The organism is Pseudochrobactrum lubricantis (assembly GCF_041929865.1).
Taxonomy (GTDB): domain Bacteria; phylum Pseudomonadota; class Alphaproteobacteria; order Rhizobiales; family Rhizobiaceae; genus Pseudochrobactrum; species Pseudochrobactrum saccharolyticum.
Map to the genome: position 1 here is coordinate 1 of NZ_JBHEEE010000012.1, position 43,092 is coordinate 43,092.

The 43,092-nt window shown below is 53.7% G+C and carries 45 protein-coding genes, 4 pseudogenes and 1 other annotated feature; of the genes and pseudogenes, 17 read left to right on the forward strand and 32 right to left on the reverse strand.

Annotated features, from left to right (window positions below):
* The coding region (locus JNC80_RS17840) for a phosphonate C-P lyase system protein PhnG (protein ID WP_376711127.1) at window positions 1-314 on the reverse strand (314 nt) is incomplete at its 3' end.
* A 132-nt stretch (window positions 315-446) separates the two neighbouring features.
* Here JNC80_RS17840 and phnF point away from each other — a divergent pair.
* Window positions 447-1,208 (forward strand): phosphonate metabolism transcriptional regulator PhnF, encoded by a 762-nt coding sequence (gene phnF, locus JNC80_RS17845; protein WP_376711157.1) that lies wholly within the window; start codon window positions 447-449, stop codon window positions 1,206-1,208.
* A gap of 206 nt (window positions 1,209-1,414) precedes the next feature.
* Here the strand turns inward: phnF and JNC80_RS17850 are convergent.
* Window positions 1,415-2,079 (reverse strand): annotated as a pseudogene (locus JNC80_RS17850) (integrase core domain-containing protein); the annotation flags it as partial.
* Between the two features lie 50 nt (window positions 2,080-2,129).
* Here JNC80_RS17850 and JNC80_RS17855 point away from each other — a divergent pair.
* Window positions 2,130-3,187, forward strand: a pseudogene (locus JNC80_RS17855) (IS3 family transposase); the annotation flags it as partial.
* Window positions 2,411-2,527, forward strand: a sequence feature (AL1L pseudoknot). It overlaps the preceding pseudogene by 117 nt.
* Window positions 3,188-3,203: 16 nt before the next feature.
* Here the strand turns inward: JNC80_RS17855 and JNC80_RS17860 are convergent.
* The 7 genes from JNC80_RS17860 to JNC80_RS17890 form a co-directional block, all read right to left on the reverse strand.
* Entirely contained in the window at window positions 3,204-3,497 is a 294-nt protein-coding gene (locus JNC80_RS17860; RefSeq protein WP_376711128.1) for a helix-turn-helix domain-containing protein, read from the reverse strand.
* A complete protein-coding gene (locus JNC80_RS17865) occupies window positions 3,494-3,835 on the reverse strand; it encodes a type II toxin-antitoxin system RelE/ParE family toxin (RefSeq protein WP_376711129.1) in 342 nt (113 codons plus the stop codon). Before JNC80_RS17865 ends, JNC80_RS17860 begins: the two co-directional genes overlap by 4 nt.
* A 37-nt stretch (window positions 3,836-3,872) precedes the next feature.
* Entirely contained in the window at window positions 3,873-4,196 is a 324-nt protein-coding gene (locus JNC80_RS17870; protein WP_376711130.1) for a stability/partitioning determinant, read from the reverse strand.
* Complete coding sequence (locus JNC80_RS17875; protein WP_376711131.1) at window positions 4,189-4,872, reverse strand: AAA family ATPase; 684 nt, start codon at window positions 4,870-4,872, stop codon at window positions 4,189-4,191. The genes JNC80_RS17870 and JNC80_RS17875 overlap by 8 nt, the downstream gene beginning before the upstream one ends.
* A gap of 125 nt (window positions 4,873-4,997) precedes the next feature.
* Window positions 4,998-6,050, reverse strand: a complete 1,053-nt coding sequence (locus JNC80_RS17880; RefSeq protein WP_376711132.1) for a replication initiator protein A — start codon at window positions 6,048-6,050, stop codon at window positions 4,998-5,000.
* 216 nt (window positions 6,051-6,266) lie between these two features.
* Window positions 6,267-8,111 (reverse strand): type IV secretory system conjugative DNA transfer family protein, encoded by a 1,845-nt coding sequence (locus JNC80_RS17885; RefSeq protein WP_376711133.1) that lies wholly within the window; start codon window positions 8,109-8,111, stop codon window positions 6,267-6,269.
* Window positions 8,112-8,120: 9 nt separating this feature from the next.
* Complete coding sequence (locus JNC80_RS17890; protein ID WP_376711134.1) at window positions 8,121-8,393, reverse strand: hypothetical protein; 273 nt, start codon at window positions 8,391-8,393, stop codon at window positions 8,121-8,123.
* A gap of 228 nt (window positions 8,394-8,621) precedes the next feature.
* Here JNC80_RS17890 and mobQ point away from each other — a divergent pair, with 228 nt between their 5' ends.
* From mobQ to JNC80_RS17905, 3 genes are read left to right on the forward strand one after another with little or no spacing between them, the layout of a single operon-like run.
* Entirely contained in the window at window positions 8,622-9,911 is a 1,290-nt protein-coding gene (gene mobQ / locus JNC80_RS17895) for a MobQ family relaxase (protein ID WP_376711135.1), read from the forward strand.
* A gap of 19 nt (window positions 9,912-9,930) precedes the next feature.
* A complete protein-coding gene (locus JNC80_RS17900) occupies window positions 9,931-10,182 on the forward strand; it encodes a hypothetical protein (RefSeq protein ID WP_376711136.1) in 252 nt (83 codons plus the stop codon).
* A gap of 11 nt (window positions 10,183-10,193) precedes the next feature.
* Complete coding sequence (locus tag JNC80_RS17905; protein WP_376711137.1) at window positions 10,194-10,661, forward strand: hypothetical protein; 468 nt, start codon at window positions 10,194-10,196, stop codon at window positions 10,659-10,661.
* 22 nt (window positions 10,662-10,683) lie between these two features.
* Here JNC80_RS17905 and JNC80_RS17910 read toward each other — a convergent pair whose 3' ends face one another.
* The 9 genes from JNC80_RS17910 to JNC80_RS17950 form a co-directional block, all read right to left on the reverse strand.
* Window positions 10,684-11,865, reverse strand: a complete 1,182-nt coding sequence (locus tag JNC80_RS17910; RefSeq protein ID WP_376711138.1) for a GIY-YIG nuclease family protein — start codon at window positions 11,863-11,865, stop codon at window positions 10,684-10,686.
* Complete coding sequence (locus tag JNC80_RS17915) at window positions 11,858-13,900, reverse strand: DEAD/DEAH box helicase (RefSeq protein WP_376711139.1); 2,043 nt, start codon at window positions 13,898-13,900, stop codon at window positions 11,858-11,860. Before JNC80_RS17915 ends, JNC80_RS17910 begins: the two co-directional genes overlap by 8 nt.
* Window positions 13,897-14,781 (reverse strand): hypothetical protein, encoded by an 885-nt coding sequence (locus JNC80_RS17920; RefSeq protein ID WP_376711140.1) that lies wholly within the window; start codon window positions 14,779-14,781, stop codon window positions 13,897-13,899. Before JNC80_RS17920 ends, JNC80_RS17915 begins: the two co-directional genes overlap by 4 nt.
* Complete coding sequence (locus JNC80_RS17925; protein ID WP_376711141.1) at window positions 14,778-17,540, reverse strand: class I SAM-dependent DNA methyltransferase; 2,763 nt, start codon at window positions 17,538-17,540, stop codon at window positions 14,778-14,780. Before JNC80_RS17925 ends, JNC80_RS17920 begins: the two co-directional genes overlap by 4 nt.
* Window positions 17,541-17,545: 5 nt before the next feature.
* Window positions 17,546-17,815 (reverse strand): HigA family addiction module antitoxin, encoded by a 270-nt coding sequence (locus JNC80_RS17930; RefSeq protein ID WP_376711142.1) that lies wholly within the window; start codon window positions 17,813-17,815, stop codon window positions 17,546-17,548.
* A 46-nt stretch (window positions 17,816-17,861) separates the two neighbouring features.
* Entirely contained in the window at window positions 17,862-18,113 is a 252-nt protein-coding gene (locus tag JNC80_RS17935) for a WGR domain-containing protein (RefSeq protein WP_376711143.1), read from the reverse strand.
* A 3-nt stretch (window positions 18,114-18,116) separates the two neighbouring features.
* Window positions 18,117-18,509 carry a tyrosine-type recombinase/integrase gene (locus tag JNC80_RS17940; RefSeq protein WP_376711144.1) on the reverse strand — a complete coding sequence of 131 codons (393 nt, stop codon included), beginning with the start codon at window positions 18,507-18,509 and terminating at the stop codon, window positions 18,117-18,119.
* Window positions 18,510-18,643: 134 nt separating this feature from the next.
* Window positions 18,644-19,516, reverse strand: a complete 873-nt coding sequence (locus JNC80_RS17945; protein ID WP_376711145.1) for an MBL fold metallo-hydrolase — start codon at window positions 19,514-19,516, stop codon at window positions 18,644-18,646.
* Window positions 19,517-19,540: 24 nt separating this feature from the next.
* Complete coding sequence (locus JNC80_RS17950; protein ID WP_376711146.1) at window positions 19,541-20,083, reverse strand: cysteine hydrolase family protein; 543 nt, start codon at window positions 20,081-20,083, stop codon at window positions 19,541-19,543.
* Window positions 20,084-20,187: 104 nt separating this feature from the next.
* Between JNC80_RS17950 and JNC80_RS17955 the strand changes: the two genes are divergently transcribed.
* Both JNC80_RS17955 and JNC80_RS17960 read left to right on the forward strand, forming a co-directional pair.
* The gene (locus JNC80_RS17955; RefSeq protein ID WP_376711147.1) at window positions 20,188-21,156 is read left to right on the forward strand and encodes a GlxA family transcriptional regulator; all 969 of its coding nucleotides are present in this window, start codon (window positions 20,188-20,190) and stop codon (window positions 21,154-21,156) included.
* A 219-nt stretch (window positions 21,157-21,375) separates the two neighbouring features.
* Entirely contained in the window at window positions 21,376-21,912 is a 537-nt protein-coding gene (locus JNC80_RS17960; protein WP_376711148.1) for a recombinase family protein, read from the forward strand.
* 31 nt (window positions 21,913-21,943) lie between these two features.
* On the opposite strand, the gene JNC80_RS17965 is transcribed toward JNC80_RS17960, so the two are convergent.
* Both JNC80_RS17965 and JNC80_RS17970 read right to left on the reverse strand, forming a co-directional pair.
* On the reverse strand, window positions 21,944-22,291 hold the full coding sequence (locus JNC80_RS17965) for a TSUP family transporter (protein ID WP_198513208.1): 348 nt from the start codon (window positions 22,289-22,291) through the stop codon (window positions 21,944-21,946).
* The gene (locus tag JNC80_RS17970; protein ID WP_198513209.1) at window positions 22,257-22,700 is read right to left on the reverse strand and encodes a TSUP family transporter; all 444 of its coding nucleotides are present in this window, start codon (window positions 22,698-22,700) and stop codon (window positions 22,257-22,259) included. The genes JNC80_RS17965 and JNC80_RS17970 overlap by 35 nt, the downstream gene beginning before the upstream one ends.
* Window positions 22,701-22,810: 110 nt before the next feature.
* Between JNC80_RS17970 and JNC80_RS17975 the strand changes: the two genes are divergently transcribed.
* Window positions 22,811-23,167, forward strand: a complete 357-nt coding sequence (locus JNC80_RS17975) for a PadR family transcriptional regulator (RefSeq protein WP_246050384.1) — start codon at window positions 22,811-22,813, stop codon at window positions 23,165-23,167.
* Window positions 23,164-24,384: a chromate efflux transporter gene (chrA, locus tag JNC80_RS17980; RefSeq protein WP_075657590.1), complete on the forward strand. Its 1,221-nt coding sequence runs from the start codon at window positions 23,164-23,166 to the stop codon at window positions 24,382-24,384. The genes JNC80_RS17975 and chrA overlap by 4 nt, the downstream gene beginning before the upstream one ends.
* Before the next feature lie 118 nt (window positions 24,385-24,502).
* Here chrA and JNC80_RS17985 read toward each other — a convergent pair whose 3' ends face one another.
* Entirely contained in the window at window positions 24,503-25,120 is a 618-nt protein-coding gene (locus JNC80_RS17985) for a recombinase family protein (protein ID WP_075657591.1), read from the reverse strand.
* Between the two features lie 95 nt (window positions 25,121-25,215).
* Here JNC80_RS17985 and JNC80_RS17990 point away from each other — a divergent pair, with 95 nt between their 5' ends.
* Window positions 25,216-28,113: a Tn3 family transposase gene (locus JNC80_RS17990; RefSeq protein WP_075657592.1), complete on the forward strand. Its 2,898-nt coding sequence runs from the start codon at window positions 25,216-25,218 to the stop codon at window positions 28,111-28,113.
* Between the two features lie 166 nt (window positions 28,114-28,279).
* Window positions 28,280-28,924: pseudogene (locus JNC80_RS17995) on the forward strand (transposase); the annotation flags it as partial.
* Between the two features lie 213 nt (window positions 28,925-29,137).
* Here JNC80_RS17995 and JNC80_RS18000 read toward each other — a convergent pair.
* A complete protein-coding gene (locus tag JNC80_RS18000; protein WP_176038758.1) occupies window positions 29,138-29,842 on the reverse strand; it encodes a GntR family transcriptional regulator in 705 nt (234 codons plus the stop codon).
* Window positions 29,843-30,073: 231 nt separating this feature from the next.
* Between JNC80_RS18000 and JNC80_RS18005 the strand changes: the two genes are divergently transcribed.
* From JNC80_RS18005 to JNC80_RS18030, 6 genes are all read left to right on the forward strand, one after another.
* Complete coding sequence (locus JNC80_RS18005; RefSeq protein WP_131390067.1) at window positions 30,074-31,210, forward strand: extracellular solute-binding protein; 1,137 nt, start codon at window positions 30,074-30,076, stop codon at window positions 31,208-31,210.
* Window positions 31,197-32,093, forward strand: a complete 897-nt coding sequence (locus JNC80_RS18010; protein WP_131390065.1) for an ABC transporter permease — start codon at window positions 31,197-31,199, stop codon at window positions 32,091-32,093. The genes JNC80_RS18005 and JNC80_RS18010 overlap by 14 nt, the downstream gene beginning before the upstream one ends.
* Window positions 32,090-32,914 carry an ABC transporter permease gene (locus JNC80_RS18015; RefSeq protein WP_131390063.1) on the forward strand — a complete coding sequence of 275 codons (825 nt, stop codon included), beginning with the start codon at window positions 32,090-32,092 and terminating at the stop codon, window positions 32,912-32,914. Before JNC80_RS18010 ends, JNC80_RS18015 begins: the two co-directional genes overlap by 4 nt.
* A gap of 17 nt (window positions 32,915-32,931) precedes the next feature.
* Window positions 32,932-34,050 carry an ABC transporter ATP-binding protein gene (locus JNC80_RS18020; protein WP_176038756.1) on the forward strand — a complete coding sequence of 373 codons (1,119 nt, stop codon included), beginning with the start codon at window positions 32,932-32,934 and terminating at the stop codon, window positions 34,048-34,050.
* 14 nt (window positions 34,051-34,064) lie between these two features.
* A complete protein-coding gene (locus tag JNC80_RS18025; RefSeq protein WP_376711149.1) occupies window positions 34,065-34,967 on the forward strand; it encodes a CehA/McbA family metallohydrolase in 903 nt (300 codons plus the stop codon).
* 76 nt (window positions 34,968-35,043) lie between these two features.
* Window positions 35,044-35,712 (forward strand): LbetaH domain-containing protein, encoded by a 669-nt coding sequence (locus JNC80_RS18030; RefSeq protein WP_024897970.1) that lies wholly within the window; start codon window positions 35,044-35,046, stop codon window positions 35,710-35,712.
* A 70-nt stretch (window positions 35,713-35,782) separates the two neighbouring features.
* Here the strand turns inward: JNC80_RS18030 and JNC80_RS18035 are convergent.
* The 10 genes and pseudogenes from JNC80_RS18035 to phnG form a co-directional block, all read right to left on the reverse strand.
* A pseudogene (locus JNC80_RS18035) lies at window positions 35,783-36,025 on the reverse strand (transposase); the annotation flags it as partial.
* A 215-nt stretch (window positions 36,026-36,240) separates the two neighbouring features.
* On the reverse strand, window positions 36,241-36,819 hold the full coding sequence (gene phnN, locus JNC80_RS18040) for a phosphonate metabolism protein/1,5-bisphosphokinase (PRPP-forming) PhnN (RefSeq protein WP_376711158.1): 579 nt from the start codon (window positions 36,817-36,819) through the stop codon (window positions 36,241-36,243).
* 5 nt (window positions 36,820-36,824) lie between these two features.
* Window positions 36,825-37,964, reverse strand: a complete 1,140-nt coding sequence (locus tag JNC80_RS18045; RefSeq protein WP_376711150.1) for an alpha-D-ribose 1-methylphosphonate 5-triphosphate diphosphatase — start codon at window positions 37,962-37,964, stop codon at window positions 36,825-36,827.
* Window positions 37,957-38,613 (reverse strand): DapH/DapD/GlmU-related protein, encoded by a 657-nt coding sequence (locus JNC80_RS18050; RefSeq protein ID WP_064320651.1) that lies wholly within the window; start codon window positions 38,611-38,613, stop codon window positions 37,957-37,959. Before JNC80_RS18050 ends, JNC80_RS18045 begins: the two co-directional genes overlap by 8 nt.
* On the reverse strand, window positions 38,610-39,329 hold the full coding sequence (gene phnL / locus JNC80_RS18055; protein WP_376711151.1) for a phosphonate C-P lyase system protein PhnL: 720 nt from the start codon (window positions 39,327-39,329) through the stop codon (window positions 38,610-38,612). Before phnL ends, JNC80_RS18050 begins: the two co-directional genes overlap by 4 nt.
* 67 nt (window positions 39,330-39,396) lie before the next feature.
* Complete coding sequence (phnK, locus tag JNC80_RS18060) at window positions 39,397-40,173, reverse strand: phosphonate C-P lyase system protein PhnK (protein WP_376711152.1); 777 nt, start codon at window positions 40,171-40,173, stop codon at window positions 39,397-39,399.
* Window positions 40,170-41,063 (reverse strand): alpha-D-ribose 1-methylphosphonate 5-phosphate C-P-lyase PhnJ, encoded by an 894-nt coding sequence (locus tag JNC80_RS18065; RefSeq protein ID WP_376711153.1) that lies wholly within the window; start codon window positions 41,061-41,063, stop codon window positions 40,170-40,172. Before JNC80_RS18065 ends, phnK begins: the two co-directional genes overlap by 4 nt.
* Window positions 41,060-42,199 (reverse strand): carbon-phosphorus lyase complex subunit, encoded by a 1,140-nt coding sequence (locus JNC80_RS18070; RefSeq protein ID WP_376711154.1) that lies wholly within the window; start codon window positions 42,197-42,199, stop codon window positions 41,060-41,062. Before JNC80_RS18070 ends, JNC80_RS18065 begins: the two co-directional genes overlap by 4 nt.
* A gap of 3 nt (window positions 42,200-42,202) precedes the next feature.
* A complete protein-coding gene (gene phnH, locus JNC80_RS18075; RefSeq protein WP_376711155.1) occupies window positions 42,203-42,814 on the reverse strand; it encodes a phosphonate C-P lyase system protein PhnH in 612 nt (203 codons plus the stop codon).
* A partial coding sequence (gene phnG / locus JNC80_RS18080) for a phosphonate C-P lyase system protein PhnG (protein ID WP_376711156.1) occupies window positions 42,814-43,092 on the reverse strand: 279 nt, incomplete at its 5' end. The genes phnG and phnH, both read right to left, overlap by 1 nt.

Sequence of the window (43,092 nt, forward strand, 5' to 3'; positions counted from 1 at the left end):
TAGGAATGTCCTACAGAGCCATTCGCCAGACGAACAGTTGCGCGGGTAACGGTTGCCTCGCCTACATTGAACAGGGCACCGCCACCGCCAATGCGGCCACGCATCATGACCAGTCCGATTTCCGGACCACGCAAAACTTCAAATTCAGGCTTGTCCGCCCAGTTCTGCCAGAACGTTTTCAATTCTTCACCGCTTGCGCGCGCGAGAAGCGCCATGCTTGCCTGACGTGCAGCCTGCGTTGTATCCAGTGCAAAATTGGCTCCAGCCGTGGAGCCATCTCCACTTTCGACTGTCGTTTGCTCCGTCGCGTTCATGAGCTTATCCGCCTTATCTAATCCGGTTGACTTGATAACCTTAATTGTCTATTCATATAGACAACTATACAATATCAGAATAGATACACCCTGCCAATGACAGGACGATGACAATTGATGACAAAGGCGCCGATGAAAAAGAGCGGACGGATTGAAAGAAACAGCGGTGTAGCCATCTGGCGGCAGATTGCCGACGAGATACGCGGTGACATCATGGCCGGGAAACTTACAACGGGTGCGCGCATGCCAGCCGAAATGGATCTGGCTGAACGATTTGGCGTCAATCGCCATACCGTACGCAGCGCAATTGCGGCTCTTACTCAGGAAGGTGTATTGCGCGCGGAACAAGGACGCGGCACCTTTATCGCCAATGCAAAGCGCCTCACCTACCAGATCGGGCGCCGCACGCGTATTTCACAAGCGCTCGCCCCACAAGTGAGCGAAACCAAGGGCATACTGCTCAGCTCTTCTTTGGAAACTGCGACTACTGACATCGCGCAGGCGCTTGGAATGGATATTGGTTCTGTAGCCTTACGATTAGAGACCATGCACAGCGCCGACGGGCACCCCATCTCAATCGCCACTCACTGGGTAGATTCAAACGCTTTTCCGACTTTCACCGAAGATTATACGGCCAGCGGCTCGATCACTTCCGCTTTCAAAGCGGCAGGCATCAGTGATTATTTCAGGAAATCGACTGTGGTATCGGCACGCCATGCCGATCCAGACGATCTCAAACATCTCAAATTGTCTCCAGGTGCAATCGTTCTGACCGCTCGCGCAATTAATATCGATACTAAGGGAAAGCCTATACAATATTCACTAACACGGTTTTCTTCAGACCGTATGGAGTTCGTGATAGAAACTGACAATGAAAATAACTCAATCATGTGACCACCTTTTTCCTTGGACTTGGCCTTCAAAAGTTGAGAGCTTCTGTTAGACAAGACTGACAGGAGACTTAGAATTGAAGCAGCAAGAATTTGCAGAAGGGTTCAAACGCGAACCCGCGTATGTATGTCGAACTGAATGATGAAAGTATTCGGGCAGGACGTCACCGCACGGGGTGGCCTGCCCGATGGGGTGATCCGTTTGGAGTGTTAGTGCATGGTCGGTCTTCTGGCCACCACCGGTGTTGAGGCTGGCCGACTTTGTTGTGGCCATACGACCGCTTCCGGTGCGGATGGCTTGTAGCCCAGCGATGAGTAGGGCCGCACGGTGTTGTAATGCTGTCTCCAGTTTTCGATGATGATCTTCGCCTCCTTCAGCGTGTAGAAGATTTCACCGTTGAGCAGTTCGTAACGGAGCTTGGAGTTGAAGCTCTCGCAATAGCCGTTTTCCCAAGGGCTGCCCGGCATGATGCAGGCGGTTTTGGCACCGACTGCTGCGATCCACTCCCGGAGTGCTTTGGCGATGAACTCAGGGCCGTTGTCGGAACGAGTATGGGTGGGGATGCCGCGCAGAATGAAGATGCGGAAAGCACGTCGATGACATCGACGGCCTTCAGCTTTCTCTCGGCCCCAATGGCGATGCATTCCCGCGTGAACTCGTTGATCACATTGAGCATGCGGATTTTCCTGCCGTTGTGCGTGCGATCCTCGGCGAAGTCGTAGGGCCAGACATGGTTTGGGTATTCCGGTCGAAGCCGGATGCACGAACTGTCGTTCAGCCACAGCCGTCCGTGCTTCGGTTGCTTGTGAGGCACCTTCGGCCCCTCCCGTCGCCAGATGCACTCGACCCGTTTGACGTTCACTATCCAGCCTGAACCGTCCCACGTTTGCCGGAGGCTCCAACTCTTGAGTAGAAGGAGCCATTATGAGCAAGACGACGAACAAATTTGCACCCGAGGTTCGGGAACGCGCGATCCGCATGGTGTTGGATCATGAACGAGATTATCCTTCTCGCTGGGCGACAGTGGTTTCGATAGCTGAGAAGATTGGCTGTGTACCGTCCACCCTGCATGACTGGGTTAAGAAGGCTGAGATCGACAGTGGCAAACGGGTAGGTGTGTCCACCGAAGTGACAGATCGCCTAAAAGCCCTGGAGCGTGAGAACCGTGAACTACGGCAAGCCAACGAGATATTACGTAAGGCTTCGGCATATTTTGCCCAGGCGGAGCTCGACCGCCCGTTTCGCAAATGATTGCTTTCATCGACGAGCATCGCGATGACTATGGGGTCGAGCCGATCTGCCGTGTTCTGCCGATCGCCCCATCCACATACTGGGAACGCATAGCGCAGCGCCGCAATCCTGCGCTGCAGTCGGCCCGTGCGAAGCGCGATCTTGCACTTAAACCAGAGATTTTGCGCGTATTTTCGGAGAACTTTGGTGTTTATGGGATCCGTAAAGTCTGGCGGCAGATGCAGCGCGAAGGCTTTGCCGTTGCCCGATCAACTGTGGCGCGATTGATGCGTGATCTCGGCCTGCAGGGCGTGATCCGGGGCAAGCCGGTTCGCACCACCTTGAGCGACAAAACTGCTCCATGTCCGCTTGACCATGTGAACCGACAATTTTCCGCTCCTGCGCCGAATATGCTCTGGGTTTCAGATTATACCTACGTGGCCACTTGGGCGGGCTTTGTATATGTGGCCTTCGTTATCGATACTTACGCTCGCCGGATTGTGGGCTGGCGGGCAAGCAGAACAGCTCACACCAGCTTCGTGCTGGATGCCTTGGAGCAAGCGATTCACGAGAGGCGTCCAGCCCATCGAGGCGGTCTGGTTCATCACAGCGACCGCGGTTCTCAATATGTGTCTATTCGTTACACCGAGCGCCTCGCCGAAGCAGGGATTGAACCTTCAGTGGGAAGTGTTGGCGACAGCTATGACAATGCTTTGGCGGAGACCATTAATGGTCTTTACAAGGCCGAAGTGGAGCAATGCACGAACATCACAGCTTAACGAGCAAATCCTGAACCACGGAAGGTTTTCTCTCGATTAAAGCGAGCAATACCTGAGCCGGCCCTTGCGGCGTACGGCGCCTTTGTTCCCAGTTCAGAAGTGTTCCTTTTGCCACACCTATACTGCGGGCGAAATCGGTTTGAGACAACCCAGTTTGCGCTCTAATTTTAGCTACATCTATTTCGGGCAAGATAATTTCGTGAACCTGAGAGCCGACCTCGTATCCCTTCGAAAATTCAAGGGCCTCGTCCAACCCCTTCTTTATACTCTCAAATGCGCTCATTGTTTGTTGCTCCACATTGAAACGATCGCTTTGCTCATTTTTACAGTCGCTGCCTGTTCTTTAGGAGTCAAATTAGCCTTTTCGTTTTTTGCGAAAATCGTGATTAAAAAAATCGGCATGTGACGTCCGCCAAACACATAAATCGTTCTGAACCCTCCACTTTTTCCGCCACCTTCTCTGGGGACACGGATTTTTCTCAATCCACCACCTAGGGAAACACCCTCTTCTGGATTTGCGGCAATCCAAGTGATCACCGTCTCACGCTCCACGTCCGTCATAATGGATTGTGCGCGGCGTTGGAACTCAGGCAACTCAACTACAGTTTGCAATTTAGTCATTTACATATACTTCAATGGCGCATGCGTCAATGGCGCACTATGATTTTTTATATTTCTCAAGCAGAACAACCGCATGTTCTAAGGTTTCCCCTAATCCCCAACCATTAGCATCAGCAATCTCATAAAAGGCTTCGATTGTTTCCGACTTAGCTTTAATATTAAACTGCACGTTACGCCCAGTTCTGCGACGACGTTGCGGCTTGATTTGAACAGGGCTCTTAGGCTCTCTACTTACAAACCCTGCGGCTACAGCGGCCTCTTCTGTAGAATTATCTTTTGGTGCTGTCTTTGGGGTGGGAACGAAAGCACTGAGATTAGTCAGAGCATCACCGAAGCCAAGGTTTGCCCGTTGTTTACTCATCGATTTGCCCCTGTCCTTGCATTAATTTTCCTACCACTTCCCCGGCAAACTGTCGCGCATTCTCGATTGCCTTATCAACGTTGCTTACCTGCGATGGATCAAGACCAGCTAACGTACCACCATAGTCGAAAAGGTCACGATAGGCTGCGCGCTCTACTATCGGGGTCTTACATACATCAATACCGCTCTGAGTGAGCTGTTCTTGAACGTTTTTAAGTGCACGGGAGCGGACAGCAGCACTAGTACGGGTCAATACTACGCAATGTGGAATAACACGACGTGCCATCTTCGCTTGATTATGTATCAATCGAATAGTTTTGGCGCCTCCCTTCGCATCCATCGAAGAGCCTTGAATTGGGATCAACACTAAATCGGACATACCGATTGCATTTGCTACCATCAGGCTGGCTGTTCCCTCTAGATCAATGATCACAAATTGAGATTTTCCGGAAGCCTCCTCAATTTGATCAACAATACGATCCTCTGTGATACCGCTCACAATAGAGATGTTCTCTGGCCTACCTGGGAGATTCGCCCACTGGGATATCCAGCGTTCAGGGTCGGCATCAAGGATCGTAACGCTAGCGCCACTTTCTGAAAGTTGCGTAGCAAGAATCAAGGCCGTCGTGGTTTTTCCGGCGCCGCCTTTGGGATTGGCAAATGATATAATGGGCATATGTGTTCGACTCTGTTTTTTAGACACTATACCAGATAGCTACCAGATATCTATCTGGTATTTAAAGATATCTAGTAGCTACTAGATATCTTGTAGAATTTAAGAAGGTACCATATGGTGTAATTTTACGGTCTACCGCGCCTTTCAAACCATTTTGTGCAAAAACCAATGAATGCCTTATCAGAATTTTTTGGAGCATCTAAACCTCCATCAAGCATCCATGATCGCCAAGCCTGTTCAAGATAATACACATCCCAACCAGGAGCAGCTCTACGTGCTTCTTGATATGTGTCCAGATCTAAGCGAATTGTCGAAAAAGAAGCCGAATGAGATTTAACATCTTCCATACGACGGTTCGTAAAAATAATTACGTCCTTTTCAATTCGAACCGCATAATCCGGCATATGTTCAAACTGCTCATCTTGTTTTGCGATGTTCGAGACAAGTCGTCGAAATTCTTTCTCTGTCGATGAAGATCCACATTTAGCTTGTAACTTGCTTAGACCAATTCGCCATTCCTTTTGCGCTCCGCAATGTTTGCGTGCCAATTCATAGACCCGCCTTTCAAGTGGTTTTCTGAGGCGAAAATAATCACGGTGCAGCGTCAAAACTTCTCGCGACCTGATGGCATTAAACACCCAATCAGATAAGCGAATTTCCACCTCCTGCATCCGCCCGTCACGAGTTTCTCGAATAATTTTGAAGCGATCTATCAATCCAAATCCATCGAACTCCTCTTTACCACCCGTAATAATATTGGTGGTAATCGTCGTTCCTTTAAGCCGTTCCAAAGCAGCTTTTAATTGCTCATATCCTCGCCCGTCAGTACCTCGGTTCGTAGCCGACAGCAGGTCATACGCTTTGAACCTGATTGTCGGGCTAACTTCACGATCTTCATTAAGTGCAGCGATACATTGGCTAATGCAGTAAATCAGGACATCTCGGTCATGAACTGTTGCCAAACCCTTCACCGAGGGAATGACTTCTACAAAATTCGGACCATTTTCATAACGCCGTACATGTCGATCAGGCTTCGTAGCAATCGAAAAAATAGGGTGCTCCATTGAAGCCATATCCCCTTTGGGCGCGGCATCAAAGATATCGCACACAAAGAAATCTCCCTGCTGCATCCGATCGGGCAGGAGAGGAGAGCGTAGATTCGTGTTATCATCCACCATTGCACCACTTTCGTGTTATCACCCACCAAGGTCAAGACTTTCGTGTTATCACCCACCATCTTTCGTGCTTTTACCCACCATCTTTCGTGTTATCACCCACCGAGCTTTAGAATATAGTGTTATAAATCAATATTTTACCGAATGTTTTTTGATGCATAACACTATATTAACACATATATAACACTGCACGATTGTGGATAACTTTATAAAATTTGATCAATTCAACGGATTTTCATCAAATTTTTCATCATAATTTTTACTTTTAAAATAAATGTTCTGCTTGGCTTTAAGCGGACTACGATTACCCACCAAGAGCAAGAGTTCATCTGCTTTCATGCCCATAATCTGCTCAGCTGTCATTATTTTTTGACGTTGCTCTGAATAAGAAAAATCTCGCTTTTCATTCATCGTTTTTGCTTCACGAATTTGCTGAGAATAAACAGTGTTATCTCCGAAATGACGCGCTACCCATTCAGCTGTTTCAATATCATTGAGATTAAAAACACGCTTGGTGATACAGGAGCCAAAAATAGAACGTGCATCATTTGGCCCATACGCTTTTTCAACCTGGCCCGTATCTTGGGTGACGAACAACGCCTCAACCCCAGCACCTGCCGCGACATTAGCGATATTCATGATCTGCTCCATACGCCCCATACGAACAAATTCATCAAGGGCAAGGAGAATTGGGGCTTTGACTTTACGTCGCCCATCTTGGCGAACGACAGTTCCTAAAACCAGATTGATAAATAGGCGCATAAACACTGCCTGCTTATCTACTTGGTCCAAAGGCACTACGATGAAGAGATCCACCTGATCATCAAGAAGATCATCCATGTCAAAACTGGAGCGCGCCAAAAAGTGGCGCATATTATCTGATTGCATCCATTCAAAGGCTTTCGAAACAGCCGTTTGAATTGAACCGCGTTCTCTATCGCCTGCCCGCAAAATGGTTGCTGCCGTTTGCGCAGGACGATATCCAACCAGATCTTTGTTTTTAACCCACATCTCGAGCGTTTTATCGAGGTTTCCAGATAAGAGAAGATCCGCAACAGCGATCAGGTTACGGCGATTGGGCTCTTCTTGCGTAACGACCACTTCAATCGCAGCTGTTACGAGCTGACGCGCCATTTCAGAGAAATGTGCGCCATCCCCTGGATCTGGTCTGACTAAACCATCTGCAACAAGAGCTATGTCTCGTCCTAATTCGTTCGGTCGAATATAATCCAAAGGATTAAACTGATCATTGGAATCCTCAATGATCCCAAAAGGATTAAGCACAGCAACTTTTCTGCCAAGCGATTGTCGATAACGGCGAGTTACTGCGAAATTCTCGCCCTTAATGTCTAAAACAACAACTGGCCCTTGATGATCAATAATTGCAGGGATTACGGCACTAACACCTTTCCCGCCGCGTGTGCCAGAAACAACAAGATGGTGCCCGCCCCGCCATCCCTTCGCATCATTTTTCTGATAACGTAGCAATTTACCATTATGGAGCGCGAGTGGCAGACCAGTCTTATTCTTTGCAAGACTGGCAATGTCGCTTGGGGCCATCCATCCTGCTTGCCAAGGGCCAGTATTTGATTTTCGATTGCGGCCAATACGAGGATTTAAAATCGAACCTAGCGGGATAATTATCGCTAATGCTCCAAAAGCAACCCCAAGGCCTAAAGATACGAGCATCGCCTGTTTATGTGGGGCAGAATATCGGGATAACCCCTTGAACCCTTCCCAAATTCCACGTGGAAGCGACCATCCCGCGCTTGTCCATGCTTGGACGGTCATCTGCATATCGCTAAAAACGCTTTTAAGTGGGGCTAGGGTGATCAGGGCTGCCAAGGGAAGGCATATCCATGCTGCGAGCTTTAATGGTGCTCTACGGCCTTCTATGGCGTTTGCGAGACTATCGAATATCACAGCAAGAGCGATAACCAGAAAAGCATAAGTGGCTACTGGATAAATGTAGATTATCGCAGGCAGGTAGATCACGGCTAAAACAGCTAAAAGCGCAGCGATGATCATGGCGACCCAGTGGCGGGTTTCCAGCATAAAACTCATGGTTGATCCTCACTGTTCAGGAAATAAAATTTGCCAGAGACCGCGATCATGGTCACGTTGAGTGAGACGTTCTGGCAAATCACGCCGAACGATGTTTTCAAGAACAGGATCGGCGTTCAAACGGTCAAAGACCAAATTGCCTAAAAGCCATTTAATGCGGTCTTTGTCTTTTTTTAAAGAAAGGTGTCGCCTTGCATCAAGCGTGGCGATCTGAGCATCAACCTGCTTTTTCTTTTTAGTGAGTTCTGCAAGCTCAGTGTCGAACGGCTGTGTTTTGTGCATGGGACCCTCGGAGTTTATTTTGGCAAGGCTAGCATGTGAAATTAATGTTGAATAGTTAGAAATGCGCGCTTATACATTGCTTGTGCAATGTGCGCGTCCTCAACGGGATAAATCCCACGCCGGACAGCTTCCCAAAAGGTGGCTTTGCCACCTGACGAGGGTTTCCCCTCGAGCTCCAACCACCGCAATCAGGCGCTGGACCCTGTTTTGAAAAGAGGCGTCAGAGATATGGCGATCTATCATTTAAGTGCAAAAGTCATCAGTCGAGCAGGAGGCCGGTCTTCTGTTGCAGCCGCCGCCTATCGAACGGCAGGGCGGCTGCATGATGACCGGCAGGGCCTAGAGTATGATTACAGCCGTAAGGGAGGCGTCGACCATTGCGAGATCATGGTGCCTGAGAATGCACCTGACTGGATGCGTGATCGTAACCAGCTTTGGAATGCAGTTGAGATTGTCGAAAAACGGCGCGATGCACAGCTTGCTCGTGAAATCGAAGTTTCCCTTCCCCGGGAACTCGATCGCGGTCAACGCTTAGAGCTCTTACGCGGGTTTATTCAGCGTGAATTTGTCGATCGCGGGATGATCGCGGATGTGGCCGTTCATGAGGGCAAGGCTCGTGATGGGTTTGGTCAACCCCATGCGCATGTCATGCTGACTATGCGTGAAATGACCGGCGATGGTTTTGGAAAAAAAGAACGTGGTTGGAATGCACCAGACTTGCTTGTGGGATGGCGTGAAGCTTGGGCACAAGATACCAATATCGCTCTAGAGCGGGCAGGGCGATCAGAGCGCATAGATCACAGATCTCTTGATGCTCAGCGTAGCGAGGCCGAGCAACAGGTTCAGCGTGCGCGTGCGAACGGGCAGGAAGAAATTGCGTTTGAGCGCGAGAAAAAAGTGATTGAACTCAGTCGGGAGCCCGAGCCTAAAATAGGGCCATCAGCCAATGCTCAAGAAAAACGTGGTATTGTCACCGAGCGTGGTGACGCATTCCGCGCGGCACAGGCACGCAATGCACAGCGCGAAGAGCTCGGCCGAAAGCAATTGGAATTACGCCTTGAGCTGATGGAGCGAGGGCGGGCGTTCATAGCATCCACCCGTGAGCGGCTGGATCGGCTCTGGGATCGCGCAGGCGCGGCACTGTCTCGGATCAAGGAGAGGGTTATGGGGGAGGTCGAGAGACCGCAGACATGTACCGAGCGTAATGACATGGATGCGCGCCGAGCTGCTGTATTGGGGCGTGACGTAGCGCGCTCTGGGGTGCAAGCGCCGGATGTCGGACGGGAGAGGGTTGCGCCCGATGATCCAGACCGACATCGTCGTAACGCCATCCTTGGACGTGCGCGCGATATCGGACAGGAGCGTGATACAGCTGCGATAGAACGGGACATTGCCGCCCGTGACGGCGAAGATCGTGACCAAGGGCGGCGTGAAAAGATTCTCGGGCGTGGCCATGATAGTGCGATCGAACCAGGACAAGGCCGCGCTCGCGATAGAGATAGAGATAGAGAACGTTAAAAATTGAAAGGATCCCACAATGTTTGAAGAACGCTATCACAAAGACCAGCCTGCCGTAAAAGAAATGGCACAGCGCATTGCGGATAATAGTCCACAAGTGTTCGCGGATACTGATGATTTTGTAGCCGCCTACGGCCAAGAAGCTGCAAACATGGTGAGCAAAGGTGGCCTTCTTGCGGCTCTTTGGGATATCGGGATTGATGCTGTTCCTGCATCCTTTGAAGGGGAAAGGCATAACCAGCCAAAAGGTTTAAAGATCAGTCCCCGCTAAAGGATAAAGCAATGTTTGGATTTCTCAAAAAAGAAGCAAGCCAAGCTCGCTCTCTTCCTCGATATACAGATGTATACGACAGCATGCTGTACCAGATGCCGGATAAGGCCCCTTATGGGGCCTTGCCGACCATTTATGCATTTCGTGTCAAAGATCCATCAATGTCGCCTGACCCCAGACCAGATTTTGTATTACTGGAAACTGAAGGTGAAATTCAAGCATGGCATAGTGCTATGGCAGGGCACGTTACATTGAATGATGATGGACATATCACAGATGGCCCGTTGTTAGTTTGGAACAATATTCCAAGCTTACTGACATCAGATGCGGAGATAATTGCGACCTATTTTCCGGTGGAGGACGGCAAGGATTGGCCTGTATTGGTGATCCAGGCGCATCCGTTTGAGGCCGTGCTGGATGTGAAGCCCGCTCGTGACCGATATTATTTCGAGCAAAATAAGTTTTTTGGGGTGCTTTGATAGGGCCCGTATATTATTTCTTTTAGCAGGGTACGAGGCGAGCTTGTTCTAGGTCGTATCTAAAATTCGTGATCGTGCCATCCTTAATTTTTTGAACAGCCTCATCAATCACGAATAGCGGCACCAGAAACCATTCACGTGGTATGACGGGCCGACCGAACCGATCAGCGATCTCGATATCCAGCTGCGCGCCACCGAATATCCGATGGATCAAGTTTTCAAGTCGGGTCTGATTGATGTTGTAAAGTTCGTAGGTTGCGACAACCTCGACTTGGGCCATGAGAAATGTTGGTTGAAGCTGGGCACCCGCGATCCGCTTATCGACCCCTAAGGTCGTTACGCCAATTTTGTGGACCAGCTCCCGGTTATCTGCCACCATCGGGTGATCTGATTTACTCCGTAGCACATAGATGGTGCCCGTTGAGCTGTCGCCCTCCTCAGGAGCATCCGCGAACAAAGGACCGGCAGCTGACTCGGTAATCCGACGCCCCATTTCATCTTTGTTTAAGGCCCGTTGGAGTGACCTCATAAGCATGTTGCTTTCTGTACCATTGTCGAAAATCACCCGCAACCTGGCATCCGTTCGGCCTTGATCGGTTAGGGTTTCTTCGCCCATCTCTGCGACATATGCCTTCTGGCCTTCCACGATAAAAAAGCGACCTTTTTGGATTTCTGCTTTCAGTTCGAAGGGACGTGTTTCACGTTCGCCAGAATCCAGCTCGCGCTGAACTTTTTCGAAGAATGGTTGGAATTTTTCAAAGTCCTCACATCGCTTGCGGATGGCAACGTCTTCTGCCGCCTTCCGCTCTATGTTAGGACGAACATGCTTTAACTCGGTGATCGAAGATGGCACAACTTCGATCCCAAGAGCTGCAAGCAATTCGTCATCATTGATATCTTCGGCTATTGGTGAGATATCGAGCCCCGTAAGAAGACCAGTATCATCTAAGTCTTTTAAAAGATCTGTTGCTTCTGGCAGTTCTCGCAAACGTTGCAAGCGCACTGCATAAAGGCGCTCGAAAATGTCACCGTCTTCTGCATGCTGTGGTAGGCGATTATGTTCGGAGATAAAATTTCTAATATCTTCGAACCCCGAGATAATCCGCTCTTCGCGTGGAGTCCGTGCGATCTTTTTCTTTTTCTCTACCTCAATACCCAGTTCTGACAGCAAGGCATCGTCGTCATCCGTGAATATGTTAGCCATTTAATGCTTCCTGTTTCATCCGGGTAAGGAATATTATGCCTTCAGCCATGCGTTTTTCCCAAGCATCAGCGGATGTCAAAGAGGGAAGACGACCGCGTTCCTGTTTGAATTTGACGGCGCGTTTGGCAAGGTCACGAGCCTCTTCTGGCGATAGTTTTATTTTTTTTGCCTGGATCACTGCCGCAACCTCTCTCAAGCTTTCTTCGCTCATAGCTTTAGCGAGGATCGCGTAGGCTTCGCTAAAGGGATTGATACGGTCAATCAGATCGATATCTAGTTCTTTAACGCTCATGGCGAATTGGCGAACACCATCGACAAAAGCCGTATTGGTTGGGGCATCGGTTCCATCCCCAACAAGCGTCTTCTTGGCCTGTTGAGTAAAATTCATCGCGGCAATAGCGTGTTGGCGCACTGCTTCTTGATCAACCTCGTCCAGTTCAGGGTATTTATCGCGCACGATCTTACCCATTTTTATTTGGGTTAACTCTTCTGGCACCATTTCTTCATCAAATAACCCACGCTCAATTGCAGTTTTGTCCTGAACGAAAGCGGTAATGACTTCGTTTAGGTCATTCTGGCAGATGCGGGTGGCTTCTGGGCTCTTGGGGGGCGTTAGCCCTTTGATCTCGATCTGGAAGGTGCCTTTGGCTTCGTTGAAGCCCACGTTGCACTTGTTGTCGTCATAGCCGCCTTCACCATAGTCAAAACCATCTTGTGCCGTGTTGGTAGGCGTTTTCGGCTTAAACTCGAACTTCGGCGTCAGCACCTGTTCCATCAATAGGCTCGCGGCAATAGCTTTTAGTGTATCGTTGACAGCTTCTCGGACAGCTTCTTCCGAAGCATCAGGCTCAGCTATTAAATTGGTAAAGCGGGCATGGGTCTTGTCCTTGGCATCCCGTGTTGCGCGACCGATGATCTGTACGATCTCAGTCAGGCTGGATCTGTAACCCACCGTCAGCGCGTGTTCACACCAAATCCAATCGAAACCTTCTTTCGCCATGCCAAGCGCGATGATGATATCAACGTGATCGCGGTTGTACTTTTGGCTCGGATCTTTGAGTGACGATGCTACTTTATCGCGCTTGAGTGGCTCATCATCTACTAGATCCGCAATCCGCAGTACCTTACCATCTGGACGTTTAATAAGTTGAAAACCCGTTGCAGGGTCTGTGCCTTGCCACTCGCCTAGGGCATGGGTAATGAGCTCGACCTCACGATGTTTATCCTTAGTACTTTCTCGTGAATTAACGTTTGGGATGTGCAAGATGGTCTTTTTGTTTGTATCTAAAACGCTCAGAAGTTCATTTAGATATGAGCCGTTGTAAAAAAAGTAGCCGATGTCGAGTGTCTTCAAATAGCTGTAGCCACTAAGCTGTTCGTAATATGTGTAAGTGACGGCCTTAAATCGCGCCTCATCTTCTGGCGATAATACAGCCTCTGTGTCACCTCGAAAATATGACCCGGTCATAGCGACTACATGTGCTTTATCACGGGCAATAAGAGTGCCGAGTTGGGTACCAAGTTTGTTGTCGGGATTGGCCGAAACATGGTGGAATTCATCCACGGCAATTAGTCTGTCATCGAATGCCTCAATTCCGAACTTATCCACGGCAAAACGGAAAGTCGCATGAGTGCAGATGAGTATTCGATCATCGCTTTCCAGAAACTTTCCGAGGGCCCCGACTTTACCGCTATCGCCTCCCGGCGCATTGCAGAGGTTCCAGCGCGGCACGACGGTCCAATCCCAATAGAAACCAAATTTTGACAATGTTTCGTCGGCAAAGCTTGATCCGATCGACTTTTCCGGCACTAGGATAATCGCCTGCCGAAGCCCCTGATTATGCAGCTTGTCGAGCGCGATGAACATCAACGCCCGACTCTTTCCGGAAGCAGGCGGTGACTTGATCAGCAGGTACTGCTCGCCTCTTTTTTCATAGGCGCGTTCCTGCATGGTACGCATGCCCAGTTCATTGGATTCTGTTGAGCTGCCGTTAGCCGGATAGGTGACAGAAACTGAAGGAACGGATGTGGTCATTTTAGGCTAACTCTCTTATCGAAACGCCTCAGGAAAACACGTGTGGTAATCAAGATTATCTGAAACCTGAAAGCGCAATCATCTTCATCAGATAGGCCTGGGTGGCTTCCATGAGGGTGAAGCCTTGCCCATAATCCCAACACATAGGCAGGCTTGCCTCTGTCATTTTCCCACTCATTGTACTCGTGATAGAGAAAAGGTCCGGAGTCGGCGCTAGCAAGGTATTGCCGTTTTTGGTCATCGCTAACTCTCGGATCACATCCCAATTTCTCGGCGATTTTATCAAGAAGCTCTTGGTAAAAATCCCGTATCATTGCATTAGCGCTGGACCAATGGCCACTTTGAAATGTGGCTGTAGCCTGCTGCAGGTGCCCCAAAGCAGTAGAGAGGGAGTGTTTTTTCAGAAGGCTAGTTATTTCGTCGTCAGCTTCACGTAAATCCATGCCAGGCACTGACTGAGGTAGCATTCGTCTCAGTATTGGCTTGGAGACCATGGCAGGCCCGTCTTCGAAAATGGATTGCCTTCCCGAGGAATCAGGAAACTTCTCTTCACTGACCTCAAAACCGTCCATCTTAAGGCCAGCGACAAGCCGTTCCCACGCGTCAGCTCTATTATGTTTGGCCTGTTTAGAAGCAGTGATAGCATGCTCGATGATAGCTCTGCGTAGTTCGCAGTGGCCGTTGATTGTTAGCACAGATCGCCGTCCCATGCTGCTTTTTGCGAGCCTCACAAGGTCATTCACTTTCGAGTCAACAGATCCAGAACCACAAAACTCATCAACATCCCAACTCAACAGCAACGACGAAAATGCCGCTTGAGTTGACATTTCAGCGATCACTTCACCCGCCGCCATTAAGGTCATGCTGTTGAATTCCGTCATGCATTCACCTTCGTTGTCATTTTGATGTACATATCGAATAGCTTTTCGAGCCGTTCAGTGTCGTTCTTGAAGCGGCGACCGATATAGATGCGTTCCAAGGTTTCGTCGTTGCGGTCGTGCGCAGCACGGAGGTTGGCAGGCATGCTCTTCGGATCGTAAAGGTCGGCGATGGTGGCCGGGAAATGGGCCTCGCGCGCCAGAAGGATATCTTCTGCGCAGCGAGTTAAGTCTTCGCGGTTTTTCTCGGTTAACTTGGGAACGGGAAAGGTATTCCAGCCGAGAGTGTTGGAATAGCTGAAACGCATTTCAAGACGTACGCAGACCGTCCCGATCCAGACCCAATGCAGGCGCGAGGCTATCAAAGCCATGTTCCACAGAGGGGCGTCGTAGAGGGCGTAGCACTTGTTGGAAATCACTGTTCCAGGTGCAAGTAATCCGCACGGAAGATATTCACGATTTTCTGAGCTGATTGCAGCTACTGCTATAACTCGCTCTTTACCGGTTTGCCGAACCTCTCCGAACCGATGAGGCGAACTTGCCAAAGTTTTTGTTGTCGCGCGATCCGAGTTCTCGCGTTGTTGCCTCACTGCGGCAAAGCGATCCGTTAACCAAGTGATCCTATTAGCTTCATCGAGATCATCGTCGGTCACCCATACGCATCGGCGTTCAATGCCACGAATAAACTCCTGAGACCCCAAAAACGGTTTGATAAACTTCGCAGGCACCTCATATTGTTCGATCGCTTGAACTGCTTCCGCAGAGCTTAACAAAAGATGTCCGCCTTCATTCGGCATGTTGCCGAAGCTCATTTCGTTTTGCTTAGACAAGGGTTTAGTGGCCGTTTTCACCAACACATTGGAACCAGCAATGAGATATGGGTTGATGTTGCTGACTTCTCTCATTGTCGTATCGCCCTCAGCTACTTCTGTAAAAAGCCGCCGCGACGTAGACAAGGAGTTAGAAATTCCGACAATCACAACGGTCACGCCAGCATTATGAGAAGCAAGATTTGCCCATTTAAATGAATCATGCGCAAAGGCTATTTCATGTCCAGTGTCGTATATCAGCGACCATAACGTCTCAACTTGGCGGCCCTGACATATGGAATTGGTGGACACCAAAGCGGAAACCGTTGGTGTGTGCAGGCCATAATCAGCGGCCTTCATGAACCAGCCGGCGACGTAGTCAAGCGATTTCCAGTTCTTCGTGCGACCGGCAAAAATACGTCCTAGGTCTTCTTTTTGTTCCGCACTTTGCCACTGGCTCCCCAGATAGGGCGGGTTTCCGCAGATATAGGTCTCGCCTCCTGCATTTTCAAAATCGATTTGAGCTTGGTCTAGGGGCGTTTGGAACAGATCCTCCGATTGGAACTTCACACTTGACCCAGTCGGTGGGCAGATCGAAAGCCAGTCGAGCCTAAGAGCGTTTCCACAGGTGATCCAGTTCTGACTATCCAGCGGTAGAAACTCGGCCAGCGCTTCTTTCTGCCCGCGATGTTTTACGTCGCATTGGTATTCCGCAATGATCAGCGCCAGCCGCGCGATCTCGGCGGAAAAATCTCGTATTTCAATGCCGCGAAAGTTGGTCAAAGGAATGTCCGTCTTGCGATCGGCCTCGCCCCGGCGGCGGTTGATCTCGGCCTCGATCGCTCGAAGCTGCTTGTAGGCGATGACAATGAAGTTTCCCGATCCGCAGGCGGGGTCGAACACTCGGATCTTCGCGATGCGGTTGCGCAGGTTTAGAAGTTTACGGCTATTGTCGCCCGCCTCTTCCAGCACAGCGTTCAAGTCGTCGAGGAAGAGTGGATTCAATACCTTCAGGATGTTCGGTACGGAGGTGTAGTGCATGCCGAGGACAGAGCGTTCGTCCTCATCCGCCACAGCCTGGATCATAGAGCCAAAGATGTCTGGGTTGATCTTTGTCCAATCCAGACCGCCAATATGGCTAAGATATCGCTGCGCAATCTTGGAGAAGTGTGGCACTTCGGTTGAGCCAGAGAATAGTCCCCCATTCACATAAGGGAAGGCATCGGCCCACCGGGGCAGATTGGAGCCGTCACGGTCCTTGATCGCGACGTTCATGGCGCGGAAGATTTCGCTGATGACCTCATGCGTATTCGTGCCGTCACGGTTCGACATACGATCAATCGTACCGGTGAATAGATCTGACGTGGTAAAAATGTCGGTGTCTTCGGCGAAGAAGCAAAAGATTAACCGCGCCATGAAATGGTTCATATCGTGCCGACGTTCGCTTTTGCCCCACTCTGGATTGTCCTTCAGCAACTCCATATAGAGGCGGTTCAGGCGGCCTGTCGCCTTAATATCGAAGGCACTTTCTTTGATCTGCTTGACCGTTGATATGCCAGCGAGAGGTAGAAAAACTCCAAAGCTATCGGCGAAGTCTTTATAGGCGCAAGCGACAGTATCGCCGCCGATTAGATCTTCGGCCTCAAATTCCTGCCCGTCGGTGGCGAGGATAAATTTGGCCTTGTGCTTAGTTGTGGCAGGACTGGCCTTGAGCGCAGCTAAGGTTCGGGAAACTTCACCAAGCGCACAGGTTGCGATGTGAATATTGTTGCGTTGCAGGACGCCGCCCCATGGTCCGGAAAAATCAGACTTATTGCTGTCGCCTTTGCGCAGCTTCTTGATCTCAGTTTCTTTGCGCCCGAAAGCTTCGAGGAAAGCATATGGGAACTCTATGGCATCAAAGGGAGCCTCGGCGAGGTCAGAAATAGCCTGCTCAATTTCAACCGGGTTCATAAGGTCTACCTTGTAAATGGCTGGACTTCGATCTCGTGGGCGCGAGCCATAATCGTTTCCAGTTCGTAATTCATTTGCCGTTCCATCCAAGCGCGAGCACAGGTGCCAAAAGCCTTCTCCAACCGAAGGGCCATTTCTGGTGAAACTCCAGAGCGTCCATTCAGGAGATTGCTAAGTGTTTGACGGTTACACCCGAGTACCTGCGCGGCCTCGGTGACAGAAAGGCCGTTGGTATCAAGACACTCTTTTCGAACGATGATTCCTGGGTGAGGCACGTCAGCTCCTTGGTTGGGGCGAATGTATAGTGATAATTGTCGATTATCAATCGAACATCCTAAGTTGCTGAGGTTCCAACCAATAACCGCGCTTACGTTTGGACACTACCAATGCGAGCATAGCGGCGATCGCTTGGCTTTCATCCGTAAAATAATCCATCCGAATTTGACCGCCCTGCCCTATCCGGCCCCATTCTCTGTAAAGAGTCCATTCGCCAAACAAATTCTGGAGAACTTCCATTCGGTAAAACCGGGAAATATTTCTCGTAGACAATCGTTTTTCGAGATAAATCTGCATGGCTCAAAGATGATATTTGCGTGCGATTTCTAAAGCTTCAGCTTGCTCTGTGCCAATGTATTCTTTGGTGCTTTCAATACTGGCATGGCCGAGTAGCAATTGAGCAGCGCGTAAGTTGCCGGTCTGCTGGTAAATATAGGTTGGGAAGGTTCTTCGCAGAGAATGGAGGCCATAGAGACTGGGATCGAGGCGCGCCTTTTCAAGCCAGGATTTAAACAACCGCCAAAGCTGACTTTCACTGATGTGCGTATGAGACCATCTTACGCCCTGACCGGTAAACAACCAGCTAGGCCCAGTCGGCCCGAAGCTGCGATTTTGGCCAGCTCGAAGAACGTTGTGGGAACATGGCTGACGGGATTGACCTGAGAAGTGCCCGGTCGTGACATTGCGCTCCAATTTGAGGAGCCTTTTAATGAGTACGGGTATTTCGAGTTCGGATAGGCGGCCTGCCGGAAGGCGGCCGCCTAAGCGAGCAAGGATCGTTGCCCGATCACGGTATCCGTGGTGGCCCAAGGACAATAGGCGTTACCTCAGACGATAAGGGTTTCCCCATCGCCAGGAGTGCGCAGCTTGGCGGCGAAACCGTTGGCACGGGCGAAAGCCCGAAGGTCAGCCCGGCTCACAGTGCAGTGGTTGACCGCTTCCATATGGCTGCCGATCAGGAGGGTTTCAGGGGCGGCCTTGTGGACCGAAAGCACATCTTGCGTTCCCATGATGATGCCGCCCTCAATCCCGGCGGTCATCGCATAGCCGGTGTTCAGGATAGCCACATCTGGACGATACGTTTTCAGAGCTGCCGCCACCCGCTCGTGCCAGATCGTGTCGCCAGCCAGATAGATGGTCTTTAGTCCGGCCGTCCTGAACACGACACCGCAAGCTTCGCCCAGAACATCGCCGATCTTGGCGTAGTGCGCCTCGGTCCCGTGACGACCGTCCGTCTTGATGAGCCGTACACCCTTGAAGCTGGACGTGTCCGAAAGCACGCGCACATCGGAGAACCCCTGTCCCCGGATGGTTGCAGCATCCGCATCGTTCTGCGCGAAAATCGGCAGCGCCCTCGGCAGAACCTTGCGCGCTTCTTCATCCCAATGGTCTTCGTGCAGATGGGTGACGATCACCGCGTCCACGTCGATGATTTCTTCCTTCGTTATCGGAAGATGCACAAGGGGATTGCGCTCCTCGCTGTTCACCGAGCCTTCAAAACCCGGCCAGGCGTGACGGTCCGAAAGCATCGGATCGACAAGAAAGCGAACGCCGCCATAGGCGATATGGAGCGTTGCGTTGCGTATCTGCGTGATTTTCACACTGCCCTGCGGCGTGGCGGTAACCTGCGCGCTTGTCGGAAAGGCACTGGCGACAAGCGCAGCACCCGATAGGGCAAAAAGCTCTCTGCGTGTGGTCATGATAGTCTTCTCCTGAACAGGCCGTTAGCGAGCGAGGAAGGCGTCGGTGGAGATCACTTCGCCATAGCCAAAGGAAAGCGCTGCCATCAGCGCCGCGTGCACCTGTGCCGCCGGAGTGGTGACACCGTCGAAGTTCAGATCAAGCGTTGCGCAGGCATCGTGAATCGTTGTGGTTTTGTAGCCCAGATCGTTGGCTGCGCGCACCGTCGCATCGACGCACATATGGCTCATTGCGCCGACGACCACGATGTCCTCAACGCCCTTTTCCTTGAGCAGATCGCTCAACCCGGTTTCGCGGAAAGAGTTAGGGAAGTGCTTGGTGATGACGGGCTCATCATCCTTCGGCAGCACGGCTTGATTGATCTTAGCACCGTCGCTGCCGGGCACGAAGAATGGCGCGCCGGGCATCTCGTGGCGAATGTTAACGACCAGATCACCTTTCGCTCGGGCATGAGCCATGACGCGGGCGGCATTAGTGGAGGCGGCGTCGATGCCATGGAGCGGGAGGTTGCCCGATGGCCAATATTCATTTTGAAGGTCAACGACCAGAATAGCGCGCTTCGACATGTCGAAAAATCCTTTCAGAGTTAGTTGTTGCTTGCGCTGAATATCGTTTCAGGCGAGTGTTGTCGCAACTGGCGAAATCGACAGAATCATGGGCAATATCGACAATGACACATGTGCGGATAGGAATCCTGCTTTACCCTGGCGCGCAGACATCGGCGGTGCTGGGACTGACCGATCTGTTCAAGGTCGCCTGCCGGACGGCTGATAACGCCGATCCCGCTACCCCGCGCCTGCTGGTGCGGCATTTGCGGATCGAGGGCGATGAAGAGCCCGTTGTGGTGTTCGACAGCGATCCCGATGCAACCGGGGAGAACACAGGCCCTTGCGACGCGCTGATCCTGCCGCCTTCGCTGGAGCCACCAATATCGGCTGAAGCTGCCGCGCCGCTTGCGCGCTGGCTGCGCACACGTCATGGCGAGGGTTCGGTACTGGCTTCCGTCTGTGCCGGGGCGTTCCTTCTGGCGGAAACCGGGCTTCTCGCCGGACGAACGATCACAACCCACTGGGGTTCTGCCGATGCCTTCCGCAACCGCTTTCCTGATGTGGCGCTCGATATAGATCGGCTGATTATCGATGGCGGAGATATCATTTCGGTGGGCGGACTGATGGCATGGACCGATCTTGGCCTGAAGCTTGTGGAGCGTTTTCTTGGTCCTGTGGTAATGGCACAGACCGCACGGATGCTGCTGATTGATCCACCGGGACGAGAGCAACGCTATTATAGCGGGTTCGCTCCACGGCTGACCCATGGGGACGCAGCAATCATTAAAGCGCAGCATTTTCTTCAGGCGAATGGAGGCAGAGAAGCACGGCTTGCGATTCTGGCCGAACAGGCGGGACTGGAGGAACGCACCTTCCTGCGACGCTTCCAGAAAGCCACGGGCATGACCGCCACCGACTACGCTCAACGCCTTCGGGTTGCCAAGGCCCAAGAGTTACTGCAGTTCGGGCATTCGCCGATTGAACGCATCGCGTGGGAGGTCGGCTATTCCGATCCCGGCGCATTTAGCAAAATCTTCTTTCGGATCGTTGGACTGTCACCGGGAGAATACCGCCAGCGGTTTCGAGCATGACCGTGCCTCCCAGCCGTTGAGTGCTACACATATCCTGATTTTTCATCGGAAGCCTCGCGAACTGAAAACGCTTTCAAACTCGTGTTTTGCACTGCGTCACTTTTGGGTATGCCCTAGAGTGACATTCAAATGTGACGCACGCGGAGTGTAACAAAAGGGTGGATTTTCGGTAGAAGTGACGTTACACAATCGAAACCACCCTAAAGTGACAGATTTGCCATGGCTCGCATCGGATACGCCCGCGTCAGTACCACAGATCAGGACCTCGACATTCAAATCGAGCGCTTGAAGGCTGCCGGTTGCGAAATCATCCGCTCAGAAACCGGATCAGGGGCGTCCCGAAAGGGGCGGTCCGAGCTGGAAACCATCATGCAGTTTTTGCACGCGGGCGACGAACTGGTGGTTCTGCGGCTTGATCGGCTGGGACGATCAACGCGCGATGTTCTCAACCTTGTTCATGAGCTTGACGAGAAAGGTGCATCCCTGCGTGTCCTCGAACCCGACGTAACAACGGCGGGAAACATGGGGCGAATGGTGATTACCATCCTCGGCATGGTTGCCGATATGGAGCTCAAGTTTATCAAGGACAGGCAAAGAGCCGGGATCGACGCGGCAAAAGCCATAGGGACGTACAAGGGGCGGAAGAAGAATGTCGATGACGTTGAAATCCGCAAACGAATATTTGCGGGCGCAACCAAAGCAGCGGTTGCACGCGATCTGGGGTCGGTTCCGGCTCGGGGCGAAATGACACCCTAAGCGCAAATGTCCTGCCCACATCCTCTCAGGGTTAGATCAAGCCTGCCACAAGTCCGCTCCCAATGAGCAAAATCATAATTGCGACGATGATCTGCACGGTGCGCAGTGTGATTTTCTGCAGGACACGCTTGCCCACGAACGATCCAATGAAGGCGCAGACCGTGCCCATGGCAACCGGCGCAGGCAGTTCCTGAGACCGGGCAAGGTGCTCCGCCAAGATACTCGTTCCATAAGTGATTAGCCGAACTGCATCGACGATAACTGCCGAGACGACCCCGGTGGCAACGAAAGCCTCCTTTGATAGCCCCGTTTTCAGCAGGAAGGCGGAGCGCAACGCACCCTGATTACCGGAAAGGCCGCCGAAGAATCCCGACAGCACGCCTCCGAGTGGCAACAAACGCGGCGAAAACGCAAGCGCTTGAAAGCGGCCACAGTTCCAGTAGGGCGAACACGACAATCAATACGCCGATGACGGCTTTGACCACTGTGATTTCATAGGCCGACCCGCCAAGGGTGTAACTCGCAACGGCTGGCAACTTGTCGAACCAAGTTAGCAGGCTCGCTCCCGCGAGAGCGGCAATCGCAGCCGGGAGCCCGAACCGCGTCACGACGCGCCAATCGGCCTGCTTGGCCATCAGTCCGAATTTGAAGATATTGTTGGCGAAATGCACGACGGCGGTCGCCGCGATTGCCAACGGGACCGGGAAGAACAGCGCGAAGGCCGGCATCAGGATCGTGCCGAGGCCGAAGCCCGAGAAAAGCGTGACGCCAGCGGTGAACACCGCCACAATGCCAATCAGGATAAGCTCAAAGTCTTGTCTTCCTTTTGTAATCGTCTTTCGCTATCGTAAATCGATAGTATGAACCGATTGCTCCGCGAATCAAGAAGGCAGGTGGCATGACAGGGAACCCGTCAAAAATCGCTGCGCCCGAGAAACGGCACTCGCTGAAAATGGAGCATCACGATCTGCTGTCCGGCCTCGTGCGCCTGCATGTGCTCTATCATGCGGCCGAGCGTGAGATTTACGGCCAGTGGATGATCGATGAGCTGGCGAGCCACGGCTACCGCCTGTCTGCCGGGACACTCTATCCGCTGCTGCACAAGATGGCGCGCGACGGCTATCTCACCGTGCGCGAGGAGCGTGACGGCCGCACGGTGCGCAAGCTCTATTCCATTACAGACAAGGGTCGCGAGGGCCTTACCGTGGCCAAGGAGCGCATCCGTGAATTTACCGGAGAGGCGATGAAACGATGACCGACACGACGAACCACAATGAAATCCAAATAAGCAGAGGCTCGGTCGGCGAAGTCTTCACCGCCTTTCTCAAACTTGGCCTCACCTCCTTCGGCGGGCCGATCGCGCACCTCGGCTATTTCCGCGACGAGCTGGTGCTGCGCCGCAAATGGATCGACGAAAAGGGCTATGCCGATCTTGTAGCACTGAGCCAGTTCCTGCCCGGTCCAGCCTCGAGCCAGGTAGGCTTTGCCCTGGGACTGTTGCGTGGCGGGCCGCTCGGCGCGCTTGCCGCCTGGGCAGCCTTCACCTTGCCGTCAGCGATCTTCCTCATGATCTTCGCTTACGGCGCCGCAGTATTTGGCGGCCCGGTCGGCGGCGGCATCATCACCGGCCTCAAGATCGTTGCGGTCGCTATCGTGGCGCAGGCGGTCTGGGGTATGGCGAGGAACCTGTGCCCGGATCGCGAGCGGGCCACAATCGCCCTCGGTGCGGTCCTGATAATCGTGCTTCTGGCGGGCGCGCTTGGCCAAGTGGCGGCGATCGCTGCAGGCGCGGCAGCAGGCCTTCTGGTTTGCCGTAATCATCACGAGGCAGTCACCAGGCACATCAACTTCCCGGTCTCGCGGACCTTTGGGGCAACCTCGCTGGTCCTGTTCTTCGCTTTACTATTTGGACTGCCAATCCTCGCTCCGGCCTTGTCCTCGCAAGGGCTCACCGTATTCGACTCGTTCTACCGCGCAGGCTCACTGGTCTTCGGCGGTGGCCATGTCGTGCTGCCGCTTCTCGAAACGGAAGTGGTGAAAAGCGGCTGGATCAGTCACGATCAGTTTCTTGCAGGCTATGGTGCGGCGCAGGCGGTACCGGGACCACTCTTCACCTTCGCGGCCTATCTTGGAACCTTATTGGGGCCGGAACCTAACGGCCTCATCGGAGCGGGCATTGCCCTGATCGCCGTGTTCCTTCCGGGTTTTCTGATCCTGCTTGGCGTTATTCCCTTCTGGGATAGCTTCCGCCAACGCGAAAGCGCGCAGGCCTTGATGAGGGGTGCCAACGCCGCCGTTGTCGGCATTCTCGGCGCAGCGCTCTACGATCCGGTTTTCACCAGTGCCATCGTCGGCCCTTATCAATTCGCGCTGGCACTTACCTGCTTTGTTCTGCTGATGGCGTGGAAGACCACGCCCTGGATTGTTGTGCTTGTGGCCGCAGCCGGTGGCGTGCTGATCAGCGTGGCCTGACGGTCGCCACAACCGACGAGAGCGACGAAACTTGTGCAAGAACTTTGGTTCCCGACAATGGATTTTTCATGCCATACGATTCTGTCATTGAGCCGATTGTTTCTGCCGCACGCGCACTTCACGCTCTGGCGCATTTGCTTTCCCTGTAGCGCTTGGCAATATCTGCAACCGTATTCTTGCTGATTGCCAGATCGCGGGCGATCCAGCGATAGCTGCGGCCTTCCGCGATGAGCGCCAGTACTTTCGGGGCGAGCCTGTCCGACTTTGGGCGCTGACCGGGCTGTCGTCCAAGCCGTCTCCCGCGTGCCTTGGCTGCGGCAAGTCCGGATTTCACGCGCTCGCTGATGAGATCGCGCTCGAACTCCGCAATCCCGGACAGAAACGTCGCGAGCATCCGGCCGTGCGGGCTGGCCAAATCGAAGGTCATGCCGCTCATGGCGATCACCGAGACCTTCCGACTTTCCAGTTCACGCAATGTGTTGAGAAGATCGATCGTAGATCGTCCCCATCGGGAAAGTTCGGTGACCAGAACCAGATCGATGCCTCTGGCCTGGGCGAGCGCCATGACCTTCTTCCGTTCGGCTCGATCCAGCTTCGCTCCGGAGCTCGTCTCTTTGTAGACACCGGCGATCGTGTAGCCGGCACGCTCGGCAAAGGAAGTGAGATCTCGCTCCTGTCGTTCACAGGACTGATCAGCTGTCGAGACACGGCAATAGATGGCGGCGCGCTGTCCCAATTGAACCCTCGTGGATTTTGGTGCCGGAAGACCTTGATTTGTAGGGGCCAATTGTTGTCCAAAACAGACTAAACTTCAATGGGGACAATTCTGGTATGCCACGACGACATATTCTCACCGAGCGACAGCGCTCGGCACTCTTCGACTTGCCAACCGACGAATTGTTGCTGCTCAGGCATTACACACTGGCCGACGACGATCTGGAACATATCCGTGAACGGCGTAGACCGGAAAATCGGCTCGGGTTCGCTTTACAGCTCTGCGCCCTTCGTTATCCCGGTCGTGCGCTGACACCCGGCGAGCTGATCCCGCAAGAAGTTCTGTCCTTCATCGGAGCGCAACTCGGAGTTCCGGCCGATGCGCTTCTCACTTACGCCACTCGCCGCCAAACTCGTCAGCAGCATATGGAAGCCTTGCGCGAGATTTACGGTTACAAGGCGTTCGCAGGCCGTGGCGCCCGCGATTTGCGAGACTGGCTTTTCGATCAGGCCGAAGATGCCAGGTCCAACGAAGATCTGGCGCAGCGCTTCGTCTCGCAATGCAGGAAAATGGTGACGATCCTGCCAGCGGTGTCCACGATAGAGCGCCTGTGCGCGGATGCTCTCGTTGCCGCCGAGCGACGCATCGAGACACGAATTGCCGACCGGCTCGACCTTGATGCGCGTGAGCGCCTGGACGGGCTTCTGACTGAAATGGTGAACGGAAATATCAGCCGCTTCATCTGGCTTCGCCAGTTCGAGGTCGGCAGCAATTCCGCGTCAGCGAACCGCTTGCTTGATCGGCTGGAGCTCCTGCGCGGTCTGAAGATCGATCCTCAGATCCTCGTGGGTATCCCGCCACACCGCATCGCGCGCCTGTGTCGGCAAGGCGAGCGCTATTTCACTGACGGGCTGCGCGATATCAGCTCTGATCGAAGGTGGGCGATCCTCGCCGTTTGCGCCGTCGAATGGGAAGCGGCAATTGCCGACGCCATCGTCGAGACCCACGACCGCATCGTCGGGAAAACCTGGCGGGAAGCCAAACGACTTCATGACGAGCGGATTGCCAGTTCCAAAGCGGCCGTCACTGATACGCTTCGCGCTTTCACGGCGTTGGGAGCCTCATTGCTGGAAGCCCGCGACGATGGCGTTCCGCTGGAAAATGTATTGGCGCGATCAGCTGAATGGCATCAACTTGAACAATTGGTCGCGGCAGGGACGCAGCTTACCAGCACGTTGGCAGACGAGCCACTCGCTCATGTAGGACAAGGTTATCATCGCTTCCGTCGATATGCTTCAAGGATGTTACGATGCCTGAGGCTCAAGGCCGCGCCGGTAGCCGAACCATTGATTGTAGCTGCGAAAGCCATCGGTGAAACGCGTGCGCCGACACCAACCAGTGTGTCCTTCTTGCGACCGAATTCGAAATGGCATCGTCATCTCCGCGCGCAAGATGGGAATGACAACCGCTTATGGGAGGTTGCGGTCCTCTTCCATCTTCGCGATGCTTTCCGATCGGGTGACATATGGCTCGATCATTCCCGCCGATACGGTGATCTCAAGCAGGTCCTTGTACCGTTAACCTCGGCGCAGGCAAACGCCAAGCTGGCAGTTCCCATTGATCCTCAAGCCTGGCTGACAGATCGCAAAGCCCGTCTTGCGGACGGTTTGAAGCGGCTGGCGCGTGCCGCTCGGGATGGGACTATTCCCCATGGCAGCATCGAAGATGGAACGCTGCGCATCGATCGGCTCACCGCGGACGTTCCCGAAAACGCAGAGGAGCTTGTTCTCGATCTTTATCGTCGAATGCCGGCGGCGCGGATCACGGACATCTTGCTGAAGGTTGATAAGGCGATTGGCTTCTCCGACACCTTCTCCCATCTGAGAACCGGAGCGCCATGCGCCGACCGGGTCGGCTTGCTGAACGTCCTTCTCGCCGAAGGACTAAATCTTGGCCTCCGAAAAATGGCGGAAGCTTCAAACACACATGATTACTGGCAGCTCTCGCGCCTCGCCCGCTGGCATGTCGAGAGCGAGGCTATGGACCAGGCGCTGGCAATGGTGGTGACCGCGCAGGGGAAGCTTCCGATGTCCCGGTTCTGGGGCACGGGCACGACTGCATCAAGCGATGGTCAGTTCTTCCCGTCGGCCCGGCAGGGCGAGGCCATGAACATGGTCAACGCCAAATACGGCAATGAACCCGGGCTGAAAGCCTACACCCACGTCAATGACCAGTTCGCGCCGTTTGCGTCACAGACGATTCCCGCAACGGTCAGCGAAGCACCGTACATCCTCGACGGCTTGCTGATGAATGAGGCAGGTCGGCAGGTTAGAGAGCAATATGCCGATACGGCCGGCTTTACCGATCACCTCTTCGGCATCAGCGCCATGCTTGGCTATCGCCTCATCCTGCGTATTCGTGATTTACCATCGAAACGGCTCTACGTGTTCGCCCCCGCAGCAACGCCGAAGGATTTACGCGGCCTGGTCGGCGGCAAAATCCGGGAAGAGTTGATCGTCGCAAATTGGCCTGATCTATTCCGGTGCGCCGCCACGATGGCTGCCGGCAAGATCAGGCCGAGCCAGTTGCTCCGGAAACTGGCGTCCTATCCCCGACAGAACGATTTGGCGGCGGCTCTGCGCGAGATCGGACGCGTCGAGCGCACTCTCTTTATTATAGAGTGGATTCTCGACACCGATATGCAGCGGCGCGCCCAGATCGGCCTCAACAAGGGCGAGGCTCATCATGCACTCAAGAATGCCTTGCGCATTGGCAGGCAGGGTGAAATCCGGGATCGAACCACGGAGGGGCAGCATTACCGGATCGCCGGGCTGAACCTGCTCACGGCGATCATCATTTACTGGAACACCGTCCATCTCAGCCACGCCGTGGTCGAACGACGAAACGAGGGCCTTGATGTCCCGCCCGAGCTCTTAGCCCATATCTCTCCTCTGGGCTGGGCGCACATCCTGCTCACCGGCGAATATCTCTGGCCCACGGAGGCAAGCGCTTAGGGTGTCATTCCGCCCCGAGCCGGAACCGACCCCGATCTGAACGTTTCCAGAATGACCGTATACCGTGCTCTGGCAGGTCAAGGAGCCAACTCAGAGATCACGTAAATCTGGAGTTCTCTGTCCGTTCTTCGAGTTGGCCAAAATCGCAGCTTCGGGCCGACTGGGCCAACTGGAGAGGACTTTCGCCCGGCTGTTCGGTCTTGTCGAACGGCTGCTGGAGCAAAAGCCGAAGGACAAGAACAAGCTCTATTCGCTGCATGCTCCCGAGGTCGTCTGCATCTCCAAGGGCAAGGCTCGCACGCCATACGAGTTCGGCTGCAAGGTAGGGATCGCGGCGACAAACCGCGAAGGGCTGGTGCTGGCGGCCAAGGCGTTCGAGGACAATCCCTATGACGGGCACACCCTCTCACGCACCGTCGAGCAGGCTGTAACCATGGGGGGTATCGATCCCGACCGCATCTACGTCGATAAAGGCTATCGCGGTCATGATTACACCGGATCGGCATCGGTGATGATTGCCGGAAGCCGGCGCGGGCTGACGCCGACCATGCGACGGGAGTTGAAGCGACGATCGGCCATCGAGCCCATCATCGGTCATATGAAGACCGATGGCAGGCTGGACCGCAACTTCCTTCTCGGGCATGTTGGCGACGCCATCAATGCGCTGCTCGTGGCCGCAGGTCACAATCTTCGCCTCATCCTGGCCAAGCTGGCCCTTTGGCGCGCCTTCATCACGGCCGCGCTTTCCGCTCTCATGGAGAAATCGGATACTTGTCCAGATCTTCCCACCGCCAGGAGATCAATGATTTAGCTTTTGTTCAGGGCCGACTAATTATAACAACAACGTGATAAAGTCCCGATCCTAGTCTGTGACTGGGGTGGTGCGAATAATGTCGACGCGCTCGCTCAATTCCGCAGGACCGACTCCATGTCCTTGCTCAATTCCCAAACGCCTGCCCCGTCTTCTCCAGCTATGCGCCTCGCTGGTGGTGCAGGCCAGGATTTAACGCACCCCTCTCAAACATTAATCGCTTGTAAACGAAAGCTTTATCAGGCGGCTGTTCATAACAGCATGCTGCCATTCCACCACTCGCCCGTCGGCCAATGCGCCTGTGGCGGTAACGTCGAGCAGCAGAGCGTTCTGTGGGCATTCCAGAAGTGCGGCTTCGCGTTCGTCAGCAAGCCGCGCTCCAACCGTTGTCGATTTACGACGAAGCTCGCCTAGACCGGCTTCAGCAAGAACTTGAGTGAACGAACGCGTCTGCAAAAGCTTTTCCTGGAATCTCTCAATCAGATCGGCAGGGAAATACCGCGTCGTCAAAATGAATGGCACCCCATCCCCCATGATGACGGAGGTCTGTGACAGCACCAGCGTTTCCACATCGACGTGAAGCCTCGTTGCGAGCCCATCATCCGCAAGAACCGTTGACGTATCCATCAGCCGCAGTGAACTCGATAAACCTTGTTGCTCCAGCACATCGCGAAAGCGCGATACGGCATCGATTTCATAGGTGACGTCGGCACGCATGGCAAAACTGCCCCTGCCATTGACGATCCGGATAGCGCCGTCTTGGGAAAGCGCGAGATACGCGCGCCTTACGGTATTACGGCTAACCGACATCTGCCCGGAGAGTTCATGTTCCGTGGGCAGCCGCGCACCGGGCGCGATCTTTCCGCTCTCAATGTCGGACTTCAGGCTCTCGTAAACTAATTTCCATTGTGATTTCACATGCACCCCGATCTGATTTCGACTTTTAAATGGAAGATTATCGCCAAAAAATCAAGCTGTACCTACAGCTGTCACACAAATTACATGGACTCCAGATAATGCCTTCTTCAGGGACATTAACGTCCCAGTGACCAACATCAACGCCAGTGAGTCACCGTCCGGCTCATGCGACATTCCCCAAAGCCCGTCGGCGCAAAAGTGCCGTTCGCTGTTTTCGATCTGGAGACGAAAATGAAACGCAGACAGTTTATTGGTTCCGTGCTGGTAGCTGCGGCCCTAATGGCAGCGCCGGCGGCCGCCATCGCAGATACAAACCGTATCGATGTTTATATAACGGGCGATTCCAACATCATCAATTTTTGGAATAACATCATCAAGCCGACCTATGAGAAGGCCTATCCAAGCTACAAGCTCAATGTCGTCAGCGCACGCAACGCAATTGCGCCGATTGTTGAACGGACCCTTGCTGCTCTCGGCACTGCCGCCGATCCTCAAGTCGATCTCTTCGACGAGAACGATCCCAATCTGCCTGCAGGGGCGATCAAGAAGGGGCTATGGGTGGACTTCAAGAAGGCCGGGCTGAGCAATTATGCGAGCATCAATCCTGTCACCCTGGAAACAGATTACGGCCTTCCTTATCGGGGAACCCAAGTTGTCCTCGCATATGACAAGACAAAACTCGACCCGAAGGATGCGCCTACCAGCTGGACCGAGCTCGTAGCCTGGATGAAGAACAATCCGGGCCAATTCGTCTACAATCGGCCCGACACTGGTGGCTCGGGCGGCAATTTCGTACGCCGCGCCATTCACGAAGCCAACGGTCGCGATCCTTCACTGTTTCGCATCGATAACTACGCCAAGGGCGAGAGCGATGTGCTTCTGGCAAAGGGTTTCGAAATTCTGAAGGAAATCGCTCCCTATACCTATGGCCCTGGCTCCTACACGGCTGACAACATGCAGTCCATCCAGCTGCTCGCCCAAGGTGTCGTCATCATGGCCCCGGTATGGTCCGACATGGCGCTGGATGCCATTAACAAGGGTGTATTGCCGGAAACCATCGGCTTTGTTCAGCTTCAGGATCTAGCGTTCTCCGGCGGTTTCGCCAAAATGACAGTTCCGACAAACGCCGGAAACCTAGAAGCCACACTGAAGCTGGCGGACATGGTGCTTTCCCCAGAAATACAAACCAAAGTAGTGACCGAAATCGGAGCATTTCCTGCAATCACCTGGGAAAAACTCCCCAAGGAACTCGCAGAAAAATATGCGACCTTGCAACCGGCATCGATCCCGACCTTCCCCGGTGGCCCATGGGCTGCTGCTATCAATGACGGCTGGTTCCGTACCGTAGCACCCAATGTCAAGCGTTGAAACGACTTCCCTCCGGGTGCGCCCAGCACAATCCGGCATCTTCTGGAGGGGGCTGTTGGGCCTCCTCCTCGTTGCCATTCCCGTCACATTGGTTCTGACATTGATCATCTATCCGGTCATACTGTCGATCTTCGATACATTGACTGTGGAAGCAACGAATGGATATGTTTTCAGTCTGGACGCGTACCGTTTCTTTTTTTCCGACAGCTTCAGCCTTAGCAATCTCTGGCTGACAGTGTGGGTTGCGCTAATTTGCACAATCCTTCTTTTGGCTATTTGCATTCCGATCGCGCTTTATCTACGTTTTTCTGAAACGCGGCTCGCCGGCTATGTTCAGGCATTGGCGCTGTTTCCGCTTTTCGTACCCTCTATCCTGCTCGCCTATGCACTCATACGCACCCTCGGTCCGAATGGAACCGTTGACACGCTTCTGACGGCGCTAGGGCTTCCCAAAATCCCTTCTCCTTATTTGACACCTTGGGGGCCGATTATCGGCCTAGTTTGGGATAACCTCCCACTGACCCTGCTCATTATTCTGGCGGGCCTGTCAAACGTTTCACGCGCCTCTATAGACGCCGCAAGAGATGTCGGCGCCGGTAACATCCCTGTCTTCTGGTATATTATTTTACCAAGAATCGGCGGGACACTGCTGGTCGCTGCGTCATTCATTATTCTGGGCCTGTTTTCAGCCTTCACCCTTCCTTACCTGCTCGGTCCAGCGGCGCCCGAAATGATGGGGCCGTTTATGCGCCGCACGATCATTGATGCCGACAATCCGATCCAGGCACGAACGCAGGCAGTGGTGACGTTCATCATCTGCGCAGCATTTGCCATATTCTATGTGCGTTCTGTCGCTCGAACCAGAAGGGAAGGTTCGTCGTGATTTCAAGTTCTCACTGGTCGTCAAGGTTCGATTGGAAGGGGTTGACGATAGCGGCCCTGCTGTCGGTCGCAATTCTGCTGCCGCTGATAAATGTTGCTGTATGGGCTTTCACCGAGGTATGGCGCTATCCTGCCGTCATCCCGCAAAAATTCGGCTTGCGGTACTGGTATGACGTACTCGGCCGTGTAGATGTGCGCGAAGCGATGACCACCTCGCTATCGCTCGCTGCTATCGTGACGGCACTGTCGACCATAATCTGCCTGCCTGCTTCCTATGCGTTCGCCAGAATGCGTTTTCCGGGACGAAATTTATTTTTCATGTCGTTCCTTGCTGTCTACGCCTTCCCCAAATTCGGGCTGTACATCACTATTGCGACAATATTCATCGGCCTCGGGCTCATCGGCAATTTCTGGGGCGTCGTTCTGATCCAGTTGGTCTCCACGCTGATGTTCATGGTGTGGATACCCGTATCAGCATTTCAGAATGTGGATCGACGGCAGGAAGAAGCAGCTCGGGATGTCGGTGCGCGACCATTGCGAGTGTTCTGGTCCGTAACCTTGCCTCAGGTGCTCCCGGCCATATCCGCAGCCGTCCTGCTGACCTTCGTGAACACTTTTTACGAAACTGAAGTCGCATGGCTCATCGGTGCACCTGAAGTACGTACTGTCCCGCTTCTGATGATCCGGTTCATCAATTCCGAATTGGTGGTTCAGTACGGCGCAATCCTCTCCCTCATCATGTGGGTTCCATCCTTCGTCCTCTTGATCTCTGTCCGCCGCTTTCTCGGCGCCCAGGCTTTAGGCCGGGCGCTAGGGGCCTGAAAACGGAGCTGCCTGCTATGACCAAACTCGAAGTTAAAAACCTCAGCCGGACATTCGGCTCCACCCGCGCCGTCGAAGATGTCTCCCTGAATGTCGACGAAGGCGAACTCGTCTGCCTTCTCGGTCCGTCCGGCTCTGGCAAATCGACAGTCCTCAGAATGATAGGCGGTTTCGAACGCCCAAGCACAGGCTCTATCCTGATCGATGGGGCTGACGTTACGAATGTCCCGCCCGAGAGACGGGCAACAGGCATGGTCTTTCAGAGCCATGCGCTATGGACACATATGAATGTGTTTGCCAATGTCGCATTCGGGCTGAAGCTCAGACGGCTTGGCCGTGAAGAGATCAGGACGAGGACGGAACGTGCGCTCAATATGGTGGGCCTCACCGGCTATGGCAATCGTCGCCCGAGCCAGCTTTCGGGAGGGCAGCAACAGCGCGTAGCCCTGGCACGTTCATTGGTTCTGGAACCTAAAATCCTACTGCTTGACGAACCCTTCGCCAGTCTGGACCAGCATCTGCGCGAGCGACTACGAGAAGAGGTTAGAGAGATTCAGCATCGGGCGGGGATCACCATGATTTTCGTGACCCACGGACAGGATGAAGCGCTGGCACTTGCCGATCGAGTAGCGATCATGCGCGACGGCCGGATCGAACAAGTCGACCGACCGGATGTCGTCTACAGGCAGCCCCAGACAGAATTCGTCGCCGGTTTCATCGGCCAGATGAACCTTCTCGCTGGTGATGTCCATGCAGGAAGCTTGAGAGCCGGTGGCATCGCCCTCCCCGTATCGCTTTCCGACGGTCCGGCGACATTGGCGATCCGCCCCGAGGATCTGTGCCTGCAAAGGGCAAATGGCGAATGGGACGCGACGGTGCTGCGCGTGACAGATTTTGGAACCCATCTTGCGGTCGAGCTGCGAACCGAGACCGGAGCGCAGTTCAAAGCAATGACCTCGCCCTCCGAAGAATGGGTGCCCGGTATGCGCACCAAAATGCTGCCCCGTAAATTTACCGTGTATCGAGACGGTCGGGTATGCGCCTTGCCAATGCCAACACTTGATAGTGATAAATCGGCGCGGGCCTCGTACCTGACATATTCCAAAACCCTCCAGCTATCCGACAACCAACATTAAACGAAAGCACAGCCATGCTCGCAGCCTTCGAAACTGCCGGTACTTTTTTACGCGGAAACCTGCATTGCCACTCATCCATATCCGACGGCAACCCGACGCCGGAAAGAGTCTGCTCTTTCTACCAAAATGCCGGTTATGATTTTATCAGCCTGACAGACCATTTCATGGAGCAATATGGTTTTCCAATTGTAGACACATCCGCTTTCCGACGGGACGGTTTCACGACTCTCAACGGAGCCGAACTTCATGCTCCTTCCATAGCCAACGGCGAAATATGGCACCTGGTGGCCAACGGACTTCCTCTCGACTTTGCCCCTCCCCATGCACACGAGACCGGCCGTGAGCTTGCCCAGCGTGCACTCGATGCAGGTGCCTTTGTCTCAATAGCCCATCCCGGCTGGTATGGGCTGACCCTTGAAGATGCGCTCTCCCTGCCGCAGGTACATGCGGTCGAAGTTTTCAATTCAATTAGCGACAAAGAGACCGGTCGGGGCGACGGCGGCTATTTGATCGACCAGCTTCTCAATAATGGGCGTCCGACGGGCGTAATCGCCACCGATGATGCCCATCGTTACCTGGCGGAAGTCTGTTGCGGCTGGGTCATGGTCAAAGCGCAAGCCAATACACCGGAAGCGATTCTCTGCGCATTGAAATCTGGTGCCTATTATGCATCGCAAGGGCCAGATTTTCATCATGTAGAAATCGATGGGGATTTCCTGAATGTTGAAATGAGCCCGGTAAACACGGTATGGCTCATCGGCGAGGCTGCCCGCTCGCAAAGTGTAATGGGAGCAGGCATTCGTCATGCAAGGCTTCCTCTGGAAAAATTCAGAGGCGGATGGGCAAGACTGGTAATCTGCGATGAGAACAGCAAACGTGCCTGGAGCAATCCTCTCCATCTATCATCGAAGTCGTGAGATTGCTGGCTACGAGATCACGGGCCACGGGGAAACCCCTCTAACAAAAGGGGTTTTCAACCCTTGGAGAGCAGAAATGACAGACACATATCCAGTTCCCCGTCCGAAAATTGCCGAGACGGTTATTCATCCCTCGGTACAACTGAGGGACGCCAGAATAGGAACCTGCTGCGAAATACTGGACGATACTTCACTCCACACCGTGGAGCTGGGCGACTTTTCATATCTCGGCCAACGTTGCATCGTCGAAAATGCGGTGATTGGAAGGTTCTGCGCTGTCGCTGCCGAGGTCAGGATCGGAGCGCCCAATCACCCGATGAACCGCCCCTCCATGCACCGGTTTACCTATTGTCCAGAATATTATTCGCATGACGCTGACCGCGATCTGACTTTTTTCACAAGACGCGCCGCTGATTGTGTGACTATCGGACATGATGTCTGGATCGGGCACGGGGTCATCGTACTGCCCGGTGTGAAAATAGGTAATGGCGCGGTTCTGGCGGCTGGCGCGGTCGTCAGCAAGGATGTTGCGCCTTACACCGTGGTCGGCGGTGTGCCGGCCAAGCTCATACGGAAACGCTTTGAACCTGTAATCGTTTCGAAGCTTACCGATATTGCCTGGTGGGATTGGCCCTTTGCAACAATTATCGAACGTCTTCCAGACTTCCAGTCAGAGAACATCAACGCATTTTGTGATCGTTGGTGGGGCAAAAATGCCAACGAAAATGGCAATAGCCAATCGTAATCAAGTATGGGGCAATAATTGTTAGTGAGAAAGTTTTGATTGCCCCCCTTCAAAAGAACGCCCTCGGGGCGCGCTCCGCCTTCAGCTTGGCGACCTCTTTCCGAAGCCTCTCGATCTCAAGCTGCTCCGGCTTCATCTGGCCTTTTCCAGGAAACGACTGGCTGGGATCGTCGCCGTATTCACGAACCCATTTGCACAACACATTCTCGTGGACATCAAGATCACGAGCAGCCTGCTCAACAGTGACCCCACGTTCCCTGACAAGCTTCACAGCCTCAAGCTTATACTCGCGGCTGAATATTCGTCTTTGCATTCATGCTCTCCGGTTTCAGGAGGAATATCTTACCTCGATGTCCATGAAACCGGCGGCAGGCCAAACCGCCACCTTATCATTATAGCGGCGGGTCAATTTTTTAGTTGAAGCATGAGTTCGTCTTCAGTCATGCCCGCTCATGATCCGTTCAATGACACTGCAATGAACGGACCATGACGTTTGTGTAAACTTACATTCCGCTTTAAGATTTTAATTTAGGCAATTGCTTTAATGCTAATTTCCTGCAGATGACGCAGGAAGGCATCTGTGGAAGCAGCGACTTCCCCTGAATTGTCTATTATGACGACATCGTCTGCACCGTCATCGAAGCTCACTTCGCGCTTAAGTCGCAAAGCGATTTCTTCTCGACTTTCACGTCCACGCGATGCAAGCCGCTCTGCAAGTACTTCCGGCCTAGCCGAAATGACGACCACGGACCGTTCCGAATAAAGCCTGCGGATATCGCCAAGTACACGCCGCGAGACATTCGCAATCACCACGATACCGTCGGCGATTTCATCATCAAGCGATTTCGGCAATCCATAGCTCAGGCTATGCGCCTGCCAGTGCAGCGCGAAAGCACCCTCGCCTGCGGCTTTAGTAAATGCTGCTTCATCCAGACTGTCGTGATCTTCCGTGCCCGGCATTTGCGGACGCGTGATGATCCGGCGCACAAAATGAAACCGCGTGTCGCCCGCAAGAGCCACACGCGCTGCATCCATAATCGTGTCTTTGCCGGCCCCGCTGGGGCCGACAACGGCAACGAAACAGCCTTTCGGCGTATCGGATTGCATCTGCATCAAAGCACCCGTTCGCCTTCGCGCCAGACAGTGCGCACAACCGGAATTGCACCTTTCGGCCGCACGCGAACCAGATCGGCACGCTTTCCGATAGCGATTTCGCCGCGATCATCCATCGCCATGGCATCAGCCGGGTTCTTGGTTACGAGGCGGACAGCCTGTGGCAGCGCAATCGGACGCTCCCCCGAAGCAAGGCCGAAAGCCGACTGAATGAGGCTGAACGGAATGTAATCCGAGGACAGAATGTCGAGGCTGCCATTATCGACGAGATCGCGTGCAGCAATATTGCCGGAATGCGAGCCACCGCGCACAATATTGGGCGCGCCCATCAGAATGGAAAGGCCTGCACCTTTTGAGGCACTGGCTGCTTCCATCGTGGTCGGAAACTCGGCGATCCGCACACCATGGTCGAGTGATTCATCGACATGCGCGCTGGTCGCATCATCATGGCTGGCCAGCACGATGCTGCGCGCTGCTGCCAGTTCGGCAATGGCACGACGATGTTTGGCCGAATAGGCGTCCGAATCCGCCATACGCTTCTCACAATGCACCCGGAACTCCTCATCCGTGAGCTTCATCTTGCGCATGTAATAAGTGCGATACGTATTAAGATCAACGAATTGACGCTGTCCCGGTGCATGATCCATCAGCGAAGCGAGTTTAACGCGGTCATCGGCTGCGAAAAGCTCGAATGTTTCAAGGCAATCTGCTGAGGAAACTTCGCAACGCAGATGCAGAAAGTGGTCTGCACGTAGACGATTTTCGCGAACACCGCTTTCGATGGCGTCCGCAAGCATCCGCATATCCTTGCCCACGAAGTCACGGTCATAATCAGAACCAACGCGCATCGCATCGAAAACTGTCGTGATGCCCGATGCTGCAACCTGCGCATCATGCGCCTGAACCGCTGCATCGACATTCCAGCGCACCTTTGGACGCGGCGCGTAATGGCTTTCCAGCTGATCGGTATGCAGCTCGATGAGGCCCGGAATAACATAATCGCCATCCATGTCATCGCCGCCGTTGGTATTGCCCTGATCAATGGCGGCAATTTTGCCATCACGGATCAGGATAGAACCGGAAACGATCTCATCAGCAAGCACGATCTGCGCATTTTTCAGAACGGTTTCATTAGCCATTGGATAGCTCTTTCATGACCGCATTCGCATTGGCGGCCGTTTCATATTTCGAGAGGAATGCTTCGATATCGAGCGCGCGGAAATCATCGAGCGCCTGGCGCAGACGATCATGGCTCCAGTCCCACCAGGCCAGTCGATCCAGACGATTGCCGGTCGCAGCGTCGAAGCGTTCGCGAATGAGACGCGCCGGAACCCCACCAACAATTGTATAGGGCGCCACGTCCCTGCTCACGACAGCTCCGGCACCGACAACCGCACCGTTGCCAACCGTCACACCCGGCAAGATGGTGGAGCCATGGCCGAGCCATGTGTCGTGACCGATTTTCACGGCATTGCCGCGACGCCAATCAAAGAACTCCGTCTCATCCTTTTCTTCCGGCCAGTAATCACCGGCGCGATAGGTGAAATGATGCAACGTCGGACGCCATGTCGGATGATTGGTGGCGTTGATACGCACATGGCTGGCGATATTGGAAAACTTACCGATCTCAGCACACCAGATTTCGCAATCGATACCGAGATAGGAATAGTCGTCCAGCACAGTCTCCGAAACACGGCTGCGCGCGCCGATCTCGGTATATCGACCGAGCTTGCTACCGTTTACTTCAGCCGTTTCGTGAACCAGTGGTTCTACTGAGAGCTTGGTCATGCTGCTGCCTTCGGCGAGAAAGCGGTTACGTCGATAATGCGATCAGCAACCTGTTCACGCACATCTTCATCGTGGAAAATGCCAAGCATTGCGACGCCTTGCGCCTTCTTGGCCTTGATGAGATCAACAACGACTGCCCTGTTTTTGGCATCGAGCGAAGCTGTCGGCTCATCAAGCAGCAACACCGGATGATCCGTGATGAAACCGCGCGCAATATTCACGCGCTGCTGCTCACCGCCGGAGAAGGTTGCAGGTGGCAATGCCCAGAGCCGTTCCGGCAGGTTGAGCTGCGCGAGCAATTCGCTTGCACGATTGCGAGCAGCATCGCGATCAACACCACGAGCCACCAATGGCTCCGCAACGACATCGATTGCCGCCACGCGTGGCAATGTGCGCAGGAACTGGCTGACATAACCAATCGTATCACGCCGAACAGCCAGCACTTCGCGCGGATCGGCTGTTGCCAGATCGACCTTACGGCCTTGGTGACAAATGAGGATCGCCCCTGCATTCACCGCATAATTGCCATAGACCATCTTGAGGATGGAGCTTTTTCCTGCACCCGATGGCCCGCCAAGCACGGCGCATTCGCCAGCTTCCAAATTGAAATCCACGCCACTTACGACCGGCAACTGAATACCGCCCTGCAAATGCATCGTAAATGTCTTCGCCAAACCGGACACAACCAGCGGAGAGGATGTTTTCACTTGCATCATTTCTCACCTCACGCATGAAGCTTCGCTAATTTACGGACCTCATGCTGCAAACATCTGTTTTAATTTACTAAACCTGCAAAATGGATGACACGAGCAGCTGCGTGTAAGGCGCTTGCGGATCATCCAGAACACGATCGGTCAGGCCCTGCTCGACAATATGGCCGTCTTTCATGACCATGATGCGATGGGACAGGAGCCGTGCCACGGCGAGATCATGCGTGACGATGATAACGGAGAGACCGAGATCGCTGACAAGACCGCGCAGCAAATCGAGAAGACGCGCCTGCACAGACACATCGAGCCCGCCAGTCGGCTCATCCATGAAAACAAGACGCGGTGCCGTCACCAGATTGCGGGCAATTTGCAGTCGCTGACGCATACCGCCGGAGAAAGCCCGCGGTTGATCATCGATGCGATCAGCGGCGATTTCAACACGTCCAAGCCAGTCGGTTGCCGTATTGCGAATATTGCCATAATGGCGCTCACCGACGGCCATCAACCTCTCGCCGACATTGGCACCCGCTGAAACCGTCATGCGCAGACCATCGGAAGGATTCTGATGCACAAAACCCCAATCGGTACGCATCAGGAAACGGCGCTCGGCCTCGCTGATCTTGTAAAGATCGCGGAACGCACCATCGCGCATACGATATTCAACACTCCCCGATGTCGGTTCCAGACGCGTAGCCAGACAATTGAGCAGCGTTGTTTTTCCCGAACCGGATTCACCGACAATTGCCAGCACTTCTCCCGGCCACAGCGAGAAATCAATATCGGCGCAACCCCGACGGTTCCCATAAAACTTGGAGAGATTGCTGACCTGCAACAGAGGCTGTTCGCTCATTTCTCAGCTCCTTTGGTTGCGGCATCATTGTTCGCGGACAAATGGCCATAATGACCGTTAGCCTGACGGTCCTCGCAATAATCGGTATCGGAACAGACAAACATCGAGCCACCGCGATCATCGAGCACGACTTCATCCAGATAGACCCCGCCTGCACCGCACAGCGCGCAAGGCTCCTTGAATTTTTGCACTTCAAACGGATGATCCTCAAAATCGAGGCTCACGACATCCGTGTAAGGGGGAACAGCATAAATGCGCTTTTCGCGTCCGGCACCAAACAGTTGGAGCGCGGGCGACATATGCATCTTGGGATTGTCGAATTTTGGCGTTGGTGATGGTGCCATCACATAACGCCCCTCGATCATCACGGGATAGTCGAAAGTTTTCGCAATATGGCCATGACGGGCAATGTCTTCATAAAGCTTCACATGCATCAGGCCATATTCAGCAAGCGCATGCATCTTGCGTGTTTCTGTTTCACGCGGCTCCAGAAAACGCAGCGGTTCCGGGATTGGCACCTGATAGACAATCACCTGCCCTTCGGTAAGCGGATATTCCGGAATACGGTGACGCGTCTGGATAATGGTCGCCTCACCTGTGTGGGTGGTGACTGCGACATCAGCCGTTTTCTGGAAGAAAGCACGAATGGAAACTGCGTTGGTCGTGTCGTCAGCGCCCTGATCGATCACCTTCAACACATCGTTGCGCCCAAGGATTGCAGCTGTCACCTGCACGCCGCCAGTACCCCAGCCATAGGGCATCGGCATTTCGCGGCTTGCGAACGGGACCTGATAGCCAGGAATGGCTATTGCCTTCAGGATTGCGCGACGGATCATCCGCTTTGTCTGCTCGTCCAGATAGGCGAAATTGTAATTGGCTAGATCGCTCATTCTGCTGCTTCCTTGCCTGTGCCGATATTGGCTGCTGCTTCGGTTGCCAAAACTTCAGTCTCGTTGTTCGCTTGTTCATATTCCGCACGCATACGGCGGATGAGATCAAGCTCGGCCTGAAAGTCCACGTAATGGGGCAATTTCAGATGCTCGACGAAGCCCGTCGACTGCACATTATCGGAATGGGAGATGACAAATTCTTCGTCCTGCGCGGGTGCTGTCACATCCGCATCGAATTCGCGGACACGCAGCGCCCGGTCGCAAAGCGACATCGACATGGCTTTGCGCTCGCTTTGTCCGAACACCAGACCGTAGCCACGGGTGAACTGTGGTGCCTGCTTGGACGAGCCTTTGAACTGGCTCACCATCTGGCATTCGGTCAGCTGAACACGGCCAAGCGAAACGGAAAAGCCGAGCTCAGGCACATCAAACTCAACCTCCACCTCGCCAATGCGGATTTCACCGACAAATGGATGCGTGTTGCCATAACCGCGTTGCGTGGAATAACCCAGAGCCAGCAGGAAGCCTTCATCACCGCGCGCCAAAGCCTGCAAGCGCAGATCACGCGGCATCGGGAACGTCCAAGGTTCGCGGGTAAGATCGCCCGGCTCATGCCCCTCCGGCATCGCACCGTCTTCTTCGATCATGCCGTTGACACCGAGAATATCGGTCACGCGTGGCGTTTCTTCAGGCTCAATCGCACGCACTTCCGGCTCGGGAACACTGACATCACCCGCCAGTTCCGGATCAAGCAGACGATGCGTGTAGTCAAATGTCGGCCCCAACAACTGCCCACCGGGCAGATCTTTATAGGTGGCCGAAATGCGGCGTTCGATCAGCATATTCGCGGTCTCAAGGGGTAGCGAATAGCCAAAACGCGGCAGGGTTGTGCGGTAGGCACGAACCAGAAAGATTGCCTCAATCAGATCGCCCCGCGACTGGCGCACGGCAAGTGCTGCGAGCTCTCGGTCATAAAGCGAACCTTCGGCCATGACGCGATCAACGGCGAGACCCAGCTGTTCGGCAATCTGGTCAAGACGTAACGCTGGAACCGAGCGGTCGCCACGACGGCGATCATCAAGCAGACGGTGGGCATTGCGGATGGCGGTTTCACCGCCCTTTACTGCAACATACATGGATCAACCCTCCGAACTAACGATACGCGTGGTACGCGGAAGCGCTGCGACTTTGCCGTCAGCAACGAGTAGCAGATCGATACCCAACGGAAACAGCGCGCCATTTTCACGCCATTGCGCAGCAAAATCCTGCGGCAGACCATCGACGTTCAGCACAGTTTCATCCTTGATGCCCGGGCCTTTGAGGGTGAACCCCTGTCCGCTATCGAGCGACGATACAGCCAGAACAACGGTCGTCGAACGGTCCGGAAATTCTGGTTCTCCTTGCGAAAAGGAAGAAAGTGCTGGCAGCGATTGCGCATCACTTACGAGCGCGAACTGTGCTTTAGACTGATCCCCAACGATGGGCGCGCCGGCATGGAATGTCAGCCAGGCTGTTGCATCCTGATTGGCTGCGACTTTGGCGTCGACCCAGACGCTTGCGTCGTGATCAAGCAGCGTTGCAGCGATCAGGCCAAGCTCTGGCGTGAGTGGCTTTGATGGCACAGCAGCACTCGGCAGCGAATAGATGCGACCGGGATTAGCCATTGCGTGCATGACCGCATGAAACGCCATCTGCGCTTCATTGACTGGATCTGCCAGTCCGCCCTCAAATGCAGAAGTAGAATGGAGCATCAGTTGTCTCCCCGAACCATAGTGAAGAAATCGACTTTTGTAGCGGCAGCTTCGCCACGCCGTTTTGCATCTGTGGCATCAACACGCCCGCGCAATGTTTTAAGCACATCGCTTTCGATCGCATCGCGGGTGGCTTCATCGATCCAGAGAGCATCAAACAATGCGGCAAGCCTTGCCTTTTCCTGATCGCGTCCAAGCGCATAGGAATGTCCTACAGAGCCATTCGCCAGACGAACAGTTGCGCGGGTAACGGTTGCCTCGCCTACATTGAACAGGGC

Bases quoted from the DNA above. Each gene is read 5' to 3' on its own strand.
- JNC80_RS18025 (WP_376711149.1), top strand. From the start codon at position 34,065: ATGCTCGCAGCCTTCGAAACTGCCGGTACTTTTTTACGCGGAAACCTG.
- JNC80_RS17870 (WP_376711130.1), bottom strand. From the start codon at position 4,196: ATGAGTAAACAACGGGCAAACCTTGGCTTCGGTGATGCTCTGACTAAT.
- JNC80_RS17925 (WP_376711141.1), bottom strand. From the start codon at position 17,540: ATGAACCCGGTTGAAATTGAGCAGGCTATTTCTGACCTCGCCGAGGCT.
- JNC80_RS17900 (WP_376711136.1), top strand. From the start codon at position 9,931: ATGTTTGAAGAACGCTATCACAAAGACCAGCCTGCCGTAAAAGAAATG.
- phnH (WP_376711155.1), bottom strand. From the start codon at position 42,814: ATGCTCCATTCTACTTCTGCATTTGAGGGCGGACTGGCAGATCCAGTC.
- JNC80_RS17975 (WP_246050384.1), top strand. From the start codon at position 22,811: ATGACAGGGAACCCGTCAAAAATCGCTGCGCCCGAGAAACGGCACTCG.
- JNC80_RS17915 (WP_376711139.1), bottom strand. From the start codon at position 13,900: ATGACCACATCCGTTCCTTCAGTTTCTGTCACCTATCCGGCTAACGGC.
- JNC80_RS17880 (WP_376711132.1), bottom strand. From the start codon at position 6,050: ATGGTGGATGATAACACGAATCTACGCTCTCCTCTCCTGCCCGATCGG.
- JNC80_RS18005 (WP_131390067.1), top strand. From the start codon at position 30,074: ATGAAACGCAGACAGTTTATTGGTTCCGTGCTGGTAGCTGCGGCCCTA.
- chrA (WP_075657590.1), top strand. From the start codon at position 23,164: ATGACCGACACGACGAACCACAATGAAATCCAAATAAGCAGAGGCTCG.
- JNC80_RS17990 (WP_075657592.1), top strand. From the start codon at position 25,216: ATGCCACGACGACATATTCTCACCGAGCGACAGCGCTCGGCACTCTTC.
- JNC80_RS18045 (WP_376711150.1), bottom strand. From the start codon at position 37,964: ATGGCTAATGAAACCGTTCTGAAAAATGCGCAGATCGTGCTTGCTGAT.
- JNC80_RS17960 (WP_376711148.1), top strand. From the start codon at position 21,376: ATGGCTCGCATCGGATACGCCCGCGTCAGTACCACAGATCAGGACCTC.
- JNC80_RS17920 (WP_376711140.1), bottom strand. From the start codon at position 14,781: ATGACGGAATTCAACAGCATGACCTTAATGGCGGCGGGTGAAGTGATC.
- JNC80_RS17910 (WP_376711138.1), bottom strand. From the start codon at position 11,865: ATGGCTAACATATTCACGGATGACGACGATGCCTTGCTGTCAGAACTG.
- JNC80_RS17945 (WP_376711145.1), bottom strand. From the start codon at position 19,516: ATGACCACACGCAGAGAGCTTTTTGCCCTATCGGGTGCTGCGCTTGTC.
- JNC80_RS18050 (WP_064320651.1), bottom strand. From the start codon at position 38,613: ATGACCAAGCTCTCAGTAGAACCACTGGTTCACGAAACGGCTGAAGTA.
- phnN (WP_376711158.1), bottom strand. From the start codon at position 36,819: ATGCAATCCGATACGCCGAAAGGCTGTTTCGTTGCCGTTGTCGGCCCC.
- JNC80_RS17890 (WP_376711134.1), bottom strand. From the start codon at position 8,393: ATGCACAAAACACAGCCGTTCGACACTGAGCTTGCAGAACTCACTAAA.
- phnF (WP_376711157.1), top strand. From the start codon at position 447: ATGAAAAAGAGCGGACGGATTGAAAGAAACAGCGGTGTAGCCATCTGG.
- JNC80_RS17865 (WP_376711129.1), bottom strand. From the start codon at position 3,835: ATGACTAAATTGCAAACTGTAGTTGAGTTGCCTGAGTTCCAACGCCGC.
- JNC80_RS17860 (WP_376711128.1), bottom strand. From the start codon at position 3,497: ATGAGCGCATTTGAGAGTATAAAGAAGGGGTTGGACGAGGCCCTTGAA.
- phnK (WP_376711152.1), bottom strand. From the start codon at position 40,173: ATGAGCGAACAGCCTCTGTTGCAGGTCAGCAATCTCTCCAAGTTTTAT.
- JNC80_RS18010 (WP_131390065.1), top strand. From the start codon at position 31,197: ATGTCAAGCGTTGAAACGACTTCCCTCCGGGTGCGCCCAGCACAATCC.
- JNC80_RS17875 (WP_376711131.1), bottom strand. From the start codon at position 4,872: ATGCCCATTATATCATTTGCCAATCCCAAAGGCGGCGCCGGAAAAACC.
- JNC80_RS17885 (WP_376711133.1), bottom strand. From the start codon at position 8,111: ATGAGTTTTATGCTGGAAACCCGCCACTGGGTCGCCATGATCATCGCT.
- JNC80_RS17950 (WP_376711146.1), bottom strand. From the start codon at position 20,083: ATGTCGAAGCGCGCTATTCTGGTCGTTGACCTTCAAAATGAATATTGG.
- JNC80_RS17935 (WP_376711143.1), bottom strand. From the start codon at position 18,113: ATGCAGATTTATCTCGAAAAACGATTGTCTACGAGAAATATTTCCCGG.
- JNC80_RS18065 (WP_376711153.1), bottom strand. From the start codon at position 41,063: ATGAGCGATCTAGCCAATTACAATTTCGCCTATCTGGACGAGCAGACA.
- JNC80_RS18020 (WP_176038756.1), top strand. From the start codon at position 32,932: ATGACCAAACTCGAAGTTAAAAACCTCAGCCGGACATTCGGCTCCACC.
- JNC80_RS17905 (WP_376711137.1), top strand. From the start codon at position 10,194: ATGTTTGGATTTCTCAAAAAAGAAGCAAGCCAAGCTCGCTCTCTTCCT.
- JNC80_RS17955 (WP_376711147.1), top strand. From the start codon at position 20,188: ATGACACATGTGCGGATAGGAATCCTGCTTTACCCTGGCGCGCAGACA.
- mobQ (WP_376711135.1), top strand. From the start codon at position 8,622: ATGGCGATCTATCATTTAAGTGCAAAAGTCATCAGTCGAGCAGGAGGC.
- phnL (WP_376711151.1), bottom strand. From the start codon at position 39,329: ATGATGCAAGTGAAAACATCCTCTCCGCTGGTTGTGTCCGGTTTGGCG.
- JNC80_RS18030 (WP_024897970.1), top strand. From the start codon at position 35,044: ATGACAGACACATATCCAGTTCCCCGTCCGAAAATTGCCGAGACGGTT.
- JNC80_RS18070 (WP_376711154.1), bottom strand. From the start codon at position 42,199: ATGTATGTTGCAGTAAAGGGCGGTGAAACCGCCATCCGCAATGCCCAC.